Genomic DNA, 57671 nt, shown 5'->3' with positions numbered 1-57671 from the left:
CATCTGGCCCGACCCGGCCAAGCTGACCGCGCTGTCGCTGACGCCCGGCGACATCGTGACGGCCCTGCGCAGCCACAACGCGCGCGTCACCATCGGCGAACTGGGCAACCAGGCCGTGCCGAAAGACGCGCCGCTGAACGCCAGCATCGTGGCCGGCGAATCGCTGCACACGCCCGAGCAGTTCGGCAACATCCCGCTGCGCGCGCAGCCGGGCGGCGCCACCCTGCGCCTGAAGGACGTGGCGCGGGTGGAACTGGGCGGCACTGACTATATGTATCTGTCGCGGGTGAACGGCCTGACCGGCACCGGCCTGGGCATCAAGCTGGCGCCGGGGTCGAACGCGGTCGAGACCACCCGCCGCATCCGCGACACGATGCGCGAGCTGGCGCAGTACTTCCCGCCCGGCGTCACCTGGGACATTCCGTACGAGACCTCGACCTTCGTCGAGATCTCGATCCAGAAGGTGCTGATGACGCTGCTTGAGGCCGTGGCGCTGGTGTTCTGCGTGATGTACCTGTTCATGCAGAACCTGCGCGCCACGCTGATTCCGACGCTGGTGGTGCCGGTGGCGCTGCTGGGTACGCTGGGGGTGATGCTGGCGCTGGGCTATTCGATCAACGTGCTGACCATGTTCGGCATGGTGCTGGCCATCGGCATTCTTGTGGACGATGCCATCGTGGTGGTCGAGAACGTCGAGCGCATCATGGCCGAGGAAGGCCTGTCGCCGCATGACGCCACGGTCAAGGCCATGGGCCAGATCAGCGGCGCCATCGTCGGCATCACGGTGGTGCTGGTGTCGGTGTTCGTGCCGATGGCGTTCTTTGACGGCGCCGTGGGCAACATCTACCGCCAGTTCGCCGTGACGCTCGCCGTGTCGATCGCCTTTTCGGCCTTCCTGGCGCTGTCGCTGACGCCCGCGCTGTGCGCCAGCCTGCTCAAGCCGATTCCCGCCGGCCACCACGAAAAGCGCGGCTTCTTCGGCTGGTTCAACCGCGCCTTCGCGCGCCTGACGGTGCGCTACACGGCGCGCGTGTCGGGCGTGCTGGCGCGGCCGGTGCGCTTCGGCCTGGCCTACCTGCTGGTGATCGGCGTGGCCGCGCTGCTGTTTGCGCGGCTGCCGTCGTCGTTCCTGCCGGACGAGGACCAGGGCAGCTTCATGGCCATGGTGATCCTGCCGCAGGGCTCGCCCCAGGCCGAGACCATGGCCGTGGTGAAGGACGTGGAACGCTACATGATGGAGCATGAGCCGGTGCAGTACGTGTATTCGGTCAACGGCTTCAGCCAGTACGGCAGCGGCCCGAATTCGGCCATGTTCTTCGTGACGCTGAAAGACTGGAAAGAACGCCGCGCGGCGTCGCTGCATGTGGACGCGGTGGTCAAGCGCATCAACGCCGCCTTCGCCGACCGCAAGAACCTGATGGTGTTCGCGCTGAACTCGCCGCCGCTGCCGGACCTGGGCTCGACGTCGGGCTTTGACTTCCGGCTGCAGGACCGCGGCGGCCTGGGCTACCAGGCCCTGACCGAGGCGCGCCAGAAATTGCTGGCGGCCGCCGCCAAGCATCCGGCGCTGACCGAAGTGGTGTTCGCCGGCCAGGAAGAGGCGCCGCAGCTGCAATTGCGCGTGGACCGCGACAAGGCGCAGGCCATGGGCGTGCCGATCGACGAGATCAATACCGCGCTGGCGGTGATGTATGGGTCGGACTATATCGGCGACTTCATGCTGAACGGTCAGGTGCGGCGCGTGATGGTGCAGGCCGATGGCAAGCGCCGCGTCGACGTCGACGACATTTCGCGGCTGCACGTGCGCAACCTGCAAGGCCAGATGGTGCCGCTGTCGGCCTTCGCCACGCTGAAGTGGGACATGGGCCCGCCGCAGCTGAACCGCTACAACGGCTTTCCGTCGTTCACGCTGAACGGGTCGGCGGCGCCGGGGCACAGCAGCGGCGAGGCCATGCGTGCGATGGAATCGCTGGCGGCCGAGCTGCCGCGCGGCATCGGCTTTGACTGGTCGGGGCAGTCGTACGAAGAACGGCTGTCCGGCAACCAGGCGCCGGTGCTGTTCGCGCTGTCGGTGCTGATCGTGTTCCTGGCCCTGGCCGCGCTGTACGAAAGCTGGTCCATCCCGCTGGCCGTGATCCTGGTGGTGCCGCTGGGCGTCATCGGCGCGCTCTTGGGCGTGACGGTGCGCGGCATGCCCAACGACATCTATTTCAAGGTCGGGCTGATCGCCACCATCGGCCTGTCGGCCAAGAACGCGATTCTGATCGTGGAGGTCGCCAAGGACCTGGTGCGCGACGGCCAGGGCATTCTGTCGGCCACGCTGGAAGCGGCGCGGTTGCGGCTGCGCCCCATCGTGATGACCTCGCTGGCATTCGGCGTGGGCGTGCTGCCGCTGGCGCTGGCCACCGGCGCCGCGTCTGGCGCGCAGGCGGCCATCGGCACCGGCGTGCTGGGCGGGATCATCACGGCCACCGTGCTGGCGGTGTTCCTGGTGCCGCTGTTCTTTCTTATCGTGGGGCGCATGGTTGGCATGCGCGCCCGCCCCGCGCGGCCCCCGGCCCGCGAATCGCTGGAGACCACGCCATGAAGTCCATGGCCATGACCCTGCTGGCGCTGGCCTTGTCCGGCTGCTCGCTGGCGCCGACCTATGAGCGCCCCGCGGCGCCCGTGCCGGCGCAGTACGACACGCCGGCCCAAACCGGCCAAGCCGCGCCGCCGCAAGACTGGCGCGCCTATTTCAACGACCCGGCGCTGCAAGCCTGGATCGAGGCCGCGCTGGCCAACAACCGCGACCTGCGCGTGGCAGCGCTGCGCATCGAAGAGGCGCGCGCGCTGTACGGCGTGCAGCAGTCGGAACGCCTGCCCGCTATCGACGGCAGCGGCGAATTCAGCCGCGGCCGCGCCGTGGAACCCGGCCAGCCGCGCATGCCGGTCGCCAACCGCTATCGCGCCGCCGTCGGCATCACCGCGTTCGAGCTGGATTTCTTTGGCCGCGTGAAAAGCCTGTCAGACGCGGCGCTGTCGCGCTACCTGGCCAGCGCCGAGGCGCACCGCGCCGCCACGCTGGCGTTGGTGGCCGAAACCGCCACGGCCTACTTCAACCAGCGCTCGCTGGCCGAGCAACTGCGCCTGACGGACAGCACGCTGGCGCTGCGCGAGACGACGCTGAAGCTGACCCGGCGCCGCTTCGATGCCGGGCTGGAAACCGCCATCGGCCTGCGCACCGCCGAGATGCTGGTGGAAACCTCGCGCGCCACCCGCGCCGACCTGACCCGCGAGGCCAGCCTGGCGCGGCATGCGCTGGGCCTGTTGGCGGGTGATTTCTCGCTGGCGGCGGGCATCGACCCGGCGCCGCTGGAAAGCCAGAGCCTGACGCCGCTGGCGGCCGGCCTGCCGTCGGACCTGCTGATGCGCCGCCCCGACCTGCGCCAGGCCGAGAATGTGCTGCGGGCCGCCAACGCCGACATCGGCGCGGCGCGCGCGGCCTTCTTCCCGTCGGTGCAACTGACCACCGATATCGGCACCACCGCCGGCAGCTTTTCGGACCTGTTCAGCGCCGGCACCGGCAACTGGACCTTCGCGCCGCGACTGACGCTGCCGATCTTCAACGCCGGCCGCAACCGCGCCAACCTGTCGCTGGCCGAAACCCGCCGTCATATCGCGGTGGCGCAGTACGAAGGCAGTGTGCAGGCAGCGTTCCGCGACGTCGCCGACGCCCTGTCGGCGCGCGACGCGCTGCGCGACCAGATCGAGGCGCAGCGCAAAGTGCGCGACGCCGACCGAGAACGCCAGCGGCTGGCCGAGCGCCGCTATGCGCGCGGCGTGGCCGACTACCTGGAGATGCTGGAAGCCCAGCGCAGCCTGTTCGAATCCGAACAGCAATACATCCGGCTGCAACAGCGCCGGCTGGTGAATGCGGTGGATTTGTACAAGGCCCTGGGCGGCTGGGACGACGGCCGCGATCCGGCCTCGTAGCGCCCCGGACGTCAGGGGCGCGCGCTGACGCGGTAGGCGCAGCGGCGCGCGCCCAGCAGGATGTGTTCTTCACGCTCGACGCGCACGCCCTCGCCCAGCGCCTGGCGGAACAGTTCCAGTTCGCTGCGGCAAAAGCCCATACAGGCCTGGGCCGCCGCACAGATGGGACAGTGGTTTTCGATGAACAGGAAGTCGTCGCCGTCGCGGCGCATTTCGGCCATGTAGCCTTCGGCCGAGCGCTGCTGCACCAGCCGCTGCAATTGGTCTTCAAGCGTGGCGGCGCCTGCCAGCGCCTGCCGGTAGCCGGTCAGCATGGCGGTTTCACGTACCGAAATCAGCTTGTCCACGCCGTCTTCGCCGAACACCTGGCGCACGGCGTTGATCATCTGCACCGTCATGTCGGCGTGGGTGTCCGGAAAGCGGCGGTGGCCGGCGTCGGTCAGGAACCAGATCTGGGTGGGGCGCCCGCGCCCGGCGCTGCGGCTTTCCGAGTCGACCAGGCCGTCGGCGTGCAGCCGCGTCATCTGCTGGCGTACGGCTTCGGCCGTGACCTCCAGCTGGCGTGCGATGGCCGCCACGGACTGCGGGCCGCGCGTCTTCAGGGTCATGAGCACGCGGTCCGCAGGCTGGTGCGGCTGCCAGGTGACGGGTTTGGACAGGTTGTCGGACATGGAATCAGGGTTGGGCGCCAAGCCCCTATGGTGCCACGAACCGCCCCCCCGGGTCAGCCGGCGGGGGCCGGCGCGGCGGCCGCCGACGGGGCATTGCCGGCCTCGGCGGGCGCCTCCCAGCCGCCGCCCAGCGCCTTGTACAGCGCCACAAGACTGGTGTAGGACTCGGTTTCGGCCACCGCCACGGCGTCCTGGGCGCGCAGCAAGGTGCGCTGCGCGTCCAGCACCGTCAGGTAGGGCGTGCTGCCTTCGCGGTAGCGCAGCCTTGCCAGGTCGGCCGCGCGGCGGCTGTGCGCGGCGGCCTCGGCCAGGTTGCCCAGGCGCTGCTGGGTCTGGCCGTATTGCGTCAGCGCCCCTTCCAGTTCCTCGACCGCCTGCAACACGGTCTGCTCGTAGCGCGCCGTCTCGCCCTGCGAACGCGCCTGCGCCGCGCGCTTGCGCGCCAGGGCCGTGGGCAGGTTGAACGCCGGCCAGTTCACGCCCGGCGTCACGCTGAAGGCGCGGCTGGCTGCCGAGCCGAAATCGCCGCCGCGCAGGGCCACGAAGCCCAGGAAGCCGCCCAGGTCGATGCGCGGATACAGCTCGGCGGTAGCCACGCCCACGTCGGCATTGGCCGCGGCGCGGTTGCGCTCGGCGGCGGCCACGTCGGGCCGGCGGGCCAGCAAGGCGCCGACATCGCCAATGGGCAGGCGCGCGGCCAGCGGCGCCTGCGGCGTGGCGGCATCCAGCTCGCCCAGTTCCACCGGCCGCAGGCCCGCCAGCACCGCCAGGCGGTAGCGCGCCAGGCGCCGGGCGGTTTCCTGCAAGGGCACGCTGGCCTGTACGGTTTCCAGTTCGGCGCGGGCGCTGGCCAGATCGCCTTCGTCGCCCCGGCCGGCCGACACCATCGCCTGGATCACGCGCAGGCTGTCACGCTGGCTGTCCAGATTGGCGCGCGCCACCGCCAGGCGCTGTTCGGCGCCGCGCAGCTCAAAGTAATTGCGCGCCACTTCGGCCGCCACCACGATGCGCGCCTGCGCCAGGTCGGCGGCCTGCGCTTCGCTGCGCGCCGCGGCGCCTTCGGCCGCCCGCCGCAGGCGGCCGAACAGGTCGATTTCCCAGGTGGCATCGAAGCCGGCCCGGTAGCTCTCGGCCAGGCTGCGCTGGCCCGGCACGCCCGAATTCAGCTGCGACAGGCTGCGTTCGAAATTTCCGCCCAGCGTCACCGTGGGCAGCTGGTCCAGTTGCTTCTCGTCGAGCACGGCGCGCGATTCGGCCAGGCGGGCCTGGGCGATACGGATGTCGTGATTGCGTTGCAACGCCAGGGCGATCAGGCGGTCCAGTTGCGGGTCCTGCAACTGCTTCCACCAATCCGCCTGCACGCGGTCGGTGGAAAACAGCGCCTGTTCCGGGCTGGCCAAGGTCACTGGCGCGTCTTGCGGCTTCTGGTAATCGGGGCCGACGGCGCAGCCGGCGGCGGCCAGCGCGGCCAGCAGCGTCACGATGCCGCGGCGCAGGCGCAGGGGTAGATCGGGATGTTTCATGGTCGTTTCCTCTATGCCTCAGTGCGACGGCGCTGGTTGCGCGTCTTCGGCCTGCGCCTGGGCCAGTTCACGGGCGCGCGGCGTATCGTTGGCGGCGCGGTGGTCGCGGGCCAGCACGGTGTAGACGGTGGGCAGCACGAACAGCGTGAACAACGTGCCCACCAGCATGCCCACCACGATGACCAGGCCCAGGCTGTAGCGGCTGTGGGCGCCGGCACCGCTGGCGAACAGCAGCGGGATCAGGCCCACCACCATGGCGGCGGTGGTCATCAGGATGGGGCGCAGGCGGATGCGTGCGGCCTGCTCCATGGCGCTGCGGCGGTCCAGCCCGTGGCTGACCTGCATCTCGTTGGCGAACTCCACCATCAGGATGCCGTGCTTGCTGATCAGCCCGATCAGCGTCACCAGCCCGATCTGCGTGTAGATGTTGATGGTGGCCATGCCCAGCGCCAGCGGAATCAGCGCGCCGCAGATCGACAGCGGCACGCTCACCAGGATGATGAACGGGTCGCGCAGGCTTTCGTATTGCGCCGCCAGCACCAGGTAGATGACGATGATGGCGAACATGAAGGTGATCATCAGCGCCGAGCCTTCCTGGCTGAACTGGCGCGCGTCCGACTGCCAGTCGTAGCTGAAGCCGGCCGGCAGTGCCTGGGCCTGACGCGTCAGGAACTGCACCGCGTCGCCCATGGTCACGCCCGGCATCGGGATGGCCTGGAAGGTGGCGGCGTTGAGCTGGTTGAACTGGGTCAGCTTGTTGGGTTCGACCCCCATCGACACCGACACGATATTGGACAGCGGCACCTGCGCGCCGCTGGCGCTCTTGACGTAGTACTGGGCCAGCGATTCCGGCGAGATGCGCTGCTGGCGCAGGCTTTGCGGAATCACGTCGTACGAGCGGCCGTCCATGCCGAAGCGGTTGACGTAGTTTTCGCCCACCAGTATGGCCAGCGTATCGCCCACGGCCTTCATGGTGACGCCCAGGCTATTGGCCTTGGCGCGGTCCACCTTCAGCTGCACCACGGGGTTGTTGTAGTCCAGGTCGCTGTCGACCACCATGAACAGGCCGCTTTCGCGGGCCGCCTTCTTCAGGGTTTCCATGGCTTCATAGACGACGGGGTAATCGGCCGCGCTCATGATGACCATCTGCACGGGCAGCCCCCCGGTGGAACCCGGCAGCGGCGGCAGCTGGAAGGCGAAGATGTTGCTGCCTTCGATCTGGTTCACCCTGGACTGCATGTCGGCCTGGATCTGGTCGGCCGAACGCTTGCGGTCCTGCCAGTCGACGAAGTCGACGCCGCCGATGCTGTTGGCCACGCCGTCCGAACCATTGATCAGCCAGCGGCCCTTCTGTTCGGGCAGCGTGGCCATGACGTCGTCCCACTGCTTGCCGAATTTCTCGACGTAGTCGATGTTGGCCTGCTGCGGCGACTTGATGGCCGTGAGCACGGTGGACTGGTCTTCGACCGGCGCCAGTTCGCGCTGGGCGGCGTTGTACAGGAACGGCAGGCTGGCCAACACCGCCGCAGCCACCAGGCCCGTGACCCAGCGGTGGTGCAGCGACACGTCCAGCAGGCGGCCGTAGGCGTCGCCCAGCCGGTTGAAGAAGCGCTCGGCGCGGCGCGCCATCCAGCCTTCGGACACGTGGCTGTTGAGCATGAACGAACTCATCACGGGCGACAGCGTCAGCGCAATGACGCCCGACACCACCACCGCCCCCGCCAGCGTGAAGGCGAATTCCTTGAACAGCGACCCCGTCAGCCCGCCCATCAGGCCGATGGGCGCGTACACCGCCGCCAGCGTGATGGTCATGGCGATCACCGGGCCGGCCACTTCGCGCGCCCCGATCAAGGCGGCGCGCACCGGCGACTTGCCTTCTTCGATGTGGCGGTGCACGTTTTCGACCACCACGATGGCGTCGTCCACCACCAGGCCGATGGCCAGCACCATGGCCAGCAACGTCAGCAGGTTCACGCTGAAGCCGAACAGCGCCATGATGGCCGCGCCGCCCAGCATCGACAGCGGAATCGTCACGACCGGAATCAACACCGCGCGCAGCGACCCCAGGCACAGGAAGATCACCGCCACCACGATGATGATGGCTTCCATCAGCGTATGCACCACGCCGTCGATCGATGCGCTGATGAAGCGCGCCAGCTCGAACGGCACCTGCACGCTGGTGCCCGGCGGCAGGTTCTGCTTGATGTTGGGCAGCAGCTCGTTGAGCCGCTTGACGATCACCAGCGGGTTGCCTACCGGCGTGGCGTTCAAACCGAAATACACGGCGGGCTCGCCGTCCATCAGGCCGCTGGAATCGGTCGAGGCCGCGCCCAGTTCCACGGTCGCCACGTCGCCCAGGCGCACGATGGCGTCGCCGTCGCGCTTGATGACCATGTCGCGGAATTCCGCCACGTTGACCAGGTCAGTGTTGACCTTGATGTTGGACGCCACGTACAGGCCCTTGACCTGGCCGGGTGCGGCCTGCACGTTGTTCTGGCGCAGGGCATCGTCCAGCTCGCTGGCCGAGATGCCGCGGGCCGCCAGGCGGTTGGGGTCCAGCCATATCCGCATCGCCAGCTTCTGGCCGCCGTAGAGTTCCACGCTGGCCACCCCTTCGATGGACGACAGCTGCGGCTGCACCACCCGCGACAGGTAGTCGGTCAGGGCCGGCAGCGCCATCGTGGTACTGGAAAAGCCCACGTAGGCCACCGCCGTGGCCTCGCCGGCCGACTTCACCAGCACAGGATCGTAGGCGTCCTGCGGCAAGCGGTATTTGACTTCGTTGACCTTGGCCATGACCTCGGTCATGGCCTTGTTGGAATCGGCATTGAGCTTCATGCGCACGGTGATCACGCTGCGCCCCTGGGTCGACGACGACGACAGGTAGTCGATGCCTTCGACCGTGGCGACCGACTGCGCGATGGGCTGCGTGACGAAGCCCTGCATCAGGTCGGGCGAGGCGCCCGGGTATTGCGTGGTGATGGTGATGGTGGTGCTTTCGGTCAGCGGGTACTGGCGGATCGGCAGGCCGCTCAGGGCGCGCAGCCCCATCAGCAGGAGCAGCGTGCTGACCACCAGCGCCAGCACGGGCCGGCGTACGAACAGATCGGTGAATTTCATGTCAGGCTCCGCGCGCTCACCGGGCTTGCGCCACGGATTGGGTGCCGGCATCCAGCGCCACGGTGTCCTGGGCGCTGATCTCGACGGCCGCGCCGTTGTGCAGGCGCAGTTGGCCGGACGTCACCACCTGGTCGCCGGGCGCAAGGCCCCGGGTGACCACCACCCGCCCGCGGGTACGTTCGGCGGTCTGCACATAGGCCTGGGTCACGGTCGGCGGGGCCGAGGCCTCGCCCGCCTTGGGCGGCACCACCACATAGACCGAATCGCCGTAGGCGCTGTAGCTGACGGCGGTTTCCGGTACGGTGATCACGCCCTGGCGCGGCGGCAGCACGACCTTGCCGTGGGCGAACATGCCGGCGGCCAGCGCGCCGTCGGCGTTGGCCAGGGTGGCCTGCACCCGCACGGTGCGCGTGCCGGGATCGACCTGCGGCTCGATGGTCGTGACGGTGCCCTCGAATACACGGTCGGCATGGGCATCGACCGTCACGGCCACCGGCTGGCCGGCCCGCAGCGCGCCCAGGGCCTGCTCGGGCAAGGTGATGTTGGCGTAGACGCTGGCCGCGTCGGTCAGAGATACCAGCGGGTCGCCGGCGCGGGCGAACTGGCCCAGGTTCACGCGGCGCACCCCCAGCACGCCGTCGAACGGCGCCTTGATGCGTTTTTGCTCGATCAGCGCCTGGATGCGCTTGATGTCCCCGGCGGCCTGGTCGTAGTCGGCCTGCGCCTGGTCCAGCTGTTCCCGGGTGGCGGCCTGCAGCGGCACCAGGCGGCGGGTGCGGTCCAGCAAGGTCCGCGCGTTCTTGGCCTGGGCCTGCAGCCGGGCCAGTTCGCCCTGTTCGGGCGCGTCATTCAGTTGCACCAGCAGTTGGCCGGCGCGGACCCGGTCGCCCGCGGTGAACAGGATCTGCGCCACCCGGCCGTCCACTTCGGCGGGCACCAGCACCTGGCGGGTGGCCTCCAGCGAGGCAATGCCCGACAGCGCCACGGGGAAGTCCGCCTGCACCGCAGGGGCCACCGCGACCTTGGCCGGCGCCATGGCCCAGCCGCCCTTGTGCGACGACCCGCCGAACTTCCAATACAGGCCGCCGCCCGCCACTACCGCCACGACCAGGATGCCGGCCGCCCATGCGCCAGATGTTGCCTTCATGATTCGCTCGCTATTTATCAAAGGAATGGCTTGGATAATCCGCGAAATCCCGAAGGAAGTCAAAATACCTAAAGTAATGTTGAGGATTGATAAATCCTATCGGCGAAAAAAAAGCCGCCGGCACGGGGCCGGCGGCGGGGCGATTCGGGCAAAGACAGCCGGGCCGGTACGGGACCGGCCGGGCGCCTAAGTGCGCACCATATGCAGGTAATGGCGGTGGCGTTCGTACTGGTCCAGGATGTCGCCGATGACCGCGTCGCGGCTCCAGCCCATGATGTCGTAGTCCTGCCCGCCTTCGCGCAGATGCACTTCGGCGCGGAAATACTTGCGTTCTTCTTCGTCGGCCGCCTCTTCGGGCGTCAGGCTGGGGCGCACGAAGGCCCGCGGCTGCACGGAATAGAAGAAGTCCAGGTGCTCGCCGTGATTCACCTCCAGCACGGCGCTGCCCTCGTCGGCGTCTTCCTTGACCACGACGTCGTAGCCCTGCTTGCGCAATTCGTCGGCCACGTCTTCCAGCGCGGGCGTGACCACGTCGGACACGAAGCGCACCACGTGGGCCCGGCGCGGCATCATCACCATGTTGCGCAGCCGGCGTTCCCACGACTGGCCGCCGCGCGTCGGCCGCGACAGGGTCAGCGACTGGTAGCGGATGCCGCGCTTGGTGGCGTCCAGCTTCAGCGCCTTGAACAGGCCCCACAGCGACAGCAGCAGGATGATCGAGAACGGCAGCGCGCTGGCGATGGTGGCCGTCTGCAATGCCGTCAGGCCGTCGGCCAGCAGCAGCGCGATGGCCACCGCGCCCATCGACAGCGACCAGAAGATGCGCTGCCACACCGGCGTGCGGTCGGCGCCGCCGGAGGCCAGCAGGTCCACCACCAGCGCTCCGGAGTCGGCTGAGGTGACGAAGAACACGGCCACCATGGCGATGGCGAAAATCGACATGATGCTGCTGAAGGGCAGCAATTCGAAGAAGGCGAACAGCGCCAGGGCGTTGTCGTCCTTGACCGTTTCGGCGAAGCCCTTGACCCCGTCGACCAGGATGAAGTGAATGGCGGTGTCGCCGAACACCGTCATCCAGAACAAGGTGAACCCGGCCGGCACCAGCAGCACGCCGCTGACGAATTCGCGGATGGTGCGGCCGCGCGAGATGCGCGCGATGAACAGGCCCACGAACGGCGACCACGCGATCCACCAGCCCCAATAGAACAGCGTCCAGCCGCCGATCCAGTCGGACGGCTCATAGGCGTACAGGTTGAAGGTCTTGTTGACGATGTCGGACAGGTAGGCGCCAGTGTTCTGCACGAAGGTCTGCAGCAGGAACACGGTAGGGCCGGCCACCAGCACGAACAGCAGCAGGATCACCGCCAGCACCATATTGGCTTCGGACAGAATGCGGATGCCCTTGTCCAGGCCGCTAGCCACGGACAGCGTCGCCAGGCCGCAGGTGATGACGATCAGGATGATCTGCGGAATCACGCCCACCGGAATGCCGAACAGGTGGTTCAGGCCGCTGTTCATCTGGGCCACGCCCAGCCCCAGCGACGTCGCCACCCCCAGCACGGTGCCGATGATGGCAAAAACGTCGACCGCATGGCCGATGGGGCCGTGGATGCGGTTGCCGATCAGCGGGTACAGCGCCGAACGCAGGGTCAGCGGCAGGCCGTGGCGAAAGCTGAAGAACGCCAGCGTCAATGCCACCACCGCGTAGATGGCCCAGGCGTGCAGGCCCCAGTGGAAGAACGTGATCTTCATGGCTTCGCGCGCCGCGGCGGCGGTGGCGCCCTCGCCCACCGGCGGCGACATGAAGTGCATGACCGGTTCGGCCACGCCGAAGAACATCAGCCCGATGCCCATGCCGGCCGAGAACAGCATGGCGAACCAGGTGAAATTGCGGTAGTCGGGCTCGCTGTGGTCGGGCCCCAGCTTGATGTCGCCGTAGCGGCTGATGGCCAGGAAGGCCACCGACAGCAGGATGATGGCGACCACCAGGATGTAGAACCAGCTGGCGTTGCCCAGGATCCAGCGCTGGATCGATTCGAACAGGTTCTGCGCGGTCTTGGGCGCCGTGATGGCAAAGCCCACCAGCAGCAGGGTGAACAACGCAGCCGAGAAGAATACCGGCCGGTTGATCGTGGATGGTCGGGTTTCTGAAGACATGCTGCTGCTCCTTTCGCCCGAGGGATGCGAGGCTGCGGCGCTGGCCCCCTCAGTCCAGCCGGCGCGCCGCCGTTATTACTATCATGCCGCGCGCCCGCCTGACAAACCGGCGGGCGTCCTGCCTTTAATCCGGGCCGTGCTCGCCGAACACGACGCGGCGAAAGAATCCGGCCAGCACCGATTCGGTGGTCTCGGCCGTGACGCCCTGCGGGTCGAAGGCGAAGCTGAAGTGCATGCCGTCGGACAGCGCCAGCAGGCCGATGGCCAGTTCGCGTGCGGGCATGGGCAACGGCGTGCCGACCCGCTCGGAAAACTGGCTGACGTATTCGGTGGTGGCTTGGCGCAATTCACGCAGACAGGCGGTGAAGCCGACCCGGAATTCCGGGTCGCGGGCGGCCTGCAGCTTGCCTTCCATCCAGAGCAGGAAGCATTCGTTGTCGCGGAAATGGGTGCTGTAGTAGTGCAGCACGCTGGCTTCCATCTGCTCGCGGGTTTCGCCGGCATCGAAGATGGCGCGCATGTCGGCCATGACGTTGTCGTGGTCGCGCTTGAGCAGTTGCAGGAACAGGTCGGATTTGCTTGCGAAATTGGAATAGAACGCGCCGCGCGTGTAACCGGCGAGCTCGGCGATGTCTTCGACGCTGGCGGCGACGAAACCCTTGGACAGGAAGATCGATTGCGCGGCATCGAACAGGCGCTGGCGCGTCTGGTCGCGGCTTTGCTCTCGGGTAAGGCGGACTTTTGACATGGGGCGATTCTAGCACCGCCACGCATTTCAGATTCACCCTTGTATTTGAATACATTGCTGCATTAGAATCCATGCCGTATCGGATTGCCAGCGCGTCTCGCCTGCCTGTAAAGGCCGCCTCGCACCCGTCTCTCTTACTGCCCGCGTCGCGAGGTGTTTCGTGAATTTCCCTGTTCCTGGCGCGCTTGCCGCGCTGACTCTGGCACTGGCCCTGGCCGGCTGCGGCAGCAAAGAACCCGAGGCGCCCGCACCGCGCCCGGTCGTGGCCATGCCCGCCAAGGCCGACGCCGCCCTGCCCGCCTGGACCCTGCCCGGCGAAGTGCAGGCGCGCTACAGCACGCCGCTGTCGTTCCGCGTGGGCGGCAAGATCGTCGAGCGCCTGGTGCGCCTGGGCGACACGGTCAAGCCCGGCCAGGTGGTGGCCAAGCTGGACCCGGCCGACGCCACCAAGAATGCCGCCAGCGCCCGCGCCCAGCTGTCGGCCGCCCAGCACCAGCTGGACTACGCCAAGCAGCAGCTGGACCGCGACCGCGCCCAGGCCAAGGAAAACCTGATCGCCGCCAACCAGCTGGAACAGACCCGCAACGCCTACGCCTCGGCGCTGGCGCAGCGCGACCAGGCGGCGCAGCAGGCCGCCCTGTCGGCCGACCAGCTCAAATACACCACCCTGGCCGCCGACCATGCCGGCGTCATCACCGCCGAACAGGCCGACACCGGCCAGAACGTCTCCGCCGGCCAGGCGGTCTACAACCTGGCCTGGTCCGGCGATGTCGACGCCCTGTGCGACGTGCCCGAAAGCGTGCTGGCGGGCCTGGCCATCGGCCAGCGCGCCACCGTCACGCTGGCGCCGCTGCCCGGCAAGACCTTCAATGCCGTGCTGCGCGAGATCGCGCCGGCGGCCGACCCGCAAAGCCGCACCTACCGCGCCAAGCTGACCCTGGAATCGCCCCCGCCCGAAGTGCGGCTGGGCATGACGGCCAACATCAGCTTCGACAATCGCCAGGCCAACGGCGCCGTCACCTACACCGTGCCGGCCACCGCGTTGTTCCATGACGGCACCGAACCCGCCGTGTGGGTGGTCAAGCCGCAGCAAGACACGCTGGAACTGCGCCGCGTGCAGGTGCTGCGCTACGACGCGCGCACCGTCACGCTGTCGCAGGGCGTGCAGGCCGGCGAACGGGTGGTCTGGCAAGGCGTGCACGCCGTGTCGGCCGGCGAGAAAGTCCGCGCGGTGCCGCCGCTGCACCCCGAGGACTTCGCATCATGAGCGCGCCGGTTCCCGAACATCCCGACGCGCACCGCCACGAAGAAGGCAAGTTCAACCTGTCGGCCTGGGCCCTGCGGCACCAGCCGCTGGTGATCTTCATCATCACACTGGTGACGCTGTTCGGCGTGCTGTCGTATTCACGGCTGGCGCAGTCCGAAGACCCGCCCTTCACGTTCCGCGTGATGGTCATCAAGACCCTGTGGCCCGGCGCCACCGCGCAGCAGGTGCAGGAACAGGTCACCGACCGCATCGCCAAGAAGCTGCAGGAAACGCCGTCCACCGACTTCATGCGCAGCTACTCGCGCCCGGGCGAATCGCTGATCTTCTTCACCATGAAGGACTCGGCGCCGGCCAGCGAGGTGGCCAACGAGTGGTACCAGGTGCGCAAGAAGGTCGGCGACATCGGCGCGACCCTGCCGCAAGGCGTGCAGGGCCCGTTCTTCAATGATGAATTCGGCGACGTCTACACCAACATCTACACCCTGGCGGGCGACGGCTTTTCGCCGGCCCAGCTGCGCGACTACGCCGACAACCTGCGCACGGTGCTGCTGCGCGTGCCCGGCGTGGCCAAGGTGGATTACTTCGGCGACCAGCCCGAACACGTCTACATAGAAATCAGCAACACGCAGCTGACGCGCCTGGGCGTGTCGCCGCAGCAGATCGCCGAGGCCATCAACAACCAGAACGCGGTGGCCAGCGCCGGCACGCTCACGACTGCCGACGACCGCATCTTCGTGCGGCCCAGCGGCCAGTTCAGCGATACCCGCGCCCTGGCCGAAACGCTGATCCGCGTGAATGGCAAGTCGATCCGGCTGGGCGACATCGCCACCATCCACCGCGGCTACGACGACCCGCCGGCCGAGCAGATGCGCACCGGCGGCCAGCCGGTGCTGGGCATCGGCATCACGATGCAGCCGGGCCAGGACGTGGTGCACCTGGGCCGCGCGCTGGACGCCAAGTTCAGCGAACTCAAGGCGCGGCTGCCCGCCGGCCTGACGCTGACCGAAGTGTCGAGCATGCCCAAGGCGGTGTCGTTCTCGGTGGACGAATTCCTGCGTTCGGTGGCCGAGGCCGTGGCCATCGTGCTGATCGTCAGCCTGGTGTCGCTGGGCCTGCGCACCGGCATGGTGGTGGTGATCTCCATCCCCGTGGTGCTGGCCATCACGGCGCTGTTCATGGACATGTTCGGCATCGGCCTGCACAAGGTGTCGCTGGGCACGCTGGTGCTGGCGCTGGGCCTGCTGGTGGACGACGCCATCATCGCGGTCGAGATGATGGCGGTGAAGCTGGAACAGGGCTGGAGCCGCGCACGCGCGGCCGCCTATGCCTACACCAGCACCGCCTTCCCGATGCTGACCGGCACGCTGGTGACGGTGGCGGGCTTTCTGCCGATCGCGCTGGCCAAGTCCAGCACCGGCGAATACACCCGCTCCATCTTCCAGGTGTCGGCGATTGCGCTGATCACGTCCTGGTTCGCGGCCGTGGTGCTGATTCCGCTGCTGGGCTACCGCATGCTGCCCGAACGCAAGCGCGAGGCCCACCTGCCCGATGACCACGAGCACGACATCTACAACACCCGCTTCTACCAGCGCCTGCGCGGCTGGGTGGCGTGGTGCGTGGACCGCCGCTGGCGCGTGCTGCTGGCCACCATCGTGATCTTCGTCGTGTCGATGGCCGGCTTCAGCCTGGTGCCGCAGCAGTTCTTCCCCAGTTCGGACCGCACCGAGCTGCTGGTGGACGTGCGGCTGCAGGAAGGCGCGTCGTTCGCCGCCACGCTGCGCCAGGTGGAACGGCTGGAAAAGGCGCTGGAAGGCCGCCCCGAGATCGCCCATTCGGTCAGTTTCGTGGGCACCGGCGCGCCGCGCTTCTACCTGCCGCTGGACCAGCAACTGGCCACGCCCAATTTCGCCCAGGTCGTCATCACCGCGAACTCGGTGGAGGACCGCGAAAAACTGGCCCGCTGGCTGGAACCCATGCTGCATGAACAGTTCCCGGCGATCCGCAGCCGCCTGTCGCGACTGGAAAACGGCCCGCCCGTGGGCTTTCAGGTGCAGTTCCGCGTCAGCGGCGACAAGATTGCCGACGTGCGCCAGGTGGCCGAGAAAGTGGCCGCCGAGGTCCGCGCCGACAGCCGCTCGGTCAACACGCAGTTCGACTGGGACGAGCCGTCGGAACGCTCGGTGCGCTTTGACATCGACCAGCAGAAGGCGCGCGAGGTCGGTGTCACGTCCAACGACATTTCCAGCTTCCTGGCCATGACGCTGTCGGGCTACACCGTGACGCAATACCGCGAACGCGACAAACTCATCAACGTGAGCCTGCGCGCCCCCAACGACGAACGCATCGACCCCGCCCGCCTGGCCACCCTGGCCATGCCCACGCCCAACGGCCCGGTACCGCTGGGCAGCCTGGGCCACGTGCGCTACGGCCTGGAATACGGCGTGATCTGGGAACGTGACCGCCAGCCCACCATCACCGTGCAGGCCGACGTCAAGAGCGGCGCCCAGGGCATCGACGTGACCCACGCCATCGACAAGAAGCTGAACGCGTTGCGGGCCGAGCTGCCCGTGGGCTATCGCATCGAGGTCGGCGGCCCGGTCGAGGAAAGCGGCAAGGGCCAGTCGTCCATCAATGCGCAGATGCCGATCATGGTCGTGGCGGTGCTGACTCTGCTGATGGTGCAGTTGCAAAGCTTCGCCCGGGTGCTGATGGTGGTGTTGACCGCGCCGCTGGGCCTGATCGGCGTCGTGGCCGCGCTGCTGCTGTTCGGCAAGCCCTTCGGCTTCGTAGCGATGCTGGGGGTGATCGCGATGTTCGGCATCATCATGCGCAACTCGGTGATCCTGGTGGACCAGATCGAGCAGGACATCCGCGCCGGCCACAAGCGGGTGGACGCGATCGTCGGGGCCACGGTGCGGCGTTTCCGCCCCATCACCCTGACCGCCGCAGCCGCCGTGCTGGCGCTGATTCCGCTGTTGCGCAGCAACTTCTTCGGCCCCATGGCCACCGCCCTGATGGGCGGCATCACCAGCGCCACCGTGCTGACGCTGTTCTTCCTGCCCGCCCTGTACGCGGCCTGGTTCCGCGTGCGCCACGACGAGCGCGAAGAACCCGAAGGCGTGCCGCCCGGCGCCAATGCCGGCGACACGGCCGTACGAGGAGCCTGACGATGCAACCCCGTCACCCCGCCCCCGCCTGGCGCCTGGCCGCGCTGCCCCTCGTGCTGGCGCTGGGCGCCTGCGCCTTCGCGCCCGACAGCAAGCCGCCGGCGCTGGCCGCGCCCACGCACTATGGCGTAGAGGCCCTGCCCGCCGCCGGCGCCCCCGCCCAGGGCGTGGCGCAGCGCTACGAGCAAGGCGCGCGCCCGGTGCCCGAATGGTGGAAACGCTATGGCTCGGACGCGCTGAACGCCATGGTCGAGGAAGGCCTGGCCAACAGCCCCGACCTGGCAGCCGCCGAACGCAACCTGGCCGGCGCCCGCGAACAACTGCGCGGACAGGTCAATTCGTCGCTGCTGCCGTCCATCGACGCGGGCGCCGACGTCACGCGCAAGCGTGCGCTGACCATGCCCAACCTGCCCGAGCCCACCGCGCTCTACAACGTCTTCACCGGCCAGATCCAGGCCAAGTACGACCTGGACCTGTTCGGCGCGGCGCGCTTTGAAAACGCGTCACGTGCGGCCAAGGTCGAGCAGCAGGCATTCCAGCTGGAATCGGCGCGCCGTTCGCTGGCCGGCAACATCGTCACCGGCGCCATCACGTCGGCATCGCTGGCCGAACGCGTGGCGCTGACTGAGCAACAGGTGGTGCTGTCGCGCCAGGTGGCGCGCGACACGCAGCGCCGCTACGAACTGGGATCTGCCTCGCAGAACGACGCCTTGCAGGCCGACCAGGACGCCGCCACGCTGGAAGCGTCGCTGCCCGGCCTGCGGGCGCAGTGGCAGACCACACGCCACGCGCTGGCCGTGCTGATGGGCCGCAGCCCCGACCAGGCGCCGCCCGACCTGGCCTTCGGCATGCTGGCCGTGCCGCCGGAGGTGCCGGTGCTGGTGCCGTCCGAATTGCTGGCCGCGCGGCCCGACATCCATATTGCCGAAGCCGTGCTGCAAGCGGCCGCCGCCGACGTCGGCGTGGCCACCGCGCAACTGTTCCCCAGCCTGTCACTGTCGGCATCCATGGGCAAGGGCGGCTTCAGCTGGCCCACGGCGCTGTCCGGCGCGGGGTCGATCTGGGCGGTGGGCGCATCGCTGACGCAGCCGATCTTCCATGGCGGCGCGCTGCTGGCCGAACGCAGCGCGGCCAAGGACCGCTATGAAGCCTCGGTGCTGCAATACAAGCAGACGGTGCTGACGGCATTCCGCGACGTGGCCGACACGCTGGCGCGGCTGGACGCCGACGGGCAGGCGCTGGCCTCGGCCGAAGCCTCGCGCCGGGCGGCCGAGCAGTCGCATCGCAACACCGCCAGCCAGGTGCGCCTGGGCGCGCTGGCGCCGTACACGGCGTACGCCAGCGAGCAGCATTACGTTGCCGCCCGGGTGCGCGAAGTGGAATACGCCAGCGCCCGGCTGACGGAGACGGCGGCGCTGTTCCAGGCCATGGGGTCGCCGCTGCGGGCGCCGCAAGCGACGGCCCAGGCTGGCGCGGCGCCGGCGGACGCCGCGTCCGCCCCGGCCGCAACCGGGCCGCAATCACGGCAGCAGCAGCAGCAGCAGCAGCAGCAGCAGCAGTAAAGCAACCGCCCACCCAGACAGGCAGCCCCCGAAGCCGCCCCGCACAGGCCCCCGACGCTTACGGCGCGGGGGCCTGTTCCTTGATGCGGGACGCCAGCGCCAGCGACTCGATCCGCCGCGCCGCCGCTTGCAGCAGCGCCGTGGTCTTGTCCTGCGCGATGGTGTTCAGCCGGGTCGCCAGGAACGTGACCGTCAGCGCACCGAAGATGCGGCGGTCCTCCTGGAACACCGGCACGGCGATGCCCGCACGCTCGGGCGACATCTCGCCCACGCCCAGGTAAGACCCACGCACCCGGATCTCGTCCAGCCGGCGGGTGAATTCGGCCTGCGTCTGCCCCAGGCCCGCGGCCTCGACGTCGGCGGGATGCGCCTCGTAGAGCTTGCGCTGGTCCTTGCGCGGCAGGAACGCGATGATGGTCTTGGCCGTTGCGCCGCGAAAGAGCGGGTGCGCACGGCCGCGGCCATGGGCGATGCCCAGGTCTTCCGGGCCGCGCTCGTGGTGGATGTTCAGGATGCGCAGGCCGTGGATCACGCTGAGCAGCACGTCGCCGCCCACCTGGTCCACCACCTCGCGCATGATCGGCCGGGCCGCGCCCAGCACAGGGTCGCCATCGATGATCAGGTGGTCCAGCTCGATGATGCGCGGCCCCAGCTTGTAGCCCCCGCCCGTCATGCGCAGCAGGTAGCCCAGGTCCGACAGGTCGCGGATGTACCGGTAGCCGGTGGGCGCCGAATAGGACAGCTTCGAGATGATCTCTTCCGCGGTCAGCACCGGCGTGGCCAGGCTGAAGAGGTCAAGAATCGCTAAGGCTCGCTTCAGGGTGGACATGGGCAGGGCAGCAAAGAGGCAACGCGGAATCGGCGCAGCGTATCACAGGGGCGCAGCCTGGGGCGGCGGACCATAAAGCGCCGCTATCGAGATCATCGACGGCCGTCCCATTCACCTATCGTTTTTCTTATTTTTATCATTTATAGATAAAAACTAATTGGTGAAGATTGTTTTTTATCGAATAATGATACTCAAGCAGCCGACCAGCAGGCACCCACAAGCGTGCGGCCGGCGATGCCTGGCATGCACATCCAAGGGGAAATCGCATGAAGCAACGCAGCAGCGCAACGGGCGGCATCAGCCGCCGGCAATTCATGGCGGCGTCGGCCGCCACCCTGGCGGGCGCCGCCTTGACGCGACCGGGCCTGGCCCGCGCGGCCGCCTACCCCACCGAGCACCCGATCCAGTTCATCGTGCCGTTTCCCGCGGGCGGCGGCACCGACCTGGTCGCCCGGCCGCTGGCCCAGGGCATCGGCGAAGCGCTCAAGCAAAGCGTGGTGGTCATCAACAAGGGTGGCGCGGCCGGCATCATCGGCACGCAGCAGGCCGCCCGCTCGGCGCCCGACGGCTATACCGTCGCGCTCGGCTCCACCGGCACCCACACGGTGAACCAGAGCCTGTACGAGAACATCGCGTACGACCCGATCAAGGACTTCGAACCCGTGTCGATGGTCTGCTACTACAACAACGTACTGGTGGTGCACCCGTCGTTTCCGGCCAAGACCCTGCAGGAATTCGTGGCCCTCATCAAGGCCAATCCCGGCAAGTATTTCTACGGCATCACCCAGAACGGCAGCTCGGCCCACCTGGCCATGGAACTGCTCAAGGCCACCGCCGGGCTCGACCTGCCCGGCGTGCCCTACAAGGGCGCCGCCGCGGCGGTCAACGACTTCCTGGGCGGCCAGTTTCCCGTGCTGATGGACGTGGTGATCAACCAGCAGCAATTCATCCAGGGCGGCAAATCGCGCCCCCTGGCCGTCACGTCCGCATCGCGGGCGCCGGCCCTGCCGGACGTGCCCACCGTGGCCGAATCCGGCTTTCCCGGCTACCAGGCCATCGGCTGGAACGGCGTGTTCGTGCCCGCCGGCACGCCGCCCGCCATCGTGCAGACGCTCAATGCCGCCGTGCAAAGCGCGCTCAAGCAGCCCGCCCTGGCCCAACTGACCCAGAACGGGCTGGAACTGCACGGCGGCACCCCTGAAGAACTGCGCCGCTTCGTCGCCACCGAAAGCGAGAAGTGGCGCACCCTGATCAAGAACGCCAACATCAAGGCCACCTGATGCAAGCCATACCCTATGGCGTCCCGCTGGACGCCGCCGCCAACCCCTGGCTGACGCTGGACCGCGAACTGCGCGACCAGGGCCTGCGCGCCCCCGACGCGCCGCCCGTGCGCGCCGTGGTCTGCGTGACCGTGCACGTGGACGGCCCCGCCGTCGAAGTGGGCCGCAAGCAGTTTCCCGCCGGCCTGCATACCGCCGGCCGCTACGCCATCCGCCGCGGCGTGCCGCGGCACCTGGACATCCTGGCGCGCCACGCCATGCCCGCCACCTTCTTTGCCTGCGGCTACGACGTCGAGCACTACCCCGAGACGTTTCGCGCCATTCTGGCCGCCGGCCACGAGATCGCCGCCCACGGCTACCTGCACGAAGCCTGGGACCTGGGCGAAGACGAGCCCGCCCTGCTCGAAAAGACCCATACCCTGATCCAGCAGCAACTGGGCGTGACGCCGGTGGGCTGGTGTTCGCCGTCGGGCCGCAAGAGCCACCGCACCCTGCCCGCGCTGCGCCGGCTGGGCTATTGCTACGACGCCAGCGAGAAAGACCGAGACCGCCCCTACCTGCCCGCAGATGCCGCCGACGACGGCTTCGTCATGCTGCCCAACAACACCGTATCGCTGGACGACTACCCGTTCTACTTCACCGGCCACAGCCTGGCCGCGGAAGCCTGCGACAACTGGATCGAGGAATTCGAGGCCCTGCGCCAGGCCGAGGGCTACATCCACCTGACCGTGCACCCCAAGGCCGCCGGTGGGTCCGGCACCCCCGCCCGCGCCGCCGCCATGGACCGCTTCCTGGCGCACGTGGCCGCGCAGGCGGACGTGCACTGCATGACCCTGGAAGCGCTGGCCCGCCACTGCCTGGCCCACCCCGATGCCTGGAGAACCGAATGAGCGCCGCCCTCGCCAACGCAACCCCTGACGCGCCCCCCCGGACGATTGCCCCCACGCAGGCCGCCGCCAAGACGGTGCTGGTCACCATCAACGTGCAAGGTATCGGCCCCGAGGCCGCCACCCGCCCCGAGCACGAACTGCACGGCCGCGACGGCCATGGCCGCTACACCTATGGCGGCGGCCTGTCGCGCCTGCTGGACATGCTGCGGCGCCAGGACATCCGCGCCACCTTCTTCTGGCCGGCCTTCGAAGCCGAGCGCTGCCGCGACCTGCTCGAACAAAGCCTGCGCGACGGCCACGAAGCCGCCTCGCAAGGCAACGCTTTCGAAGACCTGGCTACGCTGGGCGAGCGCGAAGCCGAGGTGCTGCAACGCGGCCGCGACCGCCTGGCCGCCCTGACCGGCCGGGCCCCCGAAGGTTTCCGCTGGACCGGCGGCGGCTTTACCCCCCGCACCCTGCCGCTCTTGCGCGAACTGGGCTACCGCTACGACAGCAGCGCCCTGGACGACGATGCGCCCTACGCGCTGGACGCCGACGGCGCCCCCGGCATGGTCGAGCTGCCCTGGAGCGAAGGCCTGTGCGACGCCACCCACTTCAGCCGCCGCGTCACCCAGGACCGCGCCTACGCCCACCTGGCCGAACAGGGCGACGCCCTGCTCGCCGCCGACGGCTACGCCTGCCTGACCCTGCACCCGCGCGCCGACCACGGCGTGGGCCGCGCGGCACGGCTGCAGATGATCGAGCGGTTGCTGCAGCGGCTGCGTGACGCCGGGGCTGGCTTTGCGCGCTGCGACGACCTGGCGCGGCAATGTGTGGAGAAGCGCGTCGGCTAGGCGCCCCCAGCTAGGCGCCCCCGGGCAAACCCTCGGTATTTTTGGCGCCAAAATAAGATAATATTTTTGCAACATCCCGTCTCACCACTCCCGACCCCACGGCGCCCCCGCGCCGCTATCCGTCCATGACCCAGATCACCCAATTTCCCTTCGTATCGGTTTCCGGTACCCCCGAGGCCCGCGGCCGCGCCTATGGCCAGCAGGCCGCCGACCGCGTGCGCAAAAGCGCCGCCATGTACGGCCAGACCCTGGTCGACCTGGGCTATGACGCCATGGCGCGCACCCAGCTGATCACCAGCTTTGCCCGCGAAATCGAGAACTTCGCGCCGCACTACCTGGAAGAAATGCGCGGCATCGCCGCCGGCGCCAACGTGCCGTTCGAAGACATCGTGATGGTCAACGCCCGCACCGAAGTCATCGCCAAGGCCCGCGCCGAAAAGAAAAAGGCCGCCGAACTCGAACCCGGCGACGGTTGCACCGGCGCCCTGATCCTGCCGACCCGCTCGGTCAACGGCCGCCTGATCCACGGCCAGAATTGGGACTGGCGCGCCGAATGCGCCGAAACGGCCATCGTGCTGCGCGTGCGCAACGACAACGGCCCCGACATCCTGACCTTCGTCGAAGCCGGCGGCCTGGCCCGCAGCGGCCTGAACAGCGCCGGCGTGTCCATCACCGCCAACTACCTGGAATCCGACCGCGACTTCCGCCAGCTCGGCGTGCCGCTCTCGCTGATCCGCCGCAAGGTGCTCGAACAGGAGCACTTCGCCCTGGCCATCAAGGCCGTCAGCACCACGCCCAAGTCCTGCTCGAACAACATCATGATCGGCATGGCCGCCGGCTTCGGCGTCGACTACGAATGCACCACCGATGAGGCCTTCCCCATCTACCCCGGCAGCGACGACCTGATCGTGCACGCCAACCACTGGGTCAGCGAAGTCGCCCTGGGCAAGCTGCGCGACACCGGCCGCGCCAGCACCCCGGAAAGCGCCTACCGCGACTGGCGCGTGCGCCGCCTCTTGAACGAAAAAGACCAGCTCACCCGCGAAGACCTCAAGCGCGCCCTGTTCGACGACTTCGGCACCCCGTACTCGGTTTGCCGCCCGCCGCGCCCCGGCAGCCACGACAACCTGTCGGCCACCGTCGCCATGGTCATCATGGAACCCGCCGCCGGCCTGATGGAAGTGGCCCCGCTGCCCGCGCTGAACCGCACGTTCACCCGCTACAGCCTGGACGCCGAACCCGAACTGCTGGCCGCCGCCTGATCCCAGGCCGCCCGCGCAACCCTGGAACTCAATCAATGAAAACAAAACTCTTGAACACCGCGGTTGCGCTGGCGCTGGCTGCGCTGGCCGGATCGGCCTGGGCCCAGGCCCAGCCGCCGCTGCGCATCTCGTTCACCGCCGACATCCGCTCGACCGAGCCCGGCGTGAACCGCGACAGCAACAGCGACGCCGTCGTGCTGCACATCGTCGAAGGCCTGGTGGCCTACGGCGAAGACGCCGAAGTGCGCCCCCTGCTGGCCGAATCCATCGACATCAGCCCCGACGGCAAGACCTACACCTTCAAGCTGCGCCAGGGCGTCAAATTCCATAACGGCGCCCCCCTCACCTCCGCCGACGTCCTCTGGACCTGGCAGCACTACACCGCCGCCAATTCCGGCTGGCGCTGTTCCAGCGAATTCGATGGCCGCGGCACCGTCAAGGTCACCGGCGTCGAAGCCCCCGACGCCCAGACCGTCGTCTACCACCTGGAAAAACCCAGCAGCCTGTTCCTGGCCTCGCTCGCGCGCGCCGACTGCGGCGGCACCGGCATCCTGCAAAAGGCCTCCGTCAAGGCCGACGGCACCTGGGACAAGCCCATCGGCACCGGCCCCTTCGAATTCGCCGAATGGAAGCGCGGCGAATACATCCGCCTCACCAAATTCGCCGACTACGCCAACCGCGGCGGCAAGCTCGACGGCTACACCGGTTCCAAGCGCCCCCTGGTCGACGAAGTGCGCTTCATGATCGTGCCCGACGACTCCACCGCCAAGGCCGCCCTGCAACGCGGCAACATCGACATCATCGAAGACGTCTCCAACAACGACGTCCCCGTCCTGCAGGCCACGCCCAACGTCAAGGTCGCCTACGCGCCCGTCATGAGCATGACCGCGCTGCTGCTGCAAACCAAGGACCCGCTGCTGTCCAACCCCAAGATGCGCCAGGCCCTGGCCCACGCCATCGACTACGAACAACTGGCCGCCGCCGTCACCGAAGGCCTGGCCAAGCCCAACAACTCCATCGTCCCCCTGGTCTCGCCCTACCACGACGCCGCCCAGAAAGAAGGCTGGAAGTACGACGTCGCCCTGTCCCAGAAGCTGCTGAAAGAAGCCGGCTACAAGGGCCAGGAAATCGAACTGATGACCACCAAGCGCTACCCCCAGTCCTACAACTCCGCCGTCATCATCCAGGCCATGCTCCAGGCCGCCGGCATCAACGCCAAGCTGTCCGTCGCCGAATGGGCCACCCAGCTCGACCGCTACAACGCCGGCACCTACCAGATGATGACCTTCCCCTACTCCGCCCGCCTGGACGCCGCCCTGAACTACGAAATGGTCACCGGCGAAAAATCCAAGCAGCCGCGCAAAGTCTGGGACAACCCCGAAGCCCAAAAACTCCTGGACGCCGCCTCGGTCGACACCGACCACGCCAAGCGCCAGACGTCGTTCGACCAACTGCACAAGCTATTCCTGGCCGACGTCCCCAGCATCCCCCTCTACAACGGCCTGGACATCGGCGCCTACCGCAGCGACGTCAAGGGCTACACCCCCTGGGCCGTGAAAAAGCCCCGCGCCTGGGAAGTAGAGCGCGTGGCAAAGTAAAGCCGCACAGCCCAATGCAAAGAGGCCGCGAAAGCGGCCTCTTTGCATTGCAAAACAAGAATCCCCAGAACAGCCCGTCAAGATGCAGACAGCGGAGCCTGACGCGTCGGTGGCCTGCGTGGTGCGGGGCGTGTAGATGCGCCCGAGGGAATCCGTAGGGAAGGCCGAAGGCCTGTACGAGGATGACGACGGGGCAGTCCGGAGCGAAGGCTCCGGACCGCAATCGTAGCCCCGCACCACGCAGGCCACCGACGCGTCAGGCGGCCCCAGCAGCAAACCCGCCACCAGCAACCACCCCAAAACCCAACCTACAAAAAAAGCCTCTTACTTATTTACCCACAATCTTGGTCTCCCAAGCCCGAGGCTTCCCTTCCCATACCGAAAACCCTTCCACGCGTTTATTAGTAGCCCAAGCATCCGCCCCGTTATAAAGCACCAACAACGGCGTCTGCTCCAACATCAACGTGTGCAACTGGTCAAACAGCTTCTGCCGCTTGGCCGGATCGGATTCAAGAAAGCTCTCGTCAATCAGCTTCTGCGCCGCAGGATCATCCCAGACCTTGCGCGGTTGCTTCGACTTGTCCCCCGCAAACTGCTCAAAGCTCAACGACGGATCGATCCGCGAAGAGAACGTGAAAGAGCTGATCTGGTACTTACCCGTGTTGTAGCGATCCAGCTGCGTCGCCCACTCCAGCACCTCGATCTGCGCATTGATCCCCACCGACTGCATCATCGCCTGCGCAATCACCGCCACCTGATAGCTCGGCACGTGCGCCCGCTTGTTCGCATAGATGACGATCGGCTCGCCCTTGTAGCCCGCTTCCTTCAGCAGCTGCTGCGCCCGCGCCGGATCGTACTTGTACGTGCGCTTCTCCGTTTCCTGGTAATACGCCGACCCCGCATACACCGCCGAATTGTTCAGCTGGCCCAACCCTTCGGAAGCCGCCGCCACCACCTGCGGAATATCCAGCGCCGCCGCAATCGCCTGGCGCAGCTTCACATTCTTGAGCACCGGGTCCTGCGTCTGGAACAGCAGCGTGTGCTTGGTCGCGTCGTGCGGACTCATCACCGACACCGTCGGGCTTTTCTTCAGTTCAGCCACGTCCGTGATCGTGATCTGGCTCGCATCGATCGCGCCCGACACCAGGCCCGCCTTCGCGGTGGACGGGTCCGGCACCACCAGGAACTTCACCTCGTCGGCCAGCGGACGCTTCGCGCCCACATAGCCGTCCGGCTTGTCCCCCGCCGACGGCGACACGTAGTCCTTGAACGCCGACAACAGCACGTATTCGCCGCGCTTCCATTCCTTGAACTGGTACGGACCCGTGCCCACCGGCTTGTTCCACGAACCGTCGGCGTTGACCGAATCCTTGCTGAGAATCGCCGTCATGCCGCAATCGGTGCGGGCCAGCGAATCCAGGAACACCGCCGACTTGCGGTCGATCTTCATGATGACCGTCTGCGCGTCCGGCGCCGACACTTCCGTCACCTTCAGGCCGTTGCGGCCGTCGAAATCGCTGCGGCAGCGCCAGTCGGTCTTGGCGTCCATGTAGCGTTCCCAGCTCCAGATGACGTCGGCCGACGTCAACGTAGCGCCATTGTGGAACTTCACGCCGTCGCGCAGCTTGAAGGTGTAGGTCAGGCCGTCTTCCGACAGGTCGACCGATTTCGCCAGCAACGGCGCCACCGTGCCGTTCTCCCGGTAGCCGACCAGGCCTTCCACCACGTTCAGCACCACGCCGTCGGTGGTGTTGTCGCGGTTGACGCCCGGATTGGTCGAGCGGATGTCGGCCGGCTGGGCGATCGTCAGGGTAGCGGCGTGGGCCGTGCCTGCGGCGGCCAGCGCCAAGCTGAGCGCAAGCGCTCGGGAAACAGATTGGTGGTGCATTGCGGAAACTCCCCCGGGGGCATACGACGCCTGATTCATGACTATATTGGCGCCAAAAATAGCTGCCTATTATGACCGCTCAAACCCGGACTGGCATCGGGGGTATCCCTGTGAATCTCATGAATCGGACACCCGGAAACGACTTGCGGCGGCCCCTTTTCAGGATGGCCGCCGCAAAAGTCAGGCAAATCGCCCGGAATCGGTCAGGAAATGTCCTGCCCCACGTGCTGGGCAATGATTTTCTGCAGCCGCTTGACGTCGCGCGCCTCCAGCGCCTCGACCATGTCGAAGTGCTCGCGGGCCGAGATTTCGATGCGCGAACGCGTCACCCATTCCTTGGCTGGCGCCGCCGGACCGCGGGCCCGGGTTTCCTGGATCAGGGAAGCCAGCTCGCGGTTGGAGCACATGTCGTACATCCCGGCGTGAAACGCCAGGTTGACCTCGTACTGCTCCAGCAGCGTGCCGTCGTGCAGCAGCTTGGCGAAACGTTCGGCCAGCGTGCGCAGGGCGCGCACCTTGGCCGCCGTGACGTTGGGCATCAGGTCGGCCGCGGCGCCGGTTTCCAGCAGCACGCGAATATCGCGGATCTGCACGTGCTGGTCCGGGTCCATCGCGTAGACGTGGTAGCCCCGGTTCGGGATGTGCGAAATCAGCCGCTTGGCGGCCAATTGGTCAAGCGCCCGCCGAACGTCCAGACGCTTGGCGTCGTAGCGTTCCTGCAGGTCGATCTGTTTCAGCCACGCGCCGGGACCAAAGATGCCCGACTGAATATCATGGGCAATACGGTCAACCAGGCCCGGCTGTGTCGCCGCCGCTTTCGGCATGGACCACTCCCGTGAATCAAATCCAAACCGCGTATTTTATGCATAAGTCCGCGCCGGGCCGCCAGCCCCGGCGGCCGGCGCGGATCCGTCCCTTCAAGCCGTGGCCCGAGACGGCTCCTGCCCGTCCAGGCGCCAGCGCAGACGCACGCCGCCCGTATCGGTGGATTCCAGCGCCGGAATGGCCGACAGCAGGCTGCGGGTGTATTCCTCGCGCGGATGGTCGAAGACCTCGTCGCGGGTGCCCTGCTCGACAATCCCGCCATCGCGCATGACCACCACCCGGTCGGCCACCTGCTCGACCACGCCCAGGTCGTGGCTGATGAACAGGCACGAAAAGCCATGGCGTTCCTGCAGGTCGGCGAACAGGTCCAGCACCTGGGCGCGCACCGTCACGTCCAGCGCGGACACCGGCTCGTCGGCAATCACGAAGGCCGGCCGGCGCACGATCGCCCGGGCGATCGCCACGCGCTGGCGCTGGCCGCCCGACAGTTCGTGCGGAAAGCGCTTGGCATATTCGGACCCCAGGCCCACTTCGGCCAGCACTTCGTCCACGCGGCGGCGTTTTTCGGCCGACGCCATGTCGGTCAGCATGCGCAGGCCTTCGCCCACCAGCTGGCCGATGGTCATGCGCGGGTCCAGCGACGAATACGGGTCCTGGAACACCATCTGGCAGTTCAGGCGGTAGTCGCGCCAGGCCGCCGAGCGGCGGCTGACCGCCTGGTTGCGGAACAGGATCTGGCCGGACGTGGGCGACAGCAGGCCCGCGATGGCGCGGCCCAGCGTGGTCTTGCCCGAACCCGACCCGCCCACCACCGCCACCACTTCGCGCGGCTTCACGTGCAGGTCGATGCCGCCCAGCGCGCGCTTGGCGCCGGTGCGCGAGAACAGCCGCTGGTGGCCGGCGTAGTCCACCACCAGGTTCTTGACCTCGACGATGGGCGCTTCCTTGGTGATCGGCCGGGCCGGCAGGCGACGCGGCATCGCATCCAGCAGCTTGCGCGTATAGGGATGCTGCGGCCGTTCGAGAATGCCCGCGGTGGTGCCGGTTTCCAGCACCTTGCCGTGCTGCATCACCACCATGCGTTCGGTGTAGCGCGCCACCATGGGCAAGTCGTGGCTGATCATCAGCACGGCGGTGTTGTGCTCGCGCGTCAGGTCCACCATCAGTTCCAGCACGTCGCGCTGCACCACGGCGTCCAGCGCGGTGGTGGGTTCGTCGGCGATCAAGAGCGCCGGTTCCAGCAGCATCACCGAGGCCAGCATCATGCGCTGGCGCATGCCACCCGAAAACTCGTGTGGCCAGGCCTCCATGGCGGCCTTGGGGTCGCGGATGCCCACGCGCCGCAGCATCTCGAGGATGCGTTCACGGCGCTGCGCAGTCGACTGGTCGCGCCGGTGCAGCTTCAGGCCTTCGTCCAGCTGGCGCCCGATGGGCATGGACGGGTTGAGCGAGGTCATGGGTTCCTGGAACACCATGCCGATGCGCGCGCCGCGCAGCTTGCGCAGCTGGGCCGCGCTGGCCTGGGTCACTTCCACGCCTTCGAAGCGGATCGAGCCGCCGGCCACCACCAGCGGCGGCGGGGTCAGGCCCATGATGGCGCGGGCGGCCTGGGTCTTGCCGCTGCCGGATTCGCCGACGATGCCGACCATTTCGCCCGGCGCCACCTCGAAGGACACGCCGCCGACGATTTCACGGCCGCCGCGGCCGACGGTCAGGGACAGATTCGATACGGTTACCAGTGCGCTCATTGCACGCCCCTCATGCGGGGATCGAAACGGTCTCGCACCGCGTCGCCCAGCAGGTTGATCCCCAGCAGCGCGAGGGCGATGGCCAAGCCGGGAAGAATGGAAAGATAGGACGCCTGCGCCATGAACGGCCGGGCGGCGGCCAGCATGTTGCCCCAGGTGGGCGCGGGCGGCGGTACGCCCAGGCCCAGGAACGACAGCGCGCTTTCGGCCAGGATGACCCAGCCGAACATCGACGTGGCCAGCACCGTCAGCGGCGCCACGCAATTGGGCAGCACGTGGCGGAACATGGTGTAGAGCTCGGAATTGCCCAGCACGCGGGACGATTCGATGAACTCTTTTTCACGCAGCGACAGCACGGTGCCGCGCACGATGCGCGTGACCGACGGCGTGTAGGCCAGGCCCAGCGCCAGGATGATGCCGTACTTGTTGGCGCCCACCACGGCCAACAGGCCCAGCGCCAGCAACAGGCCCGGGAAGGCCAGCAAGGCGTTGTTGAAGGCCATGATGATGCGGTCGGTCCAGCCGCGCACGAAACCGGTCAGGGTGCCGATGGCGGTGCCCGCCACGATGGCGAAGCTGACGGTCAGGAAGCTGATCCAGACGCTGCTGGAGGCCCCGGCCAACAGGCGCGACAGTTCGTCGCGGCCGAATTCGTCGGTGCCCAGCAGGAAATCGCCGCCGGGCGGCTTGAGCCGGGCCACGAAGTTGATCTTCAGCGGATCATGCGGCGTCCAGAAGGCGCCCATGATCGCCGCGACGATCATCGCCGCCACGATCACGCCGCCTATCAGCGCGTTAGCTGCAATTCGCTTTTTCATTCGGCGGTCACTCTCGGGTCGAAGATGGGATAGCAAAGGTCGATCAGCAGGTTCACGATCACGTAGACCACGCCGACGAACAGCAGGCAGCCCTGGATGACGGGGTAGTCGCGGGCAAAAATCGAATCCACCAGCAGCCGGCCCAGGCCGGGAATGGTGAACACGGTTTCGACCACGGCAATGCCGCCCAGCAGGTTGCCCAGCACCAGGCCGATCAGCGTCCAGGTCGGGCCGAAGGCGTTGCGGAAAGCATGGCGCATCAGCACGGCCGATTCGGACAGGCCCTTGGCGCGTGCGTGGGTGATGTAGTCCAGCCGCAGCACTTCCAGGGTACTGGCGCGCGCCATGCGCATCAGCACGCCGATTTCGTGCAGGAACAGCGTCAGGATGGGCATGGCCAGGTACAGCAGGCCGGCCTTCCAGTCTTCACCGATGGACACGTAGCCCACCACGGGCAGCCATTGCAGCTTCAGGCCGAAGAAGATCAGCAGCAGCAGGCCCAGCCAGAAGGTGGGAATGGACACCAGCAGCGTGGCGGTGCCGACCAGGATCAGGTCGGGCGCCTTGTTCTGCTTCCAGGCGGCGATCATGCCGGCCGGCACGGCCACCATGGCGGCGAACAGCACGGCCACCAGCACCACGCGGCCGCTGATCAGGAAGCGGTCCCACACCAGCGGCAGCACGGGCTGGCCGGTGTTGATGGACGAGCCCAGGTCACCATGCAGCATGTTGCCGAACCAGATGCCGAACTGGGTGGTCCAGCTCTGGTCCAGGCCCAGGCGGGCGCGCAGGTCAGCCAGGGCGGCCGGGGTGGCCAGGTCGCCCAGCAGCAGTTGCGCCGGATCGCCTGGAATCAGGCGGATCATGACGAATACGGCCACCGCCACGATCAGCAGCGTGGGGATGGCCATGACGATACGGGATAGCGCGAAACGCAGCATGCCCCTCTCCTATCGCGGCTGACGGGCGCAGATGCGCCCGCCGCACTTCTTGTTTTCGGTGTTATTCATTTCGCAGCTTGCGCAGCTCGGCAGCCAGGAAGTCCTGCACCTGGCCGACGCACTTCAGGCCGTCGTGTGGCACGTTGTCGACGACGTCCAGCACGGCCTTGACGCCGGCCGCTTCGAACGAGCGGCGCAGGGATTCCAGGCGCTCGGGGCGGGTGGAACCGGCGGAGTTGGCGCCGGGCATGAAGAACTTGCCGCCTTCGCGGTGGGTGATTTCCCAGGTTTCGAGGTCGGCCTTGCCGACGATCATGTGGACGGCAACCTGGCGCAGGGCGTCGACGTCGACGGCCTTGCCGAAGCGGGCTTCGGCGTCGCGCACGCCGACCCACCAGTCCTGGCTGGGGTCGAGCAGGGTGACCGAGCCGGGCGCGCCGATGGAAACGGCCCACAGGGTTTCGGGGTGCAGCAAGGCGTAGCGGTTGACGAACTGGCCGCCGCCGGAATAGCCGAACAGGGCGAAGCGCGAGAAGTCGCAGCCGAATTTTTCACCGACTTCGGCGACCATGTCCTGCAGGACGTGGTCGTAGCGGATGTTGCCTTCGTGCAGTTGCTTGAAGCCGTCGCGGTTGCCGTCGCCCAGGGGGCTGACGGGAAAGAGCGGGCACAGGACGATGCAGTCGTTCCAGCGGGCGAATTCGGCGAAGGCGTCGCGGTATTCGACGAAGGCGCGGCCGGTGCCGTGCATGATCACCACCAGTTGCATGGGGTGCTTGGCCTGGTCGATGTGCGGGGGGACGTACATGCAGTACGAGAAGCGCGGGTCGACGCGGGCGGAGAAGACGGTGCTGTGGCCGAGGTCGTAGATGGCGCGGGCGCGGGCGGCTTCGGGGGTGAGGGTGGGTGCTGCGGAGGGCATTGCTTGATCCTTGAATCCTGGAGGCTTGGGGGCCTGGGGGGGCTGGCTTTCTGTGTTTGTTTACATAAATTGGCGCCAATTTTAGGGTTCGGGGTGTGGAGGGGGCAACCGGGGGGAATCCCTAACGGGGTGGGGGTTTGCCTGGCGGCGGGGCTTGTTCCTTGGGTTTTTCGGGGCCTGGCGTTGTTTTCTTCTGGTTGCCGTGGGTTCTTCTGCCGCGTGGCGGGCAGGCGTACAGGGAGGGCGGGGCTACGATTGCGGTCCGGAGCCTTCGCTCCGGACTGCCCCTTCGTCATTCTCGTCCGCCTTCGGCTCCCTTCGAATTCCCTCGGGCGCATCTACACGCCCCGCCCTCCCTGTACGCCTGCCCGCCACGCTGTGACGTGATGGGTTTGGGGCGTTGCTGGGGCGGGGGGTGTGCTTGGCGTTCTGGTGGGGAACGGGGGTGGGGTGGAAGGTCTTGCGGGGTCGCCCAAAGCCGGCCGCGCGGGCGGCCTTTTTGGGCGTTGGGGGGGTGGTGCGTCGGGGGGATTTGGGCCGGTTTTTGGGGGAGACCGGGAGTGTCGTCTGCCGTCACGGGGCCTGTGTTGGGGGCTGTCGTGTTGGGGGGGCACCCTGCCCTGGTTTAGTCCAGCTTGTAGCTCTTCAGGTGGATGCTGGTTTCCGTGGCGGAGATGGCCTTGATCAGGCGGACGCGGTCCAGGACGCGGGACATTTCTTCGATGTTGGCCACGCGTAGTTCGGCCAGCAGGTCCCAGCGGCCGTTGGTGTCGTGCAGGGCGACGACGGCGGGGTCGCCTAGCAGGATGCTGACGACGCGCCGGGTTTCGTTGCCGTCTACGGCGATGTTCATCCAGGCGCCGATCTGGTCGGGTTCGGATTCGGGGCGCAGGCGCACGGTGTAGCCGACGATGATGCCGTCGTCTTCCATGCGGGCGATGCGGTTGTTGATGGTGCCCCGTGATACGTCGAGCTTTTTGGCCAGGGTTGCCACGGTTGCGCGCGCGTCGGCGCGCAACAGTCCCAGCAATTGCTGATCTAGTGTGTCCATGATGGTTCCCGCGTCAAAAAATTGGCGCCAATTTCACATCTTATACGGATTCGGCTGGGCGCAGGCGCGCGGGTGCGGTTGGCCAGCCGGAGGGTCGTGGGGTGTTTTTGCCACGGCCCCAATTTACCGCGTTTGGATTGGCGCCAATTTTTGCTATATTTTCGGCGGCTTGCGCAGGGGCTGCCGGCTGCCCTTGCCGAGCTTGTGTGCGCAGTCCGCCCCGGCTTAGAAAAGATTCTCAATTTGATTGTCGCTCTCATTATTTGAGAGCCATTCCTGGAACCTCCATGCTGATCCCCTTCCCCCCGCGACGCCTTGCGCTCGCGCTGGCCTTGCTGACCGTGGCCGCCAACGGCTACGCCCAAACCGCCGCGAAAGGTGCGCCGACATCTGGCGCGACGCCGGCTTCCGCGACGCCGGCCGCTTCGACATCCGGTGCTGCGGCCGGCGATGGCAGCACGCTGGGCGCGATCAGTGTGGTGGGCGATTGGCTGGAGAATCCCAGCGACGAAAAGGTGCTGGAGCACGGCGGTGCGCGCACGATCATTGATCGGGCGGCGTTCCAGGATACGGGCGCGACGAATGTGCGCGATGTGCTGCGCCGGATTCCGGGCGTGCAGGTGCAGGAAAGCAATGGCACGGGCGGCAGCGATGTGTCGTTGAACGTGGGCGTGCGCGGGCTGACGTCGCGCCTGTCGCCGCGGTCGACGATCCTGATGGACGGCATTCCGTTGGCGGTGGCGCCTTATGGGCAGCCGCAGCTGTCGATGGCGCCGGTGGCGCTGGGCAATCTGTCGGCGGTGGATGTGGTGCGCGGCGCGGGATCGGTGCGCTATGGCCCGCAGAACGTGGGCGGGATCATCAATTTCGTGACGCGCGCGATTCCGCAGGACTTCACGGCGGATGCGTCGGTCGAGACCGACATGTACAGCCACGGCGGCGTGAAGACGACGCCCAGCGCGTTCATCGGCGGCACCAACGACCGCGGCCTGGGCGGCGCCCTGCTCTATTCGGGTACGCACGGCAACGGCTTTCGCGACAGCAACGATCGGGTCGATATCGATGACGTGATGCTCAAGGGCACCTACCGCATCGGCGCGGACGACAGCATTTCGGCCGCGCTGCACCACTACGAAGGCCGCGCCGGCATGCCCGGCGGCCTGACGACAAAGCAGTATTCCGAAGACCCGTTCCAGTCGACGCGGCCGTACGACAATTTCACGGGCCGGCGCACCGATGCGTCGTTCCGCTACAACCACGACGACGGCGTGAACAAGTTTGAGTTGCTGACCTACTACACGGACAGCTTCCGGGGCAGCAGCATCGAAACCGAAGGCACCGGCGCCAACGCCGGCCAGCGCCGCCTGACGTTCAATCCGCGCAACTACCATACGTTTGCGATCGAGCCGCGCTATTCGCGCCTGTTCCGCGGGTCGGACATCACGCAGGAAGTGAGCGTGGGCTACCGCTACCTGAAGGAAGCCAGCGACGAACGCGCGTCGCGCACGGCGTTCTACGTACCGGACGGCCCCTTCGATCCGCTGAACGCGCCGAACCCGCAGTATCAATTCCGCACCGGCGGCACGACCGCGCACGCGGTCTATATCGACGACACCATCAATGTCGGCAACTGGACCATCACGCCAGGCGTGCGCTACGAGTTCATCGATTCGTTCCTGAACGACAAGTCCAACCCGGCCGCGACGAAGTACACGAGCATCAAGTCGGAAGAGCCCCTGCCCTCGCTGTCGGTCGTGTATCACGTCAGCGAGCAATGGAGCGTGTTCGCCAACGCCGGCCAGTCGTTCGGCCCGTTGCAGTACTTCCAGATTGCGTCGACCACCAACGGCCTGCATCCGGAAAAGGCCACCACGTATGAAGTGGGCACGCATTTCAATGGCGGCGGCTGGAAGGGCGAACTGACGCTGTTCAACATCAACTTCGACGACGAACTGCAACTGCGCGGCGGCACCAATGGCGGCTCGGACGCCTGGACCAACCTGGGCGCCACGCGCCACCGCGGCCTGGAAACGGGCCTGTCGTACGACCTGGGCGAGCTCAGCGCCGCGCTGTCGGGCATGTCGGTGTACGGCACCTATACCTACACGCAGGCCACCTACAAGGCGGGCGTGTTCGAGGGCCGCGACCTGCCGTTCTATTCGCGCAACGTGGCGTCGCTGGGCGCGCGCTACACGCGCAACCAGTGGACCTACAACGTGGATACGTTCCTGCAGTCCAAGCAGCGCTCGCCCGGTTCGCCCGACCCCGGCGCCACGTACCAGACGGCCGAAAGCGCCAACGGCGCCTATGGCGACATCCCCGGCTACGGCACGGTGCATGTGCGCGCCGCCTACGATTTCGGCAAGCAGATGCACAACCTGAACATCGCGCTGGGCGTGAAGAACCTGTTCGACAAGCGCTACTTCACCCGTTCCACCGACAACAACGCGGGCAAGTACGTGGGCATGCCGCGCACGGTGTACCTGCAAGCTTCGCTGGCGTATTGATAGATGATCGGTTGACGACGCGGACGCCCCGCGGCCGGCAAAGCCACTGGCTTTGACGACGTGCGCGCCTCCCGCTCAAGCGGTATCGCGGGCCCCGGGTGATTCCGGGGCCCGTTGTTTTGGCGCATCGCCAGGACCGCCCCGCCTCATATACAATTGGGAATCATTATCAATTATTGAATGCGACCGGGCGGGGTCCCGGCGTGTCGGGGATCCCTGCCGTGGATGTCGTCCACAACCTCTACGCCAGCCATCACGGTTGGCTGCGCAACTGGCTGCGCAAGCGCCTGGGCAATACGTTCGATGCCGCCGATCTGGCGCAGGACACGTTCATCCGCATCATCGAGGCGCGCCGCAAGCCCGGCGCGCAGGAACTGACGCTGCACGAGCCGCGCGCCTACCTGACCACCGTCGCGCGCCACGTGCTGTGCAACCACCACCGTCGCCAATCGCTCGAGCGTGCCTGGCTGGACGCGTTGGCGCAGTTGCCCGAGCCCACCACGCCGTCGGTCGAACAGCGCCTGATCATCCTGGAAACGCTGCACCAGATCGACGCCATGCTCGACGGCCTGCCGGCCAAGGCGCGCAGCGCGTTCCTGATGGCGCAGCTGGACGGCATGACCTACAAGCAGATCGCCGACACGATGCGCATCACCGACCGCACCGTGCGCCGCTACATGGCGCAGGCGTTCGAGCAATGCCTGCTGCTGGCCGCATGATGGGCAGCGCCGCCAACGCACGCGATCTGCCGCTGGACCGCCAGGTGCTGCGCCAGGCGGCGCAATGGCTGGTGCGGCTGCACCCCGGCGCCGAGCCGCCGCCCGAAGCGTTTCGCGAGTGTGAGCGCTGGCGCGCGCAAGACCCCGACCATGAGCGGGCGTGGCAACGGGCGCAGATGCTGAACGACCAGTTCGGCAGCCTGCCCCCCGCGTTGGCTCGCCCCACTCTGAATCGCAAGCTGTCGCGCCGCAAGGCGCTGGCCACCCTGGGCGCGGCGGCGGCTGCGGTTCCCGCCGTCTGGCTGGCGGCCCGGTTTGCGCCGTGGGCCGCCTGGTCCGCCGCCTACCGCACCGGCACCGGCGAACGGCGCGAGCTGCGGCTGGCGGACGGCAGCCGCGTGCTGATGAACGCGGGCAGCGCCGTGGATATCGCCTACGACGCCCTGTCGCGCCGCGTGCTGCTGCGGTCGGGCGAAATCCTGGTGCGCACGGCGCCCGACAGCGGCCCCGCGCAAGCGGCGCGGCCGTTCCTGGTGTCGTCCGAAGCCGGCGTGGTGCACGGCATGGATGCCCGCTTCACGGTGCGCCAGCGCGGCACGCAATGCCGCGTGGCCGTGCTGGAGGGCGTGGTCGAAGTCACGCCCCGCGACGTGCCGGGCCAGCGGCTGCCGGTCGCGGCCGGCCAGTGCCTGGTGTTTACGGCCCAGGGCGCCGGCAATGTGCAGCAGGCGGCCCAGGGCGAAGGCGAATGGGCGCGCGGGGTACTCGTGGCCGACAACATGCGGCTGGCGGACTTCCTGGAAGCGCTGTCGCACTATCGGCCCGGCCTGGTGCAATGCGACCCGGCCGTGGCCGATCTGCGCCTGTCCGGCGGATTTCAGTTGCAGGATACGGACAAGGTGCTGGCGCTGTTGCCGGCCACCCTGCCGGTGCGGGTCGTCAGCCGCAGCCGCTACTGGATTCTCGTCGAGCCGCGTTCGTCGGCGGCTTGAGGCTCAGGCGTCGCCTGCCACGCCGGCCTGCCCAGGCGCAATGCCGTCGCGGGTACGCCCACGCCGGTATGCCCACGCCGCCATCCGCCCCCTCCCCCGCAGTTACACATTAATCGACGTCAGCATGTCCGCTTTTCTCCGTTCGCGTGTCAACAACCCCAGCAACACCAAAACACGCCCTTTTCGGAGAACCTCATGACGCAGCGCCGTCCCGGCCGCCGGCCCGCCCCGCAACACCCGGCCCTTGCCCTTTCTTGCCGCCCGCCCCTGGCGCGCGCATTCCGCCATACGCTGCTGGCCCTGGCGCTGGCCGGGGCGGCCGGCACGGCCCAGGCCGCCGACGCCCCCGCGGCGCAGGCCGTCCGCAGCTACGACATTCCGGCGGGCGCCCTGGGCCCGGCATTGACGCGCTACGCCAGCGAATCCGGCATCAACATCGCCATCGACCCGGCGCTGGTCGCCGGCCGGACCACGCGCGGCCTGTCGGGCGAGTTTGCCCCGCGCGACGGCCTGGCCCGGCTGCTGGCCGGCAGCGGCCTGGAAGGCCAACCGGCCGGCGCGGCCGGCTACGTGTTGCGTGCCACCACCGCCCCCGATGCCTCGGTGCTGCCCGAAGTGCAGGTCAGCGCCGACGGCCTGCGCGACGGCAAGACGGAAGACACCGCGTCCTACACGGGGTCCACCAGCGCCACCAAACTCAACCTGTCGCTGCGCGAGACGCCGCAGTCGGTCAGCGTCATCACCCGCCAGCAGATGGACGACCAGGCCCTGAACACCATCCAGGATGTGCTGAACCAGACCACCGGCGTGTCGATCGACAGAAGCACGTCGACCCAGGAATACACCCAGGTGTACTCGCGCGGTTTTGCCGTGGACACCTATATGTTCGATGGCATCCCGACGTCGAGCCAGCTGGAAGGCATCACGTTCGACACCGCCATCTACGACCGCGTGGAAGTGGTGCGCGGCGCGACCGGCCTGGTCAGCGGCACCGGCAGCCCGGCCGCCGCGGTGAACCTGGTGCGCAAGCGCCCCACCCGCGAGTTCTCGGGTTCCGTGGCCGCCAGCGCCGGTTCGTGGGACCGCTACCGGGCCGAAGCCGACCTGTCGGGGTCGCTGGTCGACAACGGCCGCATCCGCGGGCGCATCGTCGCGGCGCACCAGGACTACGGCTCGTTCGTCAGCCGCGCCAAGCAGAAAAAAGACGTCTTCTACGGTGTGATCGAAGCCGACCTGACGGATTCGACCCTGCTGACCGCCGGCCTGGTCTACCAGGACGATCGCATGGACCAGGCCAGCCGCGGCTTTCCGCTGTTCTTCAGCGATGGCTCGCAGACGAGTTTCTCGCGCCGCATGAACGGCGCGTCGGACTGGAGCTACTACGACCGCAAGCAGACCTCGCTGTTTGCCAGCCTGGAACACACCTTCGCCAACGACTGGATCGCCAAGGCCGTCATCAACCGCAGCGAAAACGACTACGACGCGCTGCAGGGCTACGCCCAGAACGGCTATCCCAATCGCGACACCGGCGCGGGCGGCGGGCTGTGGCTGGCCAACTGGCACGGCAAGCCCAAGCAGACGTCGGTGGACCTGTACGCCACCGGCCCGTTCACGTTGCTGGGCCGCAAGCACGACCTGGTGTTCGGCGTCAGCGCCTCGCGCTACGAGCAAGGCGGCGCCACCTATCCGAATTGGCGCCTGCCGGGCTACGACGCGTCGATTCCAAACATCTTCAACTGGAACGGCCACTCGCCCAAGCCCGTCTTCGAAGGCACCGAAACCGGCCACAGCAAGACCCGCGAAGAAGAACTGGGGCTGTACGCCACCGCGCGCCTGCGCCCCACCGAACGCTTCTCGGTGATCCTGGGCGGCCGCTACACCGATTGGAAGCGCGACGTCGACAGCAACTACTTCGACGGCACCCAGGTCAGCGACCGGCTGCGCGAGAAAGGCAAGATCACGCCGTTCGCCGGCGTGGTGTACGACCTGGACGCCAACTGGTCGGTCTATGCCAGCTACACCAGCATCTTCAAGCCGCAGGCCTATCGCGACCGCAACAACAGTTTCCTGCCGCCGGTCGAGGGCGACAACTATGAGCTGGGCGTCAAGGGCGAATTCTTCGGCGGCGCCCTGAACGCCAGCGCCGCGGTCTTCGAACTCAAGCAGGACAACCTGGCCGAGAAGGACCCGGACAACATCTGGGTCACGGGCGGCGGCGGCGGTTCGTACGCCTACCGCACGGTGCAGGGCGCCACCGCGCGCGGCATCGAGATGGAAATCTCGGGCGAACTGCAACCGGGCTGGCAGATGATCGCCGGCTACAGCTACCGGCAATTGAAGGACTCGGACGGCCGCAGCATCGACACCAACCAGCCCAACAGCCTGTTCAAGCTGTGGACCACCTACCGCCTGCGCGGCGCGTGGCATCCGCTGACGGTGGGCGGCGGCGTCACCTGGCAAAGCAAGATGGTGCAGCCGGACTACGGCCCCAACGGCGAGACCTTCCGCCAGGACGCCTATGCGCTGGTCGGGCTGATGGCCCGCTATGATTTCAACCGCCAGCTGTCGGCCACGCTGAACGTCAACAACCTGCTGGACAAGAAGTACTACTCGACCGGCATGGGCGGCTATTACGGCGATCCGCGCAACGCCATGCTGACGATGAAGTACCGCTTCTGATGCCCGCCCCGGCCAGGCGCCCTATTTCCGCAACAGGCGCTTGGCCAGACTGACGCCGCCCAGCACCACGGCCCCGGCGACGATGCCGAACAGGGCGCTGAGCAAAGTCGACACCAGCAGCGGCACCAGGCCGCTGCCGGTGGCTGCCGCGACGTGCTCGATGGCTGCGCCCAGCGGGGCGATGCCGTGGGTGAGGATGCCGCCGCCAACCATGAACATGGCGGCGGTGCCCACCACGGAGAGCGTCTTCATCAGGTAGGGCGCGGCCGCCACGATGCGCTTGCCCAGCCAGGCGACCGCCTGCGAGCGCTTGGTGCTGAGATACAGCCCCAGGTCGTCGAGCTTGACGATGCCCGCCACCAGGCCATAGACCCCGACCGTCATGACCAGGGCGATGCCGGCCAGCACGATGGTCTGGCGCACCATGTCGGCGCCGGCCACAGCCCCCAACGTGATGGCGATGATTTCGGCCGACAGGATGAAGTCGGTGCGCACCGCGCCCTTGATCTTGTCGCGCTCGAACGCCACCATGTCCACCGAGGCGTCCTGCAGGGCTTCGGCCCGCGCAGCATGATTGCCGTCGGCGGTATCGCCGTGCGGCAGAAATTTATGGGCCAGTTTTTCCACGCCCTCGAAGCACAGGAAGGCGCCGCCCACCATCAGCAGCGGCGTCACCGCCCAGGGCGCGAAGGCGCTGATGACCAGGGCCGATGGCACCAGGATCAGCTTGTTGATGAACGAGCCCTTGGCCACCGCCCACACCACAGGCAGTTCGCGGTTGACCGGCACACCGGAAACCTGCTGCGCGTTCAGCGCCAGGTCGTCCCCCAGCACGCCGGCGGTTTTCTTGGCCGCCACCTTGGTCATGACGGACACGTCGTCCAGGATTGTGGCGATGTCGTCGAACAGGGCAAAGAAGCTGCTGCCGGCCATGTCAGGCCCCCGAAGTCGAGATGTCCGAGTGTACAGGCGCCGAACCGCCGGAAACCGCCCCGGCGCAGCGCGCCCGGATTCAGGCCTTGATGTACACCCAGGCGTGCACGCCGGATTTCAGCAGCACCGACACGCGCTTGTAGTCGGACACTTCGTAGCGGTCGGCGGCTTCGAGTTCCTGCTGGGTGATCTCGAACACCATGCCGGCCACTTCGTCTTTCGGGTCGTAGCTGGCGTAGACGATGGGGTGCTGGGCCAGGCCGCTGGTCTTGATGACGTCGGGGTCGGTGATTTCGACCCAGCGCTGCACGTAGCCGGTCATGGCGTCGGGCTTGCCGGTGAGCTCGCGGCCGAAGTTGGCGCGCTGCACGGCCTTGTCCTGCAGGGTTCCGTACGAAAACAGCAGAACCGCGGTTTGGTTCGATTCAGGCACCTTCGTGTCCTTTAGGAAATGGTGTACACGCGACTTTACACCAGCCGCCCCGTGTCATTGCCATGCAACCAAAGGGTCACATTCGGGCCCTACCATGTCGGCTTCTCCACCGCCTCGCGGCGGTCAGCGTCCGACTTCCCGCGCGTATGCCTTCCTTCGCCATCCCCGACAACCTGCGTTGCCAGCCGCCGATGTGCGCACCGGCTTGAAACGCCTGCAGGCGATGATGACCGTGATGGCCGCCGGCGCCGCCCTGGCCGCGTCGGCCGCGGCGGCCGAGGGCGCGCGTGAATACCCCTTCGACTGGCCGCGCCAGCCCCTGCACAACGCCTTGCAGCAATACAGCCAACTCACGGGCGACTCGGTGCTCTACGACAGCGCGCAAACCGCGGACCAGACCGCCCCTGCCCTCGCCGGCCGCTACACCGCGCGCGACGCGCTGGCCCGGCTATTGGCCGAAACCGACCTGCAGGCGCGCTACACCGCGCCCCGGGCGCTGATGCTGATGCCGCGCGTGCGCACCCCGCCGGCCCCCGCGCCGCAAGCCTCGCAGGCCGCTCGCCAGCAGTATTACGGCCGGCTGCAGGCCCGGGTGCTGGCCGCCCTGTGCGCCCGGCCCGAGCTGCATGTCGGCGAATATCGCGTAGCGCTGCGCGTGCCGCTGGACCCCGCCCACGCCATACGCGGCGCCCAGGCCTACGCCACCGGCCGGCCCGACATGGGGCCGCGATTGCAGGAGGCCCTGGAAGGCCTGCCGATCGGCGCGCCGCCCGCCGGCTTCGGCCTGCCGGCCACCCTGCTGATCACCCCCGAGGCGGCGCGCCGCTATGGCGGCTGCCGGCGATGAGCGGCGCCGGCCTGGCCAATCTGCGCCGCCTGGTGGCCGAGCGCTACGAGGCTCTGCGGCGCCAGGTCGCGCGCCGCCTGGGCGGCGCTTCGGACCTGGCCGGCGATGCGCTGCATGATGCCTACCTGCGCCTGTCGGCACGCGACGACCTGGACGATGTGCGCCATCCGCAGACCTATCTGGTCAATACGGCCGTGCACGTCGCCATCGATCGCATCCGCCAGGATGTGCGGCTGCTGAGCGAAAGCGAAGTCAGCGAGTTCTTCGACGTGCAGGACGACGCCCCCGGACCGGACGGCATCGCCGAGTCGCGCTCGGACATGGACCATATGTTCAAGGCGCTGGACGCCCTGACGCCGCGCCAGCGCGACATCCTGATCGCCGCGCGGGTCGAGGGCCTGTCGCGGCCCGATCTGGCCAAGCGCTGGGGCATCTCGGTGCGGCTGGTGGGCCGTGAATTGCAGACGGCGCACGAGCATTGCGTCCGGGCGATGGCGCGGGGGCAATGAAAAATGAAAGAAAGTGTATTTTTTCCGCGAATCCGGTTCCGTTTGCTCCACGCCGGATCGTCTAAGTATGAAAGCGGCGGATAACGCCGCCCGCAGCCAGCGATACCCATGAGCCCGACATCGTCCCCCGGCCCCCTGCCCGACTCCGCCCTTGAGCGCGAGGCCCATGCCTGGGCGCGCGCCTTGGCCACCGGCGCGCCCACCACCGAGGACGGCGCGGCGTTCAAGGCCTGGCGTGCGCAAAGCCCGGCGCACGAACGCGCCTGGGCCGAAGCCGCCCGCGCCTGGCGCGAGCTGGGCCGGGTGACGCAAGCCTATGCGGCGACGCACCCCACGGCGCGCCGCCCCCAAGCCCCCGACCCGCGTCGGCGCTGGCTGCTGGCCGGCGGCGCCAGCGCCTTCGCCAGCCTGGCGGTGGCCAGCGTGCTGCGGCCGCCCTTGGGGCTGTGGCCATCGTGGTCCGAATTCAATTCCGACTACCGCACCGCCACGGGCGAACAGCGCAGCTTCGCGCTGAACGGCCAGCAGGTCACCCTGGCGCTCAACACCCAGACCAGCGTCAACGTCTCTACCCGCGGCGGCCTGCCGGAAATCGAATTGGTATCGGGCGAAGCCGCCATCCACGCGGCGCGCAGCCAGCCATGCGCGGTGCTGGCCGGCGCCGCCCGCATGACCCTGGCCAGCGGCGACATCGAAGTGCGGCGCCTGGCCCAGGGCGAGGTGCAGTTGCGCTGCAATGCCGGCCAGGTCGACGTGCAGCACCGGGATGCCAACCTGGTACTGCGCGCCGGCCAGCAGCTGCACTACACGGCGGACGTCATGCAGCCCCCGATGGCCATCGCCCAGGACGCCTCGGACTGGCGTGCGGGCATCGTCAGCTTCCACGACCTGCCGCTGAACCAGGCGATCGACGAGATCAACCGCTACCGCCCCGGGCGCGTGGTACTGATGAACGACGCGCTGGCCCGCCACCGCCTGAGCGCGCGCTACGAGGTCAAGGACCTGGACCAGGCCATCACCCAGATCCAGCAGCTGTACGGCGCCAACGTGCGCCGCGTGGGCGACGTGGTGTTCTTGAGCTGACCGCGGCCGCCGCCCCGGAAACCGCCATGACGCGTTTGTCATAAAAAATTCACGCGGTTTCCTATGCCGACTGCGCAGGCGTCATTCGACTAGATGAGTAAGCGGGCACGGTGGCGATGTCACTGGCGCCCTTCATCGACATTCCTGAATCACGCCATGTCCTCGTCTACGTCCGCCCAGCCTGCCGCCCGCTCTGCCTCGACCGTCCGTTCGACCGCCCCTGCCGTTGCTCCCCGCCGCAGCGCACGCCGCCGCGCCGGCTGGCGCCTGCGGCCGCTGTCCCAGGCCATGGCGATCCTGGCGCTGGCGGGTGGCTGGAACGGCGCGTCCCAGGCGCAGACGCGTGCCTTCAGCCCCGGCTGGTTCGCCGACAAGAACGCGGTGCAATCAACCGCGCAGCGCACCGGCCGCATGCCCGACGGCAGCCTCGCCGGTATCGGCACCAGCGCCCGTCAGCAGGCCGAAGCGCGCCAGCAATTGCAGAAGTCGCTGGACAATCTGAATCGCACCGCGGCCGCCGTGGCGGCGCAGCAGGCCGCCCAAGCCGCGGCTCGCGCCGCGGCCGCCGCCAATGGCGCAAACGTGCCTGACGGCCTGGTCGAGGGCGGCCTGTGGGAAGCCCGCGGCGCCCTGGCCAAATGGGAAGGCGCCAAGGCCGCCCGCGCCAGCACCGAAGGCGGCCGCCAGGTCGTCACCATCGAACAGACGCAATCGCGCGCCATCCTGAACTGGGACACCTTCAACGTCGGGCGCAACACCACCGTGCAGTTCAAGCAGAACGCCAGCGACGCGGTGTTGAACCGCGTCGTAGGCGCCTCTGCCAAGCCCAGCGAGATCCAGGGTGCGATCAAGGCGGACGGCAGCGTGCTGGTGGTGAACCAGAACGGCGTCATTTTCACCGGCACCAGCCAGGTCAACGTGCGCAACCTGGTAGCGGCGGCCGCCACCATCACCGACACGCAATTCCGCGACCAGGGCATCTATACCGACACCGACGGCACCCTGCCCGCCTTCAAGGATGCGATCGGCCAGGTGCAGGTGCTGGCCGGCGCGCAGATCGACACCGCGGTCTCCAACACTGCCACGCGCGGCGGCGGCTACGTGCTGCTGCTGGGCAGCGAAGTGCGCAACGGCGGCGCGATCACCACTCCGGGCGGGCAGGTGACGCTGGCTGCGGGCGACGACTTCTATATCCGCAAGGGCTACGGCACAGACGGCAATCTCAAGTCCACCACCACCGGCAACGAAGTCAGCGCCACGTTCAAGCCCGGCAGCACCGCCGGGCGGGTCACCAACACGGGTCTCGTCAGCGCCCCCACCGGCGACATCACCCTGACTGGCCGCCAGGTGCGCCAGGACGGCGTGCTGGTGGCCACCACCGACATCGGCACGCGCGGCGCCATTCACCTGTTGAACCGCGCGGGTGATGCCACCGGCAGCGTCACGCTGGGCGCGGACAGTGTCACCGCAGTGCTGCTGGAAGCCTCTGCCGTCACCGGCCTGGACAGCCAGCGCGCCGCCGCGATCAAGACGCTGGACGGCAGGCCCGACAACAAGACGGGTGGCGTTTTCGACAACCTGAGCACGATCGCCGACCGCCGCGACCTGTCGCGCATCGAAGTGGTGACGGGCAATCTGGCCACCTTCGAGAGCGGATCGACCACGGTGGCCACCGGTGGCCAGATCGCCGTGTCGGCCAGGAAGCAGACGCTGCTCGACAGCGGCGCGCAGGTCGACGTGGCCGGCGCCATCGGCGTGCACGTGTCGATGGAATCGAACAACCTGCAGATCAACGTGCAGGGCAACGAGCAGCGCGATGCGCCGGTCAACCGCGACAGCAAGCTGCTCAACAGCAACGACGTCTGGGTCGACAGGCGCGCGCTGGTCAAGGTGGCCAGCGGCACCAATGGCTATGCCGGCGACCGCTGGTACACCAGCGGCGGCCTGCTTGAAGTGGGCGGCTACCTGGCCACCAGCGGCCACACCGCCGCCGAATGGCTGGCGCAGGGCGGCACCGCCACCTTCACCGGCGGCGAACTGGTGACGCGCACCGGCTCGAACATCAACCTGTCCGGCGGCACGCTGGACGTGCAGGACGGCATCATCCGCCAAAGCTGGCTGCGCGGGTCGGACGGCCGCCTTTACGAGGTGTCGCGCGCCCCCGGCGATCTGCTCTACACCGGCCTGTACAAAGGCTTTGAACAGGAACATGCACGCTGGGGCGAAAAGGCCACGCGCGTCTTCTACAACCCGCTCATCGCGCCGCGCGAGCGCTTTGAAAACGGCTACACCGTGGGCCGCGACGCGGGCAGCCTGGTCGTGGCCACCACCAAGGCCCAGCTTGCCGGCGACGTCACGGGCGAGGTCTACCAGGGCGCGCGCCAGATCGACGCGCCGCAATGGGACCTGGAAGGCTATTACCAGTCGCAAAGCGCCCTGGCGCGCCGCGCGCAACTGGTCGTGGGCAGCTACACCGCCCTGTACGATGCCGCCTCCGGCCTGCTGAACTGGGGCCTGACCGGCCTGGCCCAGCAGGTGGTGGTGGGTACCGGGGCGGCCGGCGTCGACGAAATCCGGCTGGACACGGCCTGGCTGAACGCCATCGGCCTGGGATACGTGCGCCTGGCAGGCAAAGCGCGCGTTGCGGTGGAACAAGCCGTGGCGCTGGCGCCGGGCGCGGGCCTGGTGCTCTATGCCCCGCAGGTCGACATCAACGCCAGCATCTCGGCCGCCGCCGGGCGGATCCAGGCCGGCAACATGCTGCGACAGCTCAGCGACAACGGCCGGGTCGAGGATACCCCCGTCAAAGCCGCGGCAGGCAAACCCACCGGCGTCACGCTCGCCCAGGGCGCGGTGCTGGATGTTGGTGGCCTGTGGAGCAATCTCAGCCTGAACCCCGCGGCCTCGCCCGGCATCGCCTACCGCAACGGCGGCTCGGTCGCGGTGCGCAGCACCGGCGACGTGTCGCTGGCGCCAGGCAGCGCGGTCGATGCCAGCGGCGGCGCGGCCATGCTGGCCACGGGCAAGACGCGCAACGGCCGCGGTGGCGACATTCTGCTGGAAGCGGGCTCGGGCGGCGCCACGGGCGCGCTGTCGCAACACGCCGCGCTATCGGGCTACGGCGTGGACGGCGGCGGCAAACTGACGCTGCAGGCCTACCAGGTGCGCATCGTGCGCGCCGACGCGTTGAGCGATCCGGCGCCGACCGGCGTCTCGGTGCTGGCTGACAACGCCTTCGCGCAAGGCTTCTCGCAATACGACGTGATCGGCACCCATGGCCTGGAGGTCGCGTCGGGCGCGCAACTGCTGGTACGGATGCCGGTGCAGCGCTATGCCTCCGGCGCCCGCGCGGCGCAGGACAAGGCCCAGGCCTTGCAGGTGTGGACGCCCGCGTTGTATCAGGAAGACCCGCTCAAGAGCGTGCTGACGCAACGCCGCGGCGCCAGTGTGCTGCTGCAGACCGGCACCCTGCTGAGCTCGCCGAACGATGTGGCCGGCTCGTCGCTGGTGGTGGCCGATGGCGCGCGCGTCGAGGTCGACCCCGGACAGCGCATCGCCCTGGCCGGCATCGGCCAGATCACGCTGAACGGCGTGTTCAACGCCTGGAGCGGGCGCATCACGGTGTCGATGGTCGGCGACACGCAGATGGAAGACCTGACGGCGCAAGGCTCCGGCCGTTCCATCTGGGTCGGCGAACACGCCAGATTGGATGTGGCGGCGCGCGCCGCGACCGCCGTCAACCGCGACGGCCAGACCTACGGCAAAGTGCTGGACGGCGGCGTCATCACGCTGGGCAGCGCGGTGGACCTGGCCAAGGGCAACGTCATTGCGCCCAATGCCTTTGTCGTGCTGCGCCCCGGCAGCGAGCTCGATGCATCGGGCAGCGCCGCCACCCTGCTCGTCAATGGCGTGCCCACCGAGGTGGCCAGCGCGGGCGGCGCCATCGCAATCAGCTCGGGCAACGGCCTGTACCTGGATGGCCGCATGGTGGCGCGCGCCGGCGGCGCCGGCGTGGCGGGCGGTTCGCTCACCCTGGGCCTGGACGGCCCCGCCTACAAGAGCAGCCCCATCCAGAACCGCGTCAAGGGCGCACGCAACTTCGTCCTGTCGCAAGACGCCGCCGCCGATGCGCTGGCCGGCTACGGCGACGCCGCCGCAGCAGCGGATCATCTGGTCTATGGCCGCGCGGCGCTGGGCGCATCGCAGGTGGAACAAGGCGGCTTCGACACGCTCAACCTGCTGGTGAACGGTCAGCTAGGCTTTTCCGAAGATGTCACCCTGCGCCTGAACAACAGCCTGCGGTTGATGTCAGGGTCCCTGGGCATGACTGCCGATGCGCGGCCCACGGCCAACGTGTTGCTGGCCGCGCCTTACGTGCTGCTGGGCGGCGCCACCGACACCAATGCCAAGGAAGGCTACGAACGCCCCTCTGGCTCGCTGCCGCCTGCGCTGCGGACCAGTGAATCGGTGCTGCGGGTCAACGCCGGCCTGATCGATATCCGCGACAACGTGAAACTGGATGCGCTGACGACCAACCGGTCGCCGTCGGGCCAGGTGGTCAGCTATACCGGCACGGGCTTTCCCATGGCCGAGCTGTACAGCCAGGGCGATATCCGCATCCTGGGCGGCCTGGGCACGCTGGACAGAACCAACCTGGTCTACACCACGCAGCTGAGCACACCGGGCAGCCTGACGCTGACTGCCGCGCAGATCTACCCGGAAACCGGCGCCATCGTCCGCGTCATCGCGGGCATCGGCGGCAAGCGCAACGGCCAGTCCGGCTACGAAGAAGGCAGCCGCCTCATCGTCGGACGCAGTACCCAGGACGTGCCGGACATGCCCTACAGCGCCTTCGGCTCGCTGATGATGGCGGCCGACATCATCGAACAGGGCGGCGTGCTGCGCGTGCCCATGGGCCTGTTGGAAATCGGCAAGGCCGACGACCGTGCCGGCGTGACGTCACGCGTGACCCTGCTGCCCGGCAGCGTCACCTCCGTCAGCAGCCGCGGCCTGGTCATGCCCTATGGCGGCACGGTGGATGGCGTCAGCTACAAATACATCGGGCAAGACGTCCTGCTGACCGGCCAGGGCGCCGGTACGCTGGACGGGCAGCTCACCCGCGGCATCGCCCTGGGCAGCGAAAACGTGCGCATCCAGGAAGGGGCGCTGGTGGACGTGTCCGGCGGCGGCCAGTTGCTGGGGGCCGGCTTCGTCTCCGGCCGCGGCGGTTCTACCGATGCCCGCTTCAGTCCGCTGGTGCAGTTCAATGGCCAAGGCGGCGGCTTCACGCTGCCGGGCCTGGCCACCAATCCTGTCTATGCGTTGGTGCCGGGCGCACAGCCCCGGGTCGCGCCCACTGCGCCGGATGCCGGCCAGAGCCAGCCGCAGATCGGCCAGCAGGTGACCATCGGTGCAGGCGTACCCGGCCTGCCCGCCGGCACGTACACGCTGATGCCCGCCACCTACGCACTGATGCCCGGCGCCTTCCGGGTGGAAATCAACGGGGCGGCCCAGGGCCAGGCCAGCGCGGGCGCACAAGCCCTGCGCAATGGCTCCTGGTCGATCGCGGGCCGCCTGGGCAACAGCGCCGCCGGCACCGCCGACGCCATCGCCAAGCAATTTCTGGTCACCTCCGGCCAGGTGCTGCGGCAGTACTCGCAGTACAACGAAATGGACTACGCCACCTTCGTGGCCGCCGAAGCCACCCGCCGCGGCATTCCCCGCGCCATCCTGCCCGCCGACGCCCTGACACTGAAGATCGGCCTGGCCAGCGCCACTCCCGGGCAAGAGTTCTACTTTGCCGGCAAAGCCGACTTCTCGGCCGGCGCCGGCGGCTATGGCGGCACCTTCGCCGTGATCTCCAAGAACAGCACGCGCGACTGGGCCGAAGTGACCGCCCCTGGCGCCGGCCGCACCCCCGGATTCGTCGGCATCTCGCTGGATGCCGGACAGTTGAACGCCCTTGCCGCCCCCCGCATGGTCCTCGGTGCCGTCCCAAGCGTGGACTACGCCAACAACAGCAACCTGGTCCACATGGGCTATGGCGGCAGCCACTTCGGCGGTCTGACGCTGCGCAGCGGCGCCATGCTGCGGGCCGAGGAAGTGATGCTGATCACCAGCGCCCCGGAGGCTGGCATCCTCATCGAGCGTGGCGCCGGCATCAACACCATCGGCCGTGGCCGCACGCTCTTCGATTCCACCAACGGCTATTCCTACGCCCCCAGCACCAGCAGCATGCTGGCCGTGTCCAACGGCTGGCTCAACGTGCTGCCCCCGGCCGAAGACCTGCTCCCGGCCGGCTCCGGCCCCATCCGCATCGGCGTCTGCAGCACGCCCGGCTGCACGGGCGAAGCGCAGCTCTACACCGAAGGCACCCTGGCCGCCGCCACCAACAAGGCGTTCGAGCTGGACAGCTCGGCTAGCTACGGTGCGCGCTACCTGACCCTGGCGGTGGGCGCCGTCAATGCGGGCAGCGAACAGGCGCTGGCGGCAGCCGCCGCCCGCGGCGGCATGACCAGCGGCCTGACCCTGAACCAGTCGCTGCTGAACCGCCTGATGGCCGGCGACACCCGTTACGGCGCCCCCGCGCTGGAGATGTTGACGCTGGCGGTGGCCGACTCGTTCAACTTCTTCGATGGCGTCACGCTCGATACCACCGACCCCGTGACGGGCAAGTCGCGCCTGCAGACGCTGGCGCTGACCACCCCGGCCATCTATGGCTACGGCCAGGCGGGCGATGTGGCCACGATCCGCGCGGGCAACCTGATCTGGAACGGCTCCGTCATCGCCCCGGCGGCGGTCATTCCCAACGGCGCCGGCACCGGCAGCGGCCGCCTGCGGATCGAGGCCGAACGTATCGAGCTGGGCTACGGCCCCTACACGCAACCGCTCGGCACGCTGGACAACGCACGCCTGACATTGGGCTTCGCTGACGTCACCTTGCGCGCCACCGACCGCATCACCGCCAACCACCAGGGCAGCCTGAAGGTCTACCAAACGCGCGGCGCCTACGACACGGCCACCGGCTGGCAGTACAGCGGCGGCTCGCTCACCCTGGAAACGCCGCTGCTGACCGGCGAGGCCGGCTCGGTCAACCGCATCCAGGCCGGCAACGCGATCACGCTGAACCCGCTGGCCGGCACGACCAGCGCACCTGTGCCGCGTGGCCTGGGCGCCGACCTGACGCTGGACGCAGGTGCAGTCACCCTCAACGGCCGCATTGCGCTGCCCACCGGCAAGCTCACCGTGCGCGCCGACAATGCCCTGACCCTGAACCCGGGCGCCGACCTGGACCTGGCGGGCCGTCCCGTGCTGTTTGACGACGTGGTCAAGTACAGCTGGGGCGGTGACGTCACGCTGGAAAGCCGCCACGGCGACATCGTCCAGGCCGCCGGCAGCCGCATCGACCTGTCGGCCCGCTACAACCGCGCCGGCCGCCTGACGGCCATCGCACTGGATCCCAATGCCGGCCGCGTGGATCTGCAGGGCAGCATCCTGGGGTCCGCCTCGGGCGATTATGAAGCGGGTGGCACGCGGGTGCCCTATGCCTACGGCGGCGCCGACATCCGCGCCCAGCAAGTGGATTTTGCGGCGTTGAACCAGCGCCTGAACGACGGCCAGGTCTACGGGTCGCGCAGCTTGCAGCTCAAGCGCGGCAACCTGGTCATCGGCGACGGGGTCCGCGCCCGCGAGGTCAATATTTCCGTCGATGCGGGCAGCCTCACGGTCGCCGGACGCATCGACGCCAGCGGCGCGGGCGTGGGCAGCATCCGGCTGTCGGCACGCGACGGCCTGCGCCTGGCCGGCAACGCCCTGCTGGACGCGCACGGCACCGATCTGCGCGTGGACAGCTACGGCAAGATCATCGACTCGCCCAACCGCGCCATCGTCGAACTCAATGCCGGCAAAGGCAAGCTGCAACTGGACAGCGGCGCCCGCATCGACCTGCGCGCCGGCACCGATTCTGCCCGCAACGATGGCCTGCCGCGCGGCACGCTGGAACTGAATGCGCCGCGCCTGGGCGGCATCACGGGCGGCGACATCGACATCGATGCGCGGGGTCCGCTGGACATTCGCGGCGCGCGCAGCATCGCCGTGAACGGCGTGTGGGTCTACACCGATGCGCCCGCCGGCACCGAGAACAATGCGGGCGGCAAACCCTACCAGGTCATCGACCAGGCCTACCTGAACCAGCTGAACAGCGACAGCCGCGACTTCATCGACAATGCGCTGGCCAATCGCAATCTGTTGGACAACAAGCTGGCCGGACTGCGCCCCTACGCCGATGCGCTGCACCTGCGTCCCGGCGTGGAAATCCGCAGCGCAACGCCCGATGGCGATCTGGTGGTGCAAGGCGACCTGGACCTGTCGGGCATGCGCTACGCCAGCCTCAACCCGCACACGCCGCTCAACCCGGCCATCTATGGCTCGGGCGAGGTCGGCAACCTGGTCATCCGCGCTGGTGGCGACCTGCAGATCCATGGCAGCATCAACGACGGCTTCGCGCCGCCCCCCGACGTCAAGCAGGATGCCGACGGCTGGCGCCTGCTGCCGGGCTTCGACTTCCTGGGCGGCGACCTGGTCACGCCGCATGCCGGCGTGACGCTGGCAGCCGGCACCCAATTCCCCGGCGGCGTGGTGTTGAACTACGCCGTGCCGTTGCAAGGCGCCACCTACCTCCCTGGCACCGTGCTGCCCGTGACCGCGCAGCTGGCCCGGCCGCTGACGCTGGCGGCGGGCACGGTCCTGTCTTCCGCCATCCTGAATCCGAACGGCAGCGTGGCGTACGCCGCGGGCACCGTACTGCCCCAGGCGCTGACCCTGCCCGAGAACATGCAGCTGTCGGCCGGCTGGCGGGTCATGGTCAACACCTTCCTGGGCCCCGTCACCTGGCCCGCGGGCATTGCCCTGCCCAACCTGCCGGATGCCACTTTCCAGGCCAATGCCGTGAAACTGGCCAGCGCCATCACGCTGCCGCGCGGCGGCCTGATCCCGTCCGGCACCAAAGTGCAACTGCCGGCCGGGGTGGACTACGTGGACCTGCGTCCCGCCGTCAACGGCGTACAGGGCCAGGCCTGGGCCGTCGCGCCCATGCTGCCCGAAGGCACGCAATCGTGGTCCATGCGCCTGGCCGGCGGCGCCGACCTGAGCGGCGCCGACACGCGCACCACCCAGTACGGCACCGCCCGCGGCAACCTGGTGCTGGCCGACAGCCACTACGGCATGTATGGCATCGACGCGCCCGGCAACTACAAATGGAGCCAGCAGGCCGCCGATGACCTGGGCATGCCGGAGCTGTTCGACACCGTCATCGACGACCAGTTCATCAAGGAAATTGCCGGCATCGATACGGCATCGGAATTCTGCCGGTACAGCCCCGAATACTGCATCCCCAACGATCCCCGGAACTATATCGGCAAGCCCGCCACCGCCCGCTTCAGCGTGCTGCGCACCGGCACCGGCGACCTGGACCTGGTGGCCGGCGGCGATGTGCGCATGCAATCGCTGTACGGCGTCTACACCGCGGGCACGTCCACCCAGGCGACACGCGCCAACGACCCCTACAACCAGCCGCGCCATGCCGGCCCCGGCGGCCGCGTGCTGGCTGACGCCAACCAGGCCTTCGACGCCTTCGTCGACGGTGGCCCCCAAAGCGTCTACCGCGCCTGGTATCCCGACGGCGGTGGCAATCTCACCATCCGCGCCGGCGCCAACCTGATCGGCGACACCATCGCCCGCCCCCAGGGCTCCTACGGGCGGCCGGTAGACACCTCCGTCGCCTACAACAGCGCCGACGTGGGCAACTGGCTCTGGCGCCAGGGCTCCGGCGATGCACCCATCGGGCAGAAGCGACCCACTGCCTGGTGGATCAGCTTCGGTACCTACGCTTCCCTCAACGATGGCCAGCAAGGCGATGAACTGATCGGCTTCACCGGCTTCGGCACCCTGGGCGGCGGCAACCTCAGCGTGGATGTCGGCGGCAACGCCGGCCTGCAACTGTCGCACGCCCTGGCATTCACCGAACGCCAGATCAATGGCCGCAGCCAGTCACTGGTGCTGGCAGTGGGCAGCACGGGCCGCGTGCTGGCCGACGGCAGCCTGGCGCTGACCGGCGGCGGCGACATCGACCTGCGCGTCGGCGGCCAACTGAATCCTGCGCTGCCCATCATGTTCGAGTCCCCAGGCGCGGTCACCAACCTGCGTGGCCAGACCTTGCTGCGCGCCGCGTCGCTGGGCCGCCTGGATCCGCTCTACAACGTTCTGGCCGCGCGCGACGTGCGCGGCCTGGACCGCTTCCAGGCCGCCGACGCCACGCCGTCCGGCGCCCCGGTCCTGAATGTGGGAGACAGCGCATTCCGCATCGACAGCCTGCGCGACCTGGCCATCGGCGCCGCGGACGACCCTGGCCGCGTCCTCGTGCCCGTGTCCATGCCCTACCTTCAGGCCGACGGCACGCCGGGCATCCATGGCTCGCAATCCTGGTTCTCGCTCTGGACCGCCAACAGCGCGGTGGACGTGTTCTCGGCGGGCGGCAACGTGGCGCCGGTTGCACCACGCACGCCCGGCTACGACACCGTCATCACCTACCCGTCGCAACTGTCGGCCGTCGCGGCCAACGGCAGCATCTACTACAAGACGGCTTTCACACTGGCGCCGGGCCACGCGGCGCGCCTGGATCTGCTGGCAGGTCAATCCATCTACGGTGGCGACGCGCCGGTCGGACGCAGCAGCGCCTCGCCGGACTCCGTGGCCTCCATCTTCAAACCTGCGTTCGTAGGCAAGGTGCCTGACCCGAACAGCAGCGCCATTCTCTGGGGGCCCACCACGCTGTCGCGGGACGGCGCCTACGGCGACCTTGTCCTGTTCGCCTTTGGACCGGGCTCCGCGGCCACCACCGGTCAGACCGAACCGTCGCGCTTCTATGCGATGGACGGCGACCTGGTCGGCGTCACCAGCGGCCGCCTCATCCGCTTCGGCAGCCCCAACACCCTCACTGGCAAGCAGTGGTATTCCGGCGGCGGCCCGGTACGCATGCTCGCCGGACGCGATATCGTCGGCAGCGGCAGCCCGGTAGGATCCATGGACTGGACGATGTACCCCCTCACCTTCACCTACAACAACAACCTGTTCGTCCACGGCGATCCGCGCGACATCTCGCTGGTACGCGCCGGCCGCGACATCATCGAAAGCAATTTCACCGTCGCCGGCCCCGGCACGCTGGAAATCAGCGCCGGCCGCAACATCCTGATGGCAGACAAGGCCGCCGCCACCAGCCTGGGCCCCGTCGTCCCGGGCGACCTGCGTCCCGGCGCCAGCATCGCCCTGCAAGCGGGCCTGAGCGCCCAGGGCGCCGACTACGCCGGCTTCCTGCGCCGCTATCTGGACACTGACCACGTAGCCGATCCGGCCCGTCCGCTGACGGACCAGGGCGTGCCCTTCAAGACCTACGAAAACGAACTGCTGCTGTGGCTGACGCAGACCTACGGCTTTGCCGGCAGCACGGCCGATGCACGCGCCTTCTTCGACGCGCTGGCCCCCGAACAGCAACGCATCTTCGCGCGCCTGGTCTATTTCGCCGAACTGCGTGCGGGAGGCCGTGAATACAACGACAAGGCCAGCCCGCGCCTGGGCAGCTACCTGCGCGGCCGCCAGGCCATTGCGGCGTTGTTCCCGCACCAGGACAGCTACGACGGCAGCATCACCATGTACGGCGGCGCGGGCGTGCAGACCCGCAACGGCGGCGACATCCAGGTGCTCACGCCCGGCGGCGCGCAGGTCTATGGCATCGAGGGTGCGGCGCCGCCATCCACGGCTGGCGTGGTCACGCAGGGTCGCGGCGGTATCGATTTCTACGCCCGCGACAGCATCCTGCTGGGCCAGAGCCGCGTCATGACGACCTTCGGAGGCAGCATCCTGGCCTGGTCGGCGCAAGGCGACATCAACGCCGGCCGCGGCTCGAAGACCACCGTGGTCTACACCCCGCCCTTCCGGCGCTACGACGGCGTGGGCAACATCAGCCTGTCTCCCGCGGCCCCCGCCACCGGCGCCGGCATCGCCACGCTGGCGCCGCTGGCCGAAGTGCCGGCCGGCGACGTCGACCTGTATGCGCCGCTGGGCACCATCGATGCAGGCGAGGCTGGCATTCGCGTGTCGGGCAACGTCAACATCGCCGCGCAGACGGTACTGAACGCCGCCAACATCAAGGCCAAGGGCGAAAGCACCGGCATCCCCGTCACCGCTGCCGTGAACACGGGCGCGCTCACCTCGGCCAGCAGCGCCGCGACCACTGCCGTCAACGCGGCGCAGGATTCGGCCCAGCGCAGCCAGAACCAGGCGCGCCAGAATCAGCCGTCCATCATCAACGTGCAGATCCTGGGCTACGGCGCGGAACCGGTTGCCGGCAGCACGCCGCAGGCGCCGGCAGGCGCTGCGCAAGAGGTGTCGTCCTACCGCCCCAACAACATGGTGCAAGTGGTCGGGGACGGCGCGTTGACCCCCGCCCAGCTGGCCAAGCTGAGCAGCGAGGAAAGGCAGGCGTTCGGTCTGTAGGCCAGGGGCCGCACCCGGCCTGAAAAACAAGAAGGCCGCCCGGTTGCCCTGGGCGGCCATGTTGTTTGGGTTGCCGCAATGCGCATGCGCCTGGGTGGCGCAGCGCCGGCGCTAGCGTTCATACCGGTCTGGCATGCGCGTCGACCACGGTGCGGCCATGATTGATTGCGGCGTCCACCGCCATGCCCGGGCTGGACA

At 68.1% G+C, this 57671-nt stretch carries 35 protein-coding genes (2 of these 35 running past the window's edge); 18 read left to right on the top strand and 17 right to left on the bottom strand.

Annotated elements, in window-relative coordinates:
• On the top strand, positions 1-2587 hold the 3' portion of the coding sequence (gene axyY, locus HV798_RS00965; protein WP_175190967.1) for a multidrug efflux RND transporter permease subunit AxyY. The gene continues 551 nt to the left of window position 1, outside the view; the window shows 2587 of its 3138 coding nt (coding positions 552-3138); its start codon lies beyond the left edge, outside the window; it ends in the stop codon at positions 2585-2587.
• Complete coding sequence (gene oprZ, locus HV798_RS00960; protein ID WP_175190966.1) at positions 2584-3975, top strand: multidrug efflux RND transporter outer membrane subunit OprZ; 1392 nt, start codon at positions 2584-2586, stop codon at positions 3973-3975. Before axyY ends, oprZ begins: the two co-directional genes overlap by 4 nt.
• Before the next feature lie 11 nt (positions 3976-3986).
• On the opposite strand, the gene HV798_RS00955 is transcribed toward oprZ, so the two are convergent.
• The 6 genes from HV798_RS00955 to HV798_RS00930 all read right to left on the bottom strand — a co-directional run bounded on the left by HV798_RS00955 (position 3987) and on the right by HV798_RS00930 (position 13341).
• Positions 3987-4646 (bottom strand): helix-turn-helix transcriptional regulator, encoded by a 660-nt coding sequence (locus HV798_RS00955; RefSeq protein ID WP_175190965.1) that lies wholly within the window; start codon positions 4644-4646, stop codon positions 3987-3989.
• A gap of 53 nt (positions 4647-4699) precedes the next feature.
• Positions 4700-6169, bottom strand: coding sequence for an efflux transporter outer membrane subunit (locus HV798_RS00950; RefSeq protein WP_175190964.1), 1470 nt, complete (start codon positions 6167-6169; stop codon positions 4700-4702).
• Positions 6170-6187: 18 nt separating this feature from the next.
• On the bottom strand, positions 6188-9289 hold the full coding sequence (locus tag HV798_RS00945) for a MexW/MexI family multidrug efflux RND transporter permease subunit (protein WP_175190963.1): 3102 nt from the start codon (positions 9287-9289) through the stop codon (positions 6188-6190).
• Between the two features lie 16 nt (positions 9290-9305).
• A complete protein-coding gene (locus HV798_RS00940; protein ID WP_175190962.1) occupies positions 9306-10436 on the bottom strand; it encodes an efflux RND transporter periplasmic adaptor subunit in 1131 nt (376 codons plus the stop codon).
• Between the two features lie 186 nt (positions 10437-10622).
• A complete protein-coding gene (locus tag HV798_RS00935) occupies positions 10623-12593 on the bottom strand; it encodes a BCCT family transporter (protein WP_175190961.1) in 1971 nt (656 codons plus the stop codon).
• Between the two features lie 124 nt (positions 12594-12717).
• The gene (locus HV798_RS00930; RefSeq protein WP_025137037.1) at positions 12718-13341 is read right to left on the bottom strand and encodes a TetR/AcrR family transcriptional regulator; all 624 of its coding nucleotides are present in this window, start codon (positions 13339-13341) and stop codon (positions 12718-12720) included.
• 160 nt (positions 13342-13501) lie between these two features.
• Here HV798_RS00930 and HV798_RS00925 point away from each other — a divergent pair, with 160 nt between their 5' ends.
• Genes HV798_RS00925 through HV798_RS00915 form a run of 3 tightly spaced genes read left to right on the top strand, consistent with a single transcriptional unit; the run spans position 13502 to position 19337 of the window.
• Entirely contained in the window at positions 13502-14608 is a 1107-nt protein-coding gene (locus HV798_RS00925; RefSeq protein ID WP_175190959.1) for an efflux RND transporter periplasmic adaptor subunit, read from the top strand.
• Positions 14605-17775, top strand: coding sequence for an efflux RND transporter permease subunit (locus tag HV798_RS00920; RefSeq protein WP_025137035.1), 3171 nt, complete (start codon positions 14605-14607; stop codon positions 17773-17775). Before HV798_RS00925 ends, HV798_RS00920 begins: the two co-directional genes overlap by 4 nt.
• Before the next feature lie 2 nt (positions 17776-17777).
• Positions 17778-19337, top strand: a complete 1560-nt coding sequence (locus tag HV798_RS00915; protein ID WP_175216321.1) for an efflux transporter outer membrane subunit — start codon at positions 17778-17780, stop codon at positions 19335-19337.
• Between the two features lie 58 nt (positions 19338-19395).
• Here the strand turns inward: HV798_RS00915 and HV798_RS00910 are convergent, their stop codons facing one another.
• The gene (locus HV798_RS00910) at positions 19396-20166 is read right to left on the bottom strand and encodes an IclR family transcriptional regulator (RefSeq protein WP_029953712.1); all 771 of its coding nucleotides are present in this window, start codon (positions 20164-20166) and stop codon (positions 19396-19398) included.
• A 266-nt stretch (positions 20167-20432) separates the two neighbouring features.
• On the opposite strand from HV798_RS00910, the gene HV798_RS00905 reads away from it, so the two are divergent.
• The 5 genes from HV798_RS00905 (at position 20433) to HV798_RS00885 (ending at position 26029) form a co-directional block, all read left to right on the top strand.
• The gene (locus HV798_RS00905) at positions 20433-21446 is read left to right on the top strand and encodes a Bug family tripartite tricarboxylate transporter substrate binding protein (RefSeq protein ID WP_175190957.1); all 1014 of its coding nucleotides are present in this window, start codon (positions 20433-20435) and stop codon (positions 21444-21446) included.
• The gene (locus HV798_RS00900) at positions 21446-22336 is read left to right on the top strand and encodes a polysaccharide deacetylase family protein (RefSeq protein WP_175190956.1); all 891 of its coding nucleotides are present in this window, start codon (positions 21446-21448) and stop codon (positions 22334-22336) included. Before HV798_RS00905 ends, HV798_RS00900 begins: the two co-directional genes overlap by 1 nt.
• Positions 22333-23169: a polysaccharide deacetylase family protein gene (locus HV798_RS00895; protein ID WP_246288539.1), complete on the top strand. Its 837-nt coding sequence runs from the start codon at positions 22333-22335 to the stop codon at positions 23167-23169. The genes HV798_RS00900 and HV798_RS00895 overlap by 4 nt, the downstream gene beginning before the upstream one ends.
• A gap of 125 nt (positions 23170-23294) precedes the next feature.
• Positions 23295-24431: a C45 family autoproteolytic acyltransferase/hydrolase gene (locus HV798_RS00890; RefSeq protein WP_025137029.1), complete on the top strand. Its 1137-nt coding sequence runs from the start codon at positions 23295-23297 to the stop codon at positions 24429-24431.
• Between the two features lie 35 nt (positions 24432-24466).
• Entirely contained in the window at positions 24467-26029 is a 1563-nt protein-coding gene (locus HV798_RS00885; protein ID WP_175190955.1) for an ABC transporter substrate-binding protein, read from the top strand.
• A 328-nt stretch (positions 26030-26357) separates the two neighbouring features.
• Here HV798_RS00885 and HV798_RS00880 read toward each other — a convergent pair whose 3' ends face one another.
• The 7 genes from HV798_RS00880 to HV798_RS00850 all read right to left on the bottom strand — a co-directional run bounded on the left by HV798_RS00880 (position 26358) and on the right by HV798_RS00850 (position 34222).
• Positions 26358-27917 (bottom strand): ABC transporter substrate-binding protein, encoded by a 1560-nt coding sequence (locus tag HV798_RS00880; protein ID WP_025137027.1) that lies wholly within the window; start codon positions 27915-27917, stop codon positions 26358-26360.
• A 203-nt stretch (positions 27918-28120) separates the two neighbouring features.
• A complete protein-coding gene (locus HV798_RS00875) occupies positions 28121-28741 on the bottom strand; it encodes a GntR family transcriptional regulator (protein ID WP_025137026.1) in 621 nt (206 codons plus the stop codon).
• A 93-nt stretch (positions 28742-28834) separates the two neighbouring features.
• A complete protein-coding gene (locus HV798_RS00870) occupies positions 28835-30490 on the bottom strand; it encodes an ABC transporter ATP-binding protein (RefSeq protein WP_175190954.1) in 1656 nt (551 codons plus the stop codon).
• Positions 30487-31308: an ABC transporter permease gene (locus HV798_RS00865; protein ID WP_025137024.1), complete on the bottom strand. Its 822-nt coding sequence runs from the start codon at positions 31306-31308 to the stop codon at positions 30487-30489. Before HV798_RS00865 ends, HV798_RS00870 begins: the two co-directional genes overlap by 4 nt.
• Positions 31305-32249: an ABC transporter permease gene (locus HV798_RS00860; RefSeq protein WP_025137023.1), complete on the bottom strand. Its 945-nt coding sequence runs from the start codon at positions 32247-32249 to the stop codon at positions 31305-31307. The genes HV798_RS00865 and HV798_RS00860 overlap by 4 nt, the downstream gene beginning before the upstream one ends.
• 61 nt (positions 32250-32310) lie before the next feature.
• Positions 32311-33171, bottom strand: a complete 861-nt coding sequence (locus tag HV798_RS00855; RefSeq protein ID WP_025137022.1) for an alpha/beta hydrolase family protein — start codon at positions 33169-33171, stop codon at positions 32311-32313.
• 625 nt (positions 33172-33796) lie between these two features.
• Positions 33797-34222, bottom strand: coding sequence for an Lrp/AsnC family transcriptional regulator (locus HV798_RS00850; RefSeq protein WP_025137021.1), 426 nt, complete (start codon positions 34220-34222; stop codon positions 33797-33799).
• Between the two features lie 287 nt (positions 34223-34509).
• Between HV798_RS00850 and HV798_RS00845 the strand changes: the two genes are divergently transcribed.
• The 4 genes from HV798_RS00845 to HV798_RS00830 all read left to right on the top strand — a co-directional run bounded on the left by HV798_RS00845 (position 34510) and on the right by HV798_RS00830 (position 41119).
• Positions 34510-36729, top strand: coding sequence for a TonB-dependent receptor family protein (locus HV798_RS00845; RefSeq protein WP_175190953.1), 2220 nt, complete (start codon positions 34510-34512; stop codon positions 36727-36729).
• 221 nt (positions 36730-36950) lie between these two features.
• On the top strand, positions 36951-37448 hold the full coding sequence (locus HV798_RS00840) for a sigma-70 family RNA polymerase sigma factor (protein WP_175190952.1): 498 nt from the start codon (positions 36951-36953) through the stop codon (positions 37446-37448).
• Entirely contained in the window at positions 37427-38440 is a 1014-nt protein-coding gene (locus tag HV798_RS00835; protein WP_246288538.1) for a FecR domain-containing protein, read from the top strand. The genes HV798_RS00840 and HV798_RS00835 overlap by 22 nt, the downstream gene beginning before the upstream one ends.
• Positions 38441-38635: 195 nt before the next feature.
• Entirely contained in the window at positions 38636-41119 is a 2484-nt protein-coding gene (locus HV798_RS00830; RefSeq protein ID WP_175190951.1) for a TonB-dependent siderophore receptor, read from the top strand.
• A gap of 21 nt (positions 41120-41140) precedes the next feature.
• On the opposite strand, the gene HV798_RS00825 is transcribed toward HV798_RS00830, so the two are convergent.
• Both HV798_RS00825 and HV798_RS00820 read right to left on the bottom strand, forming a co-directional pair.
• Complete coding sequence (locus HV798_RS00825; RefSeq protein ID WP_025137019.1) at positions 41141-42052, bottom strand: DUF808 domain-containing protein; 912 nt, start codon at positions 42050-42052, stop codon at positions 41141-41143.
• Positions 42053-42131: 79 nt separating this feature from the next.
• Complete coding sequence (locus HV798_RS00820; protein ID WP_025137018.1) at positions 42132-42485, bottom strand: gamma-glutamylcyclotransferase family protein; 354 nt, start codon at positions 42483-42485, stop codon at positions 42132-42134.
• A 178-nt stretch (positions 42486-42663) separates the two neighbouring features.
• On the opposite strand from HV798_RS00820, the gene HV798_RS00815 reads away from it, so the two are divergent.
• The 4 genes from HV798_RS00815 to HV798_RS00800 all read left to right on the top strand — a co-directional run bounded on the left by HV798_RS00815 (position 42664) and on the right by HV798_RS00800 (position 57473).
• Positions 42664-43332, top strand: a complete 669-nt coding sequence (locus HV798_RS00815; RefSeq protein ID WP_175190950.1) for an STN domain-containing protein — start codon at positions 42664-42666, stop codon at positions 43330-43332.
• Positions 43329-43841 (top strand): RNA polymerase sigma factor, encoded by a 513-nt coding sequence (locus HV798_RS00810; protein WP_175190949.1) that lies wholly within the window; start codon positions 43329-43331, stop codon positions 43839-43841. Before HV798_RS00815 ends, HV798_RS00810 begins: the two co-directional genes overlap by 4 nt.
• Positions 43842-43949: 108 nt before the next feature.
• Entirely contained in the window at positions 43950-44924 is a 975-nt protein-coding gene (locus tag HV798_RS00805) for a FecR family protein (RefSeq protein ID WP_175190948.1), read from the top strand.
• A gap of 156 nt (positions 44925-45080) precedes the next feature.
• Entirely contained in the window at positions 45081-57473 is a 12393-nt protein-coding gene (locus HV798_RS00800) for a filamentous haemagglutinin family protein (protein ID WP_175190947.1), read from the top strand.
• A 118-nt stretch (positions 57474-57591) separates the two neighbouring features.
• Here HV798_RS00800 and HV798_RS00795 read toward each other — a convergent pair whose 3' ends face one another.
• Positions 57592-57671 carry the end of a hypothetical protein gene (locus HV798_RS00795; protein ID WP_175190946.1) on the bottom strand. It continues 178 nt past the right edge of the window, so the window shows 80 of its 258 coding nt (coding positions 179-258); the start codon falls outside the window, past its right edge — the gene reads right to left on this strand; it ends in the stop codon at positions 57592-57594.

It is taken from the genome of Achromobacter deleyi (assembly GCF_902859705.1).
Classification (GTDB): domain Bacteria; phylum Pseudomonadota; class Gammaproteobacteria; order Burkholderiales; family Burkholderiaceae_B; genus Achromobacter; species Achromobacter deleyi.
Note: the sequence above shows the minus strand (reverse complement) of the source record. Positions and strands in the feature narration are given on the sequence as shown.

Bases quoted from the DNA above. Each gene is read 5' to 3' on its own strand.
- oprZ (WP_175190966.1), top strand. From the start codon at position 2,584: ATGAAGTCCATGGCCATGACCCTGCTGGCGCTGGCCTTGTCCGGCTGC.
- HV798_RS00955 (WP_175190965.1), bottom strand. From the start codon at position 4,646: ATGTCCGACAACCTGTCCAAACCCGTCACCTGGCAGCCGCACCAGCCT.
- HV798_RS00950 (WP_175190964.1), bottom strand. From the start codon at position 6,169: ATGAAACATCCCGATCTACCCCTGCGCCTGCGCCGCGGCATCGTGACG.
- HV798_RS00945 (WP_175190963.1), bottom strand. From the start codon at position 9,289: ATGAAATTCACCGATCTGTTCGTACGCCGGCCCGTGCTGGCGCTGGTG.
- HV798_RS00940 (WP_175190962.1), bottom strand. From the start codon at position 10,436: ATGAAGGCAACATCTGGCGCATGGGCGGCCGGCATCCTGGTCGTGGCG.
- HV798_RS00935 (WP_175190961.1), bottom strand. From the start codon at position 12,593: ATGTCTTCAGAAACCCGACCATCCACGATCAACCGGCCGGTATTCTTC.
- HV798_RS00930 (WP_025137037.1), bottom strand. From the start codon at position 13,341: ATGTCAAAAGTCCGCCTTACCCGAGAGCAAAGCCGCGACCAGACGCGC.
- HV798_RS00920 (WP_025137035.1), top strand. From the start codon at position 14,605: ATGAGCGCGCCGGTTCCCGAACATCCCGACGCGCACCGCCACGAAGAA.
- HV798_RS00915 (WP_175216321.1), top strand. From the start codon at position 17,778: ATGCAACCCCGTCACCCCGCCCCCGCCTGGCGCCTGGCCGCGCTGCCC.
- HV798_RS00910 (WP_029953712.1), bottom strand. From the start codon at position 20,166: ATGTCCACCCTGAAGCGAGCCTTAGCGATTCTTGACCTCTTCAGCCTG.
- HV798_RS00905 (WP_175190957.1), top strand. From the start codon at position 20,433: ATGAAGCAACGCAGCAGCGCAACGGGCGGCATCAGCCGCCGGCAATTC.
- HV798_RS00900 (WP_175190956.1), top strand. From the start codon at position 21,446: ATGCAAGCCATACCCTATGGCGTCCCGCTGGACGCCGCCGCCAACCCC.
- HV798_RS00895 (WP_246288539.1), top strand. From the start codon at position 22,333: ATGAGCGCCGCCCTCGCCAACGCAACCCCTGACGCGCCCCCCCGGACG.
- HV798_RS00890 (WP_025137029.1), top strand. From the start codon at position 23,295: ATGACCCAGATCACCCAATTTCCCTTCGTATCGGTTTCCGGTACCCCC.
- HV798_RS00885 (WP_175190955.1), top strand. From the start codon at position 24,467: ATGAAAACAAAACTCTTGAACACCGCGGTTGCGCTGGCGCTGGCTGCG.
- HV798_RS00880 (WP_025137027.1), bottom strand. From the start codon at position 27,917: ATGCACCACCAATCTGTTTCCCGAGCGCTTGCGCTCAGCTTGGCGCTG.
- HV798_RS00875 (WP_025137026.1), bottom strand. From the start codon at position 28,741: ATGCCGAAAGCGGCGGCGACACAGCCGGGCCTGGTTGACCGTATTGCC.
- HV798_RS00870 (WP_175190954.1), bottom strand. From the start codon at position 30,490: ATGAGCGCACTGGTAACCGTATCGAATCTGTCCCTGACCGTCGGCCGC.
- HV798_RS00865 (WP_025137024.1), bottom strand. From the start codon at position 31,308: ATGAAAAAGCGAATTGCAGCTAACGCGCTGATAGGCGGCGTGATCGTG.
- HV798_RS00860 (WP_025137023.1), bottom strand. From the start codon at position 32,249: ATGCTGCGTTTCGCGCTATCCCGTATCGTCATGGCCATCCCCACGCTG.
- HV798_RS00855 (WP_025137022.1), bottom strand. From the start codon at position 33,171: ATGCCCTCCGCAGCACCCACCCTCACCCCCGAAGCCGCCCGCGCCCGC.
- HV798_RS00850 (WP_025137021.1), bottom strand. From the start codon at position 34,222: ATGGACACACTAGATCAGCAATTGCTGGGACTGTTGCGCGCCGACGCG.
- HV798_RS00845 (WP_175190953.1), top strand. From the start codon at position 34,510: ATGCTGATCCCCTTCCCCCCGCGACGCCTTGCGCTCGCGCTGGCCTTG.
- HV798_RS00835 (WP_246288538.1), top strand. From the start codon at position 37,427: ATGCCTGCTGCTGGCCGCATGATGGGCAGCGCCGCCAACGCACGCGAT.
- HV798_RS00830 (WP_175190951.1), top strand. From the start codon at position 38,636: ATGACGCAGCGCCGTCCCGGCCGCCGGCCCGCCCCGCAACACCCGGCC.
- HV798_RS00825 (WP_025137019.1), bottom strand. From the start codon at position 42,052: ATGGCCGGCAGCAGCTTCTTTGCCCTGTTCGACGACATCGCCACAATC.
- HV798_RS00810 (WP_175190949.1), top strand. From the start codon at position 43,329: ATGAGCGGCGCCGGCCTGGCCAATCTGCGCCGCCTGGTGGCCGAGCGC.
- HV798_RS00805 (WP_175190948.1), top strand. From the start codon at position 43,950: ATGAGCCCGACATCGTCCCCCGGCCCCCTGCCCGACTCCGCCCTTGAG.
- HV798_RS00800 (WP_175190947.1), top strand. From the start codon at position 45,081: ATGTCCTCGTCTACGTCCGCCCAGCCTGCCGCCCGCTCTGCCTCGACC.